The sequence below is a fragment of the Pseudomonas sp. NPDC089406 genome (assembly GCF_044900265.1).
Taxonomy (GTDB): Bacteria; Pseudomonadota; Gammaproteobacteria; order Pseudomonadales; family Pseudomonadaceae; genus Aquipseudomonas; species Aquipseudomonas fakonensis.
Genome location: NZ_JBJDNC010000040.1, coordinates 1 through 55,565 on the forward strand (window position 1 = coordinate 1; position 55,565 = coordinate 55,565).

48 protein-coding genes and 2 pseudogenes are annotated in these 55,565 nt (G+C 64.0%); 24 read left to right on the top strand and 26 right to left on the bottom strand.

Annotation, left to right across the window (positions count from 1 at the left end; all coding sequences use genetic code 11):
* Positions 1-196, bottom strand: a 196-nt coding sequence (locus ACI2KK_RS23265) for a hypothetical protein (protein ID WP_404670787.1), incomplete at its 3' end; no start/stop codon positions are given.
* 386 nt (positions 197-582) lie between these two features.
* Positions 583-2,115, bottom strand: a complete 1,533-nt coding sequence (locus tag ACI2KK_RS23270; RefSeq protein ID WP_404670788.1) for a PLP-dependent aminotransferase family protein — start codon at positions 2,113-2,115, stop codon at positions 583-585.
* A 90-nt stretch (positions 2,116-2,205) separates the two neighbouring features.
* Between ACI2KK_RS23270 and ACI2KK_RS23275 the strand changes: the two genes are divergently transcribed.
* From ACI2KK_RS23275 to ACI2KK_RS23285, 3 genes are read left to right on the top strand one after another with little or no spacing between them, the layout of a single operon-like run.
* Positions 2,206-2,835, top strand: a complete 630-nt coding sequence (locus ACI2KK_RS23275; RefSeq protein ID WP_404670789.1) for an FMN-binding negative transcriptional regulator — start codon at positions 2,206-2,208, stop codon at positions 2,833-2,835.
* Positions 2,836-2,847: 12 nt separating this feature from the next.
* Complete coding sequence (locus tag ACI2KK_RS23280) at positions 2,848-3,294, top strand: GNAT family N-acetyltransferase (protein ID WP_404670790.1); 447 nt, start codon at positions 2,848-2,850, stop codon at positions 3,292-3,294.
* A gap of 5 nt (positions 3,295-3,299) precedes the next feature.
* Entirely contained in the window at positions 3,300-3,971 is a 672-nt protein-coding gene (locus tag ACI2KK_RS23285) for a GNAT family N-acetyltransferase (protein ID WP_404670791.1), read from the top strand.
* Positions 3,972-4,158: 187 nt separating this feature from the next.
* Here the strand turns inward: ACI2KK_RS23285 and oadA are convergent, their stop codons facing one another.
* Positions 4,159-5,967 carry a sodium-extruding oxaloacetate decarboxylase subunit alpha gene (gene oadA / locus ACI2KK_RS23290; RefSeq protein WP_404670792.1) on the bottom strand — a complete coding sequence of 603 codons (1,809 nt, stop codon included), beginning with the start codon at positions 5,965-5,967 and terminating at the stop codon, positions 4,159-4,161.
* Positions 5,968-5,978: 11 nt separating this feature from the next.
* The gene (locus ACI2KK_RS23295; protein ID WP_217886980.1) at positions 5,979-7,394 is read right to left on the bottom strand and encodes an acetyl-CoA carboxylase biotin carboxylase subunit; all 1,416 of its coding nucleotides are present in this window, start codon (positions 7,392-7,394) and stop codon (positions 5,979-5,981) included.
* Between the two features lie 189 nt (positions 7,395-7,583).
* On the opposite strand from ACI2KK_RS23295, the gene ACI2KK_RS23300 reads away from it, so the two are divergent.
* Positions 7,584-8,546, top strand: coding sequence for a LysR family transcriptional regulator (locus ACI2KK_RS23300; protein ID WP_404670793.1), 963 nt, complete (start codon positions 7,584-7,586; stop codon positions 8,544-8,546).
* Here ACI2KK_RS23300 and ACI2KK_RS23305 read toward each other — a convergent pair.
* On the bottom strand, positions 8,488-8,706 hold the full coding sequence (locus ACI2KK_RS23305; protein ID WP_369988813.1) for a PA3496 family putative envelope integrity protein: 219 nt from the start codon (positions 8,704-8,706) through the stop codon (positions 8,488-8,490). The genes ACI2KK_RS23300 and ACI2KK_RS23305 overlap by 59 nt on opposite strands.
* 190 nt (positions 8,707-8,896) lie before the next feature.
* Positions 8,897-9,763, bottom strand: coding sequence for a transcriptional regulator HexR (gene hexR, locus ACI2KK_RS23310; RefSeq protein ID WP_217841022.1), 867 nt, complete (start codon positions 9,761-9,763; stop codon positions 8,897-8,899).
* 103 nt (positions 9,764-9,866) lie between these two features.
* Between hexR and zwf the strand changes: the two genes are divergently transcribed.
* Together zwf and ACI2KK_RS23320 are read left to right on the top strand one after the other, a co-directional pair.
* Positions 9,867-11,309 carry a glucose-6-phosphate dehydrogenase gene (gene zwf / locus ACI2KK_RS23315; RefSeq protein ID WP_404670794.1) on the top strand — a complete coding sequence of 481 codons (1,443 nt, stop codon included), beginning with the start codon at positions 9,867-9,869 and terminating at the stop codon, positions 11,307-11,309.
* A gap of 88 nt (positions 11,310-11,397) precedes the next feature.
* On the top strand, positions 11,398-11,715 hold the full coding sequence (locus ACI2KK_RS23320; protein ID WP_217886977.1) for a hypothetical protein: 318 nt from the start codon (positions 11,398-11,400) through the stop codon (positions 11,713-11,715).
* A 21-nt stretch (positions 11,716-11,736) separates the two neighbouring features.
* Here the strand turns inward: ACI2KK_RS23320 and ACI2KK_RS23325 are convergent, their stop codons facing one another.
* Positions 11,737-14,613 (bottom strand): EAL domain-containing protein, encoded by a 2,877-nt coding sequence (locus ACI2KK_RS23325; protein WP_404670795.1) that lies wholly within the window; start codon positions 14,611-14,613, stop codon positions 11,737-11,739.
* A 240-nt stretch (positions 14,614-14,853) separates the two neighbouring features.
* Here ACI2KK_RS23325 and uvrD point away from each other — a divergent pair, with 240 nt between their 5' ends.
* From uvrD to ACI2KK_RS23340, 3 genes are all read left to right on the top strand, one after another.
* Entirely contained in the window at positions 14,854-17,037 is a 2,184-nt protein-coding gene (gene uvrD, locus ACI2KK_RS23330; protein ID WP_217841026.1) for a DNA helicase II, read from the top strand.
* Between the two features lie 224 nt (positions 17,038-17,261).
* Positions 17,262-18,110 carry a Tim44 domain-containing protein gene (locus tag ACI2KK_RS23335; RefSeq protein WP_217841027.1) on the top strand — a complete coding sequence of 283 codons (849 nt, stop codon included), beginning with the start codon at positions 17,262-17,264 and terminating at the stop codon, positions 18,108-18,110.
* A 115-nt stretch (positions 18,111-18,225) separates the two neighbouring features.
* Entirely contained in the window at positions 18,226-18,633 is a 408-nt protein-coding gene (locus ACI2KK_RS23340; RefSeq protein WP_217886974.1) for an SMI1/KNR4 family protein, read from the top strand.
* 237 nt (positions 18,634-18,870) lie between these two features.
* On the opposite strand, the gene ACI2KK_RS23345 is transcribed toward ACI2KK_RS23340, so the two are convergent.
* Entirely contained in the window at positions 18,871-20,631 is a 1,761-nt protein-coding gene (locus ACI2KK_RS23345) for a cation:proton antiporter (protein ID WP_404670796.1), read from the bottom strand.
* Positions 20,632-20,955: 324 nt separating this feature from the next.
* Here ACI2KK_RS23345 and ACI2KK_RS23350 point away from each other — a divergent pair, with 324 nt between their 5' ends.
* Positions 20,956-21,441 carry an acyl-CoA thioesterase gene (locus ACI2KK_RS23350; RefSeq protein ID WP_217841030.1) on the top strand — a complete coding sequence of 162 codons (486 nt, stop codon included), beginning with the start codon at positions 20,956-20,958 and terminating at the stop codon, positions 21,439-21,441.
* 138 nt (positions 21,442-21,579) lie between these two features.
* Here the strand turns inward: ACI2KK_RS23350 and pdxY are convergent, their stop codons facing one another.
* Entirely contained in the window at positions 21,580-22,452 is an 873-nt protein-coding gene (gene pdxY, locus ACI2KK_RS23355) for a pyridoxal kinase PdxY (protein WP_404670797.1), read from the bottom strand.
* Positions 22,453-22,571: 119 nt separating this feature from the next.
* Here pdxY and ACI2KK_RS23360 point away from each other — a divergent pair, with 119 nt between their 5' ends.
* Entirely contained in the window at positions 22,572-22,964 is a 393-nt protein-coding gene (locus ACI2KK_RS23360; RefSeq protein ID WP_404670798.1) for a DUF3301 domain-containing protein, read from the top strand.
* Here ACI2KK_RS23360 and ACI2KK_RS23365 read toward each other — a convergent pair whose 3' ends face one another.
* The 3 genes from ACI2KK_RS23365 to zigA form a co-directional block, all read right to left on the bottom strand.
* The gene (locus ACI2KK_RS23365; protein ID WP_404670799.1) at positions 22,965-23,936 is read right to left on the bottom strand and encodes a CobW family GTP-binding protein; all 972 of its coding nucleotides are present in this window, start codon (positions 23,934-23,936) and stop codon (positions 22,965-22,967) included.
* 191 nt (positions 23,937-24,127) lie between these two features.
* Positions 24,128-24,760, bottom strand: coding sequence for a DUF1826 domain-containing protein (locus ACI2KK_RS23370; RefSeq protein ID WP_404670800.1), 633 nt, complete (start codon positions 24,758-24,760; stop codon positions 24,128-24,130).
* On the bottom strand, positions 24,757-25,965 hold the full coding sequence (zigA, locus tag ACI2KK_RS23375; RefSeq protein WP_369988828.1) for a zinc metallochaperone GTPase ZigA: 1,209 nt from the start codon (positions 25,963-25,965) through the stop codon (positions 24,757-24,759). The genes ACI2KK_RS23370 and zigA overlap by 4 nt, the downstream gene beginning before the upstream one ends.
* Positions 25,966-26,080: 115 nt before the next feature.
* Between zigA and ACI2KK_RS23380 the strand changes: the two genes are divergently transcribed.
* The gene (locus ACI2KK_RS23380) at positions 26,081-26,458 is read left to right on the top strand and encodes a glutamine synthetase (RefSeq protein ID WP_369988830.1); all 378 of its coding nucleotides are present in this window, start codon (positions 26,081-26,083) and stop codon (positions 26,456-26,458) included.
* Between the two features lie 24 nt (positions 26,459-26,482).
* Positions 26,483-27,364 (top strand): GTP cyclohydrolase FolE2, encoded by an 882-nt coding sequence (gene folE2 / locus ACI2KK_RS23385; protein WP_404670801.1) that lies wholly within the window; start codon positions 26,483-26,485, stop codon positions 27,362-27,364.
* Here folE2 and ACI2KK_RS23390 read toward each other — a convergent pair whose 3' ends face one another.
* Positions 27,365-27,892 carry a DUF3617 domain-containing protein gene (locus tag ACI2KK_RS23390; RefSeq protein WP_404670802.1) on the bottom strand — a complete coding sequence of 176 codons (528 nt, stop codon included), beginning with the start codon at positions 27,890-27,892 and terminating at the stop codon, positions 27,365-27,367. It lies immediately after the preceding gene.
* A 130-nt stretch (positions 27,893-28,022) separates the two neighbouring features.
* Here ACI2KK_RS23390 and cls point away from each other — a divergent pair, with 130 nt between their 5' ends.
* The gene (cls, locus tag ACI2KK_RS23395; protein WP_404670803.1) at positions 28,023-29,462 is read left to right on the top strand and encodes a cardiolipin synthase; all 1,440 of its coding nucleotides are present in this window, start codon (positions 28,023-28,025) and stop codon (positions 29,460-29,462) included.
* 43 nt (positions 29,463-29,505) lie between these two features.
* Here cls and cfaB read toward each other — a convergent pair whose 3' ends face one another.
* The gene (gene cfaB, locus ACI2KK_RS23400) at positions 29,506-30,690 is read right to left on the bottom strand and encodes a C17 cyclopropane fatty acid synthase CfaB (protein WP_404670804.1); all 1,185 of its coding nucleotides are present in this window, start codon (positions 30,688-30,690) and stop codon (positions 29,506-29,508) included.
* Positions 30,691-30,903: 213 nt separating this feature from the next.
* On the opposite strand from cfaB, the gene lpdA reads away from it, so the two are divergent.
* Positions 30,904-32,304: a dihydrolipoyl dehydrogenase gene (gene lpdA / locus ACI2KK_RS23405; protein WP_404670805.1), complete on the top strand. Its 1,401-nt coding sequence runs from the start codon at positions 30,904-30,906 to the stop codon at positions 32,302-32,304.
* 170 nt (positions 32,305-32,474) lie between these two features.
* Here the strand turns inward: lpdA and hcnC are convergent, their stop codons facing one another.
* From hcnC to hcnA, 3 genes and pseudogenes are all read right to left on the bottom strand, one after another.
* Complete coding sequence (hcnC, locus tag ACI2KK_RS23410) at positions 32,475-33,722, bottom strand: cyanide-forming glycine dehydrogenase subunit HcnC (RefSeq protein ID WP_404670806.1); 1,248 nt, start codon at positions 33,720-33,722, stop codon at positions 32,475-32,477.
* Positions 33,723-33,724: 2 nt separating this feature from the next.
* Positions 33,725-35,119 (bottom strand): annotated as a pseudogene (gene hcnB / locus ACI2KK_RS23415) (cyanide-forming glycine dehydrogenase subunit HcnB).
* Positions 35,116-35,430 carry a cyanide-forming glycine dehydrogenase subunit HcnA gene (hcnA, locus tag ACI2KK_RS23420; protein WP_404670807.1) on the bottom strand — a complete coding sequence of 105 codons (315 nt, stop codon included), beginning with the start codon at positions 35,428-35,430 and terminating at the stop codon, positions 35,116-35,118. The pseudogene hcnB and the gene hcnA overlap by 4 nt, the downstream one beginning before the upstream one ends.
* 422 nt (positions 35,431-35,852) lie before the next feature.
* Between hcnA and ACI2KK_RS23425 the strand changes: the two genes are divergently transcribed.
* The 8 genes from ACI2KK_RS23425 to ACI2KK_RS23460 all read left to right on the top strand — a co-directional run bounded on the left by ACI2KK_RS23425 (position 35,853) and on the right by ACI2KK_RS23460 (position 43,994).
* Positions 35,853-37,091, top strand: coding sequence for an OprD family porin (locus ACI2KK_RS23425; protein ID WP_404670808.1), 1,239 nt, complete (start codon positions 35,853-35,855; stop codon positions 37,089-37,091).
* Positions 37,092-37,394: 303 nt separating this feature from the next.
* Positions 37,395-38,201 carry an NAD-dependent epimerase/dehydratase family protein gene (locus ACI2KK_RS23430; protein ID WP_404670809.1) on the top strand — a complete coding sequence of 269 codons (807 nt, stop codon included), beginning with the start codon at positions 37,395-37,397 and terminating at the stop codon, positions 38,199-38,201.
* A 22-nt stretch (positions 38,202-38,223) separates the two neighbouring features.
* Positions 38,224-39,105 carry an SMP-30/gluconolactonase/LRE family protein gene (locus tag ACI2KK_RS23435; RefSeq protein WP_404670810.1) on the top strand — a complete coding sequence of 294 codons (882 nt, stop codon included), beginning with the start codon at positions 38,224-38,226 and terminating at the stop codon, positions 39,103-39,105.
* A gap of 64 nt (positions 39,106-39,169) precedes the next feature.
* Positions 39,170-40,141 (top strand): TRAP transporter substrate-binding protein, encoded by a 972-nt coding sequence (locus ACI2KK_RS23440; protein ID WP_404670811.1) that lies wholly within the window; start codon positions 39,170-39,172, stop codon positions 40,139-40,141.
* Positions 40,142-40,207: 66 nt separating this feature from the next.
* Entirely contained in the window at positions 40,208-40,735 is a 528-nt protein-coding gene (locus ACI2KK_RS23445; RefSeq protein ID WP_404670812.1) for a TRAP transporter small permease, read from the top strand.
* Positions 40,736-42,016: a TRAP transporter large permease gene (locus ACI2KK_RS23450; RefSeq protein WP_404670813.1), complete on the top strand. Its 1,281-nt coding sequence runs from the start codon at positions 40,736-40,738 to the stop codon at positions 42,014-42,016.
* A gap of 166 nt (positions 42,017-42,182) precedes the next feature.
* The gene (locus ACI2KK_RS23455; protein ID WP_217841051.1) at positions 42,183-43,106 is read left to right on the top strand and encodes an EamA family transporter; all 924 of its coding nucleotides are present in this window, start codon (positions 42,183-42,185) and stop codon (positions 43,104-43,106) included.
* A gap of 24 nt (positions 43,107-43,130) precedes the next feature.
* Positions 43,131-43,994: an aldose 1-epimerase gene (locus tag ACI2KK_RS23460; RefSeq protein WP_404670814.1), complete on the top strand. Its 864-nt coding sequence runs from the start codon at positions 43,131-43,133 to the stop codon at positions 43,992-43,994.
* Between the two features lie 162 nt (positions 43,995-44,156).
* Here the strand turns inward: ACI2KK_RS23460 and ACI2KK_RS23465 are convergent, their stop codons facing one another.
* Positions 44,157-45,452, bottom strand: coding sequence for an MFS transporter (locus ACI2KK_RS23465; protein WP_404670815.1), 1,296 nt, complete (start codon positions 45,450-45,452; stop codon positions 44,157-44,159).
* 366 nt (positions 45,453-45,818) lie between these two features.
* Positions 45,819-46,280, bottom strand: coding sequence for a hypothetical protein (locus tag ACI2KK_RS23470; protein ID WP_404670816.1), 462 nt, complete (start codon positions 46,278-46,280; stop codon positions 45,819-45,821).
* Positions 46,281-46,434: 154 nt separating this feature from the next.
* On the opposite strand from ACI2KK_RS23470, the gene ACI2KK_RS23475 reads away from it, so the two are divergent.
* Positions 46,435-47,520, top strand: coding sequence for a type VI immunity family protein (locus tag ACI2KK_RS23475; RefSeq protein ID WP_404670817.1), 1,086 nt, complete (start codon positions 46,435-46,437; stop codon positions 47,518-47,520).
* 211 nt (positions 47,521-47,731) lie between these two features.
* Here the strand turns inward: ACI2KK_RS23475 and glmS are convergent, their stop codons facing one another.
* The 7 genes and pseudogenes from glmS to ACI2KK_RS23510 form a co-directional block, all read right to left on the bottom strand.
* Complete coding sequence (glmS, locus tag ACI2KK_RS23480) at positions 47,732-49,564, bottom strand: glutamine--fructose-6-phosphate transaminase (isomerizing) (protein WP_404670818.1); 1,833 nt, start codon at positions 49,562-49,564, stop codon at positions 47,732-47,734.
* A gap of 12 nt (positions 49,565-49,576) precedes the next feature.
* A complete protein-coding gene (locus tag ACI2KK_RS23485) occupies positions 49,577-50,344 on the bottom strand; it encodes a DeoR/GlpR family DNA-binding transcription regulator (protein ID WP_369988864.1) in 768 nt (255 codons plus the stop codon).
* A 365-nt stretch (positions 50,345-50,709) separates the two neighbouring features.
* Positions 50,710-52,077, bottom strand: a complete 1,368-nt coding sequence (gene glmU, locus ACI2KK_RS23490) for a bifunctional UDP-N-acetylglucosamine diphosphorylase/glucosamine-1-phosphate N-acetyltransferase GlmU (RefSeq protein ID WP_404670819.1) — start codon at positions 52,075-52,077, stop codon at positions 50,710-50,712.
* A gap of 121 nt (positions 52,078-52,198) precedes the next feature.
* A complete protein-coding gene (locus ACI2KK_RS23495) occupies positions 52,199-52,618 on the bottom strand; it encodes a F0F1 ATP synthase subunit epsilon (protein ID WP_217841068.1) in 420 nt (139 codons plus the stop codon).
* Positions 52,619-52,662: 44 nt separating this feature from the next.
* Positions 52,663-54,039 (bottom strand): F0F1 ATP synthase subunit beta, encoded by a 1,377-nt coding sequence (atpD, locus tag ACI2KK_RS23500; protein ID WP_016489910.1) that lies wholly within the window; start codon positions 54,037-54,039, stop codon positions 52,663-52,665.
* Between the two features lie 27 nt (positions 54,040-54,066).
* On the bottom strand, positions 54,067-54,927 hold the full coding sequence (atpG, locus tag ACI2KK_RS23505; RefSeq protein WP_003253195.1) for a F0F1 ATP synthase subunit gamma: 861 nt from the start codon (positions 54,925-54,927) through the stop codon (positions 54,067-54,069).
* A 48-nt stretch (positions 54,928-54,975) separates the two neighbouring features.
* Positions 54,976-55,565: pseudogene (locus ACI2KK_RS23510) on the bottom strand (F0F1 ATP synthase subunit alpha); the annotation flags it as partial.

The window sequence follows — 55,565 nt, forward strand, 5'->3', positions numbered from 1 at the left end:
TGACCGTATCAAGCTGAGGCTTAATGGCCTGAGCCCTGTTGAGTACAGGACTCAGGCTGCTGCCTAGAGCTGTCCAACTTTTTGGGGGCAGTCCAGGATTGCGCAAAAGCTCAAGCAAGCGCAGCACCTGTGGGAGCAACTGCCTTGTGCTGCCTGAACCGGCCTCATCGCCGGCAAGCCGGCTCTCATAGAACAAACTACAACTCATTGATTTAGCAGGGGCCCGTGGGAGCGGGCTTGCCCGCGAACACCGGCGAAGCCGGTGCCAGACACCGCGTCGCCTGCTTCGCGGGCAAGCCCGCTCCCACAGGTACCGCGGCGGGCTCGTGCCCAGTTCTCTGCGCGACAGCGCAGCCCGAAGGGCTGGGTGATCTCCTACAGGTACGGCACTGGCCTGAAGCTTATGCAGGCCCTGTGGGAGCGGCTTTAGCCGCGAAGCAAGCAACGCGATATATGGCACCGGCTTTGCCGGTGTTCGCGGTGGTCCGGCACTCCGGTGAACCCGCTCCCACAGAACAACGCAGGTTTGCGGCCTGCGCGTTACCTGTGGGAGCGGGCTTGCCCGCGAAGAGGCCGGCAGCCCTACCCTTTGCGCCAAGCCTTGCGCAAGCGCATCAACGCCTCGGCAATCTGCCCCTCCGGCACCGCCGCAAACCCCAGCACCAGCCCCGCCCTTTCATCCACAGGCACCTCGCTGTCCGGCAACCAGTAACCGCTCAACGGGTTGACCTCCACCCCAGCCGCCTCAGCCCGCGCCACCAGCTCCTGCTCCCGGGCAAAGTTATCCACAGCCACCTTTACATGCAGCCCCGCCGCCACCTCCGGCATTGCCCCCAGCCCGGCAACCTCCGCAGGCCACCCGGCCTTGAGCACGTTGCGCCGGCTCAGCGCGGCTTTACGCATACGCCGGATATGCCGTTGGAAGTGCCCTTGGGCCATGAACTCGGCCATCACGCACTGGGTGCTCACCTCTGAATGGCGCACCGTCAAAGCACGGCCCTGGCTGAAGGCCTGCACCAGGCGCCGCGGCAACACCAGGTAGCCCAGGCGCAAGGCGGGGAAGGCAACCTTGCCGAAAGTGCCGACGTACAACACCCGGCCCTGGCGGTCCAACGCGGCCAGCGGCGCCAGTGGCGCGCCGCTGTAGCGGTACTCGCCGTCGTAGTCGTCCTCGATCACCCAGCCCTCCTGGCGCTCGGCCCAGGCCAGCAGCGCCAGGCGCCGGGCCAGGCTCATGGTCACCCCGGTGGGGTACTGGTGCGCCGGGGTGACGTAGGCCACCCGGCAGTCGCTCAACCCGGCCAGCCGCGCGCAATCCATGCCCTCGTCGTCCACCAGTACGCCGCGCAGCTGGGCACCGGCCATGGCGAAGGCATTGCCGGCCGCGCGGTAGCCAGGGTTTTCCACAGCCACACCGTCACCGGGCTGTAACAGCAGCTGTGCACAAAGGCTGATGGCCTGCTGTGCGCCACTGGTGATCACAATTTGTTCAGCGCTGCAAGTCAGGCCGCGGGAGCGGCGCAGGTAGGTGGCGATCAATTCACGCAGGGGCAACTCCCCTGCCGGGTCACCGTAGCCAAGCAGCGCAGCATCGGGGTTTCGCCAGAAACCCGCTTGCAGCTTGGCCCACACGTCGAAAGGGAACAGATCGAAGGCCGGCACTCCCACCCGAAATGCGCGTGGCGCGCCCGTGCGAGGCAGCGGTAAGTGATGGTTTTTCAGGCGCTGCAAAGGCTCGCTGGAGGCCTCTGAACTGGATGAATCCTCAGTATCAGAAGCCTGAAATGTGGATAACTCTGTTGATAACCCACGGGATAACCCTGTGGATAGTTGTGTGGATAGTTTTGGTAGCTGGCTTACATAAGTGCCGTCGCCCACCCGGCTTTCGATGAAGCCTTCGGCGTACAGCTGGTCGTAGGCACGCACCACGCTGTTGCGCGACAAACCCAGCACCAACGCCAGGTCACGGGTGGCCGGCAGCCGTGTGCCGCTGCCCAGGCGGCCATCCAGTACCCGCGCGCGCAACGCCTGATACAGCTGCTGGCTGAGGCCACGGCGGCGGTCGAGGGTGATACCGGCCGGGTCGAAGGGCAACGCGTGGGTGTGCTCGCTCATGGCATTGGACCTATGAAAACAGTCATGAATGGCTCTTACACAGAGCCAATAGCCTGCCTAGGATGGAGCCACAGCACAAGGAACACCGGCATGTACAACAGCAAACCCCATCAGGAACACAACGTTGAAGCGTTGCACCGGCACATGCTCGACACCCGCCTGGCCATGCTGGTCAGCCATGGCGAGCAGGGCCTGCTGGCCACCCACCTGCCGGTGCTGGTAGCCACCGACGAAGGCGAATTCGGCACCGTTTACGCCCACCTGGCCCGGGCCAACCGCCAGTGGCAGGACCTGGAGCGCGGCGCCGAGGCGCTGCTGGTATTCCCCGGCGCCGACGCCTACGTCAGCCCAGGCTTCTACCCGAGCAAGGCCGACAACCCCCAGGTGGTGCCCACCTGGAACTACACCGCCGTGCACGCCTACGGGCCGGCCGAGGTCATCCACGAAGCAGCGCCGCTGCTGGACATCGTCAGCCGCCTGACCGAGCGCCACGAACAGGGCCGCGACAAACCCTGGCAAGTCGCCGACGCGCCAGCGGATTACCTCGAAGGCATGCTGCGCGCCATCGTCGGCGTCCGCCTGCCCATCGCCCGCCTGCAAGGCGCGCGCAAGCTCAGCCAGAACCGCTCGGCGCAGGATATTGCCGGCGTGCGTGAGGGCCTGGCCGCCAGCCCCGATTACCTCGACAACCAACTGGCGGCGCAAATGCGCCACCTCTGAAGGAACAAGCCCATGCCCAACATCACCCTGCGCCCCGTCAGCGCCGAAGACCACGCCGCCTGGCTTGCCCTGTGGCAGGCCTACCTGCGCTTCTACCAGACCGAACTGGCCGAAGCCGTCAGCCTCAGCACCTGGCAACGCCTGCTCGACCCGAACGAGCCCACTCACTCGACCCTGGCCTGGGTCGATGGCCAGGCGGTGGGCATGGTCAACTTCATCTACCATCGTTCCAACTGGAGCATCGAGAATTCCTGTTACCTGCAGGACCTGTATGTGAACAGCGAGGTACGTGGCCTGGGCATCGGCCGCCAGCTGATCGAGCACGTGTACGCCACGGCCAAGGCTGACGGCTGCATCAAGGTGCACTGGCTGACCCACGAGACCAACGCCACCGCCATCAGCCTGTATGAGCAGGTTGCCGAGCGCCCCGGCTTCATTCAATTTCGCAAAGGGTTGTAAGGCACATGACTGAAGCACTGAACTGGAAGCCGGCCGGCACGCCCGATGCCGAGCCCCTCGACGGGCGTTTCATCCGCCTGGAAAAACTCGACCCGGCGCGCCATGGCGACGACCTCTGGGAGGTGTTGCAAGGCCGGGGCTGCGACCCGCTGTTGTGGGACTACCTGCCCTATGGCCCGTTCAGCGAGCGCGCAAGCTTCGACCGCTGGCTCGAAGGCAACGCAGCCGGGCGCGACCCGCTGTTTTACAGCGTCATCGACCGCACCAGCGGCCAGGTGCAAGGCATTCTCAGCTACATGTCGATCGTGCCCGAGCAGGGCCGCTTCGAAATCGGCCACATCGCCTTTGGCGCGGCCATGCAGCGCACCCCGAAAGGCACCGAGGCCGTGTACCTGCTGGGCAAGCTGGGCTTCGAGCTGGGCAACCGCCGCCTTGAGTGGAAGTGCAATGACGCCAACGCCCGCTCCAAGCGCGCTGCCGAGCGCTTCGGTTTCGCCTTTGAAGGGGTGTTCCGCCAGCACATGGTGGTGAAGGACCGTAACCGCGACACCGCCTGGTATTCGATCACCGATGGCGAGTGGCCGGCGGTGGCAGCGGGGTTCGAGCGCTGGTTGAGTGATGCAAACCAACAGCCAGAAGGTCAGATAGAGACGCTCGAGGCATGCCGCAAAGGCTGAACGATTTGCTGGAACTTCCGGCCTCTTCGCGGGCAAGCCCGCTCCCACAGGTACCGCGCTGCTCTCAGGCTTGGCGCGATCCCTGTGGGAGCGGGCTTGCCCGCGAAGAGGCCGGAAAATCCAACACAAAAAAAAGGGGAGCATTCGCTCCCCAGAGGTTAACCGCTTGCAGATGAGGGCCTGCTAATCAGCCCTCGATCTCGATCAGGATCTCGCCCGGGGTGACCCGGTCGCCCTTGGCCACGTGGATGGCCACGACCTTGCCGGCGATGGCCGCCTGCACCTCGGTCTCCATCTTCATGGCTTCGGTGATCAGCACCGCCTGGCCGGCCTTGACCACATCGCCTTCCTTGACCAGCACATCGACGATGTTGCCCGGCATGGTGGTGCTGACGTGACCCGGCGCGCTGGCTTGCTTGCGCTTGCTGCTGCCGCCGCCGACGAACTCGTTGAGCGGCTCGAAGACCACTTCTTCCGGCATGCCGTCGATGGACAGGTAGAAGTGGCGCTTGCCTTCGGCCTTGACGCCCACGCCGGTGATGTCGACGCGGTAGGTTTCGCCGTGCACGTCGATGACGAACTCGGTCGGCACGCCTTCACCACCGGCCGAGGCCACGGCGCCGGCTTCCGGGATCGGCAGCAGGGCTTCGGGGGCCAGGGTGCCGGCTTCACGCTCTTCGAGGAACTTGCGCCCGATGTCCGGGAACATGGCGAAGGTCAGCACGTCTTCTTCACTGCGCGCCAGGGCGCCGATGTCGGCACGCAGCTTGGCCATTTCCGGCTTGAGCAGGTCGGCCGGGCGCACGTCGATCAGCTCTTCGCTGCCGATGGCCTGGCGGCGCAGTTGCTCGTTGACCACGCCCGGGGCCTTGCCGTAGCCGCCTTGCAGGTACAGCTTCACCTCGTTGGTGATGGTCTTGTAGCGCTCGCCGGCCAGCACGTTGAAGAACGCCTGGGTGCCGACGATCTGCGAGGTGGGGGTTACCAGCGGCGGGAAGCCGAGGTCTTCACGTACCCGCGGGATCTCCGCCAGCACTTCGTTCATGCGGTTGAGCGCGCCTTGCTCCTTGAGCTGGTTGGCCAGGTTGGAAATCATCCCGCCCGGCACCTGGTTGACCTGCACGCGGGTATCCACGGCGGTGAACTCGCTCTCGAACTGGTGGTACTTCTTGCGCACGGCGTAGAAGTACAGGCCGATCTCCTGCAGCAGCTGCAGGTCCAGGCCGGTGTCGAACTCGCTGCCCTTGAGCGCGGCGACCATCGACTCGGTGCCCGGGTGGCTGGTGCCCCAGGCAAAGCTGGAGATGGCGGTGTCGATGTGGTCGGCACCGTTTTCCACAGCCTTGAGCTGGCACATGGCAGCCAGGCCGGCGGTGTCGTGGGAGTGAATGAACACCGGCAGCGACTGCTCGGCCTTCAGCGCCCGTACCAGCTCGCCGGTGGCGAACGGGGTCAGCAGGCCGGCCATGTCCTTGATCGCGATCGAGTCGCAGCCCATGGCTTCCATCTGCTTGGCCTGGGCGACGAAGGCGTCGATGGTGTGCACGGGGCTGACGGTGTAGGCGATGGTGCCCTGGGCGTGCTTGCCGGCGGCTTTCACCGCCTCGATGGCCACGCGCAGGTTACGCACGTCGTTCATGGCGTCGAAGATGCGGAACACGTCGATGCCGTTGACCGCGGCCTTGGCGACGAAAGCCTTGACCACGTCGTCGCTGTAATGGCGGTAGCCCAGCAGGTTCTGACCGCGCAGGAGCATCTGCAGGCGGGTGTTGGGCAGTGCGTTGCGCAGCTTGCGCAGGCGCTCCCACGGGTCTTCCTTCAAGAAGCGCACGCAGGCGTCGAAGGTGGCGCCGCCCCAGACTTCCAGCGACCAGTAGCCCACCTGGTCGAGCTTGTCGCAGATCGGCAGCATGTCTTCGGTGCGCATGCGGGTGGCCAGCAGGGACTGGTGGGCGTCGCGCAGGATCGTGTCGGTAACAAAGATTTTCTTGGACATTATTCGGTTCCTCACAGGCCTGCGTGGGCGGCGATGGCGGCGGCGATGGCCAGGGCCAGCTCTTCGGGTTTGCGCTTGATCGAGTAGTTGGTCAGTTCGGGGTGGCTTTCGACGAAGCTGGTGTTGAACTGGCCGCTACGGAATTCCGGATTGCGCAGGATTTCCTGGTAGTACGCGGCGGTGGTCTTCACCCCTTGCACGCGCATGTCGTCCAGGGCCCGCAGGCCGCGGTCCATGGCTTCTTCCCAGGTCAGCGCCCAGACCACCAGCTTCAGGCACATGGAGTCGTAGAACGGTGGGATGGTGTAGCCGGTGTAGATCGCCGTGTCGGTGCGCACGCCCGGGCCGCCCGGGGCGTAGTAACGGGTGATCTTGCCGAAGCTGGGCAGGAAGTTGTTCTTCGGGTCTTCGGCGTTGATACGAAACTGCAGGGCGAAGCCGCGGTGCTGGATGTCTTCCTGCTTGATCGACAGCGGCAGGCCCGAAGCGATGCGGATCTGCTCGCGGACGATATCGATGCCGGTGATCTCTTCGGTGATGGTGTGTTCCACCTGCACCCGGGTGTTCATCTCCATGAAGTACACCTCGCCATCGGCGAGCAGAAACTCCACGGTACCGGCGTTCTCGTAGTCCACCGCCTTGGCTGCGCGTACGGCCAGGTCGCCGATGTAGGCGCGCTGCTCGGGGGTCAACTGCGGGCTTGGGGCAATCTCGATGAGCTTCTGGTTGCGGCGCTGGATCGAGCAGTCACGCTCGAACAGGTGCACCACGTTGCCGAAGCTGTCACCGAGGATCTGCGCCTCGATGTGCTTGGGGTTGACGATGCACTTTTCCAGGAACACTTCGGCCGAACCAAAGGCCTTGGTAGCTTCGGAGATGACCCGCGGGAAGTTCTGTTCCAGTTCCTCACGGCTGTTGCAGCGGCGGATACCACGCCCGCCACCCCCGGAGGTGGCCTTGAGCATCACCGGGTAACCGATGCGCTCGCCCTCGCTCAGGGCTTCGTGAATGTCGGCAACGTTGCCTTCGGTGCCGGGGGTAACCGGTACACCGGCCGCGATCATGGTGCGGCGGGCCTCGGTCTTGTCGCCCATGCGGCGAATCACGTCGGCGGCCGGGCCGATGAACTTGATCCCGCGCTCGGCGCAGATTTCTGCCAGTTCAGCGTTTTCCGACAGGAAACCGTAACCCGGGTGCAGGGCGTCACAGCCGGTTTCCACAGCAAGGTTCACCAGCTTGCGCGGGTTCAGGTAGCCGGCCAGGGGCTCGGCACCGATGCTGTAGGCCTCGTCGGCGCGCTTGACGTGCAAGGCGTGCCGGTCGGCGTCGGAATAGATCGCAACAGAGCGAATGCCCATCTCGGCGCAGGCCCGCACGATTCGGACTGCGATTTCACCCCGGTTGGCGATCAGGATTTTTTTTATCACTGGATTCTTCCCAAAGCCGTAGGAACAGACGATCCGGTTCTACCGGTCGGCGCGTGACCAGACGTTGCTGGCCAGTCGCACAGTCACCCTAGCGCTGAAGGTCGATAAACAAAAATCAATATTTGTTAGAGGCTGCATAAGCAAAAGCTTATAGTTGAGTAACAAGGTATTGCCGATGGCGGGATAAAAATGCGTAAGTCATTGATGCGTATGACTTTGCGTCAATTGCAGGTGTTCAACGAGGTGTGCGATTTGCGCTCCTACAGCCGGGCGGCCGAAGAGATGGCGCTGACGCAACCCGCCGTAAGTCTACAGATCCGCCAGCTCGAGGAGCTGGTGGGCCAGCCGCTGTTCGAGTACGTCGGCAAGAAGCTCTACCTGACCGAAGCCGCCGAAGCGCTGCAGCGCGCCAGCCGGGATATCTTCGGGCGCCTGGAGAACCTCGACATGCAGCTGTCGGACATGCAGGGCTCACTGCAGGGGCAGTTGAAACTGGCGATCGAGTCCAGCGCCAAGTACTTCGTGCCACACCTGTTCGCCGCCTTCAAGCAGCGTCACCCGGAGGTCAACCTCACGCTCACCGTGGTCAACCGCGCCCAGGCGATCCGGCGCCTTTCCGACAACCGCGACGACCTTACGGTGATGTCGATGGTGCCCCAGGACATGGGCCTGGAGTTCTTGCCGTTTCTGAACAACCCGATCGTCGCCGTGGCGCCGCCCGAGCACCCGCTGTGCAAGCTCGATAAGTTGCGCCTGCAAGACCTGGAGCCTCATACGCTGCTGGTACGCGAGCAAGGTTCGGGCACGCGCAAGGCCTGCGAGGAGTTCTTCAAGGACAAGCGCGTGCACTTCACCCAGACGCTGGAGGTGGCCTCCACCGATTCGCAGCGTGAGTGCGTGGTGGCCGGCCTTGGCATCGCCCTGCTGACCCGCCACGCGGTCAACCTGGAGCTGGCCACCGGCGTGCTCAAAGAGCTGCCGGTGGAGGAGCTGCCGCTGTACCGCAGCTGGTGCCTGGTGCAGTCCAGGAGCAAGCGCCAGTCACCGGTGGCCCTGGCCTTCCAGGCGTTCATCCGCGGCGAACGTGCGCAGATCAGCGGGCTTGGGGAGCGTTTCTCGGGGAAGTTGCCGCCGACACCTGCCACACCGTGACCGCTTGCAGGTCGGGGTAGTCGGCGAGTTCGCGCAGCAGCTGGCGCTGGTCGCAGTAGCTTTCGATGGCGCGGCGAAACTCCATGCGGCGCTGGTCCTTTTCCTGCTGCTTGCGAGCCTTGGCGTTAGGTTGGTACGAACCGTCGTGATCGTGAGCCATTGCCTGTCTCCCAGATAGGATGCGGGGAGTTTCAGGGTGGCTTCGGCGGTTTACGATTTGGCGGTGGAATGGTGACAGATTGGTGAAGTTTCGCAGCCTTTTCGGGCCCTATCGCCGGCAAGCCGGCTCCTACAGGTGATCTTTGTAGGAGCCGGCTTGCCGGCGATAGGGCCCGAAAAGGCGCTGCAGATCAGTCGTCGGTAGCCTTGATCGACTTGGGCGACAAACGCAGGCTGCGCAAGCTGCGCTTCACGCTCTTCAGATGATTGACCAGGCTCGGCCCGCGGGCCATGGCCACGCCCATGGCCAGCACGTCGATCACCACCAGATGGGCGATACGCGAGGTCAGCGGGGTGTAGATCTCGGTGTCCTCGTGCACGTCGATGGCCAGGTTCACCGTCGACAGCTCCGCCAGCGGGGTTTGGCTGGGGCACAGGGTGATCAGGTTGGCGCCGCTTTCACGCACCAGGTTGGCGGTGATCAGCAGGTCTTTGGAACGACCCGACTGCGAGATGCACACCGCCACGTCGCCAGGCTTCAAGGTGACCGCCGACATGGCCTGCATGTGCGGGTCGGAGTACGCCGCCGCGCTGAGCAGCAGGCGGAAGAACTTGTGCTGGGCGTCGGCAGCCACCGCACCCGAGGCACCAAAGCCGTAGAACTCCACGCGCTGCGCCTGGGACATGGCGCTCACCGCCTGCTGCAACGCCAACGGGTCGAGGTGCTCGCGCACCTCCATCAGGGTGTGCAGGGTGGTGTCGAAGATCTTCAGGCTGTAGTCGGCGACCGAGTCGTCTTCATGGATGGCGAACTGGCCGAAACTGGCGCCTGCGGCCAGGCTCTGCGCCAGCTTGAGCTTGAGGTCCTGAAAGCCCGAACAGCCGATCGCCCGGCAAAAACGCACGATGGTCGGCTCGCTGATACCGACGTTGTGCGCAAGGTCCGCCATCGAACTGTGCATGACCGCAGCCGGGTCCAGCAGCACGTGGTCGGCTACTTTCAATTCCGATTTGCGCAGCAGGTGGCGCGATTGGGCGATATGTTGCAACAGATTCACAGGCTGGACTCGGTTATGATCGGCTGGCCGGGATGTAGCTTTCTTGTAGTTATACTACATGCTTGCCAACCCGCCCAGTTAAACGAACGTGGAGAGTGGCGGTTTGACTATTCCTTGCGACATTCTGGTCTTCGGCGGCACGGGCGACCTGGCCCTGCACAAGCTGCTGCCGGCGCTGTACCACCTGTATCGCGAGGACCGCCTGCACAACGCTGTGCGGATCATCTCCCTGGCCCGCCGGCCGTTGCCGCGCAACGACTACGTCAGGCTTGCCGAGCGCCACTGCCGGGCGCAGATCGCCCGTCAGGACTTCGACGAAGAAGTGTGGCAACGCTTTTCGGCGCGACTCGACTACTTCCCCATGGACGCCTCGCAAAGTGGCGATTTCGGCCGCCTGGCGCGCTATCTGGGCGAGCCTGGAGGGCTGACGCGCATCTACTACTTGGCCACCGCGCCTACGCTTTTCGTGCCCATCGCCAACCACCTGCGCATTGCCGGGCTGGTCGACAGCGAGGCGCGTATCGTGCTTGAAAAGCCCATCGGCCATTCGCTGGAGTCGGCCACTGCCATCAACGAGGCGATCGGCGCGGTGTTCGATGAGCCCCAGGTGTTTCGCATCGACCATTACCTGGGCAAGGAGACCGTGCAGAACCTCATGGCCCTGCGCTTCGCCAACGCTTTGCTCGAGCCGGTATGGCGCAACAGCCAGGTAGACCATGTGCAGATCAGCGTCTGCGAAACCCTGGGCGTGGAAAACCGCGGCGGCTACTACGACCGCGCCGGCGCCACCCGCGACATGCTGCAGAACCACCTGCTGCAGCTGCTGTGCCTGGTGGCCATGGAGCCGCCGGCGCAGTTCGAGGCCGAGGCGGTGCGCGATGAAAAGGTCAAGATCCTGCGCGCGCTCAAACCCATCACCGGCCAGGACGTGCAGGACAAGACCGTGCGCGGCCAGTACCACGCAGGCAAGATCGGCGGCCAGGAAGTGCCGGCCTACTACTTCGAAAAAGACGTCGACAACGACAGCGACACCGAGACCTTCGTCGCTGTGCAGGCACACATCGACAACTGGCGCTGGGCCGGCGTGCCGTTCTACCTGCGCACCGGCAAGCGCATGGCGCGGCGCTCCTCGCAGATCGTCATCCAGTTCAAGCCGGTGCCCCATGAGCTGTTCAACGGCGGCCAGGTCAACCAGTTGCTGATCCAGCTGCAACCGGACGAGCACATCAGCCTGCGCATGATGACCAAGAGCCCCGGCAAGGGCATGCGCCTGGCCCCTGTGGAGCTGGACCTGAACCTGGCCCAGGCATTCGCCCAGACCCGCCGCTGGGAGGCCTACGAGCGCCTGTTGCTGGATGTACTGGAGGGTGACTCGACGCTGTTCATGCGCCGCGACGAGGTCGAGGCGGCCTGGGCCTGGATCGACCCGATCGTGCAGGGCTGGGAGGAGCACTTCCAGGCGCCGCGCCCTTACCCCGCCGGCAGCAACGGGCCCGAGCAGGCCAACAGCCTGCTCGCCCACCAGGGTAGAAAGTGGCATGGCTGAAAGGCTTCATGCTGCCTTGGATGGCGCCAGCACCTGAAGCTAGCCCCTGTAGCGGCGCATTCCGCGCCGCACTCAGGAGACTTTCAACATGACCATCGAAACCAAAGGCTGGGTCGCCCAGAACGACAAGATGCCGGGCAACGCCTGTTTTCGCGTATACGGCACGGTGTGTGTAGCCCACCCGGGCATCGAACCTGTGCTGAGCATGCCCGGCCTGCAGGACCGGTCTTTCAACCTGCGGCTGGAACTCAAGCTGCAGGAGCAGGACGGCATCTACCCACAGGTGGTAACCGAAAAAGTTGTGGCGTTCCAGATGCCGGGCGATCACAGCAATATCCCCAAGGTGGAGATCATCCACGACCGTAAGCTGATCACCAGCATCACCGACATCATCGACACCTACTGACCGGCCTGAGGCGCCCGCCGCTCAGCCGTTCAGGTAACTCGGCGGCCGCTGCAACAAGGCCTCGAATGCGGCAGGGTCCACCGGACGACTGATCAGGTAGCCCTGCACCTCATCGCAGCCATGCTCGCGCAGGAACGCCAGTTGCTCCGGGGTTTCCACCCCTTCGGCCACCACCTGCAGGCGCAGGCTCTTGGCCATGGCGATGATCGCCCGGGTGATCGCCGCGTCCTGGCTACCCTCGAGCAGGCCACGGATGAACGCCTGGTCGATCTTCACGTAGTCCACCGGGAAGCGCTTGAGGTAGCTGAGCGACGAATAGCCGGTGCCGAAATCGTCGATGGCCAGCTTCACCCCCAGCGCATGCAACTGCTCGAAGGTGGCGATGATGTGCTCGACACTGTCGAGCAACTGGCTCTCGGTCAGTTCCAGCTCCAGCAGGTGCGCCGGCAGGCCGGACTCCCCCAGCACCTGGCGCACCAGGCTGACCAGCTTGCCCTGGCGCAGCTGGTACACCGACAGGTTGACCGACACGCGAATCTCCAGCCCCTGGCGCCGCCACTGGCAGGCCTGCCAGCACGCCTGGCGCAACACGAACTCGCCCATGGGCGCAATCAGCCCGGTTTCTTCCGCCAGCCCGATGAACTCCCCCGGCGGCACCATGCCCAGCTCCGGGTGCTGCCAGCGCACCAGCGCCTCGGCGGCATGCAGCTGGCCGGTGCGCAGGCACAGCTTGGGCTGGTAGTAGACCAGCAACTGCCCCTCGTCGATGGCCTTGCGCAACTGGTTCTCCAGTTGCAGCCGCTCCAGGGTGCTGGCGCGCAGGCTCTCGGTGTAGAACTGGAAGTTGTCGCCACCCAGGTGCTTGGCGTGCTGCTTGGCCATGTCGGCCTGGCTGACCAGCGCGTTCAGGTCGAAGTTGCCGTCAGCCAGCAGGCTGATGCCCACCGAAGCGCTGATCACCACTTCGTGGCTACCGAGGCGCTGCGGCACCCGCAGTTTGTCGAGCAGGCGCGTGGTGACCCGCACCAGGCTGGACAGGTTGGTGTAGCCGTCGAACAGGATGGCGAACTCGTCGCCCGACAGCCGCGCCACGGTGTCGGCCTCGGGCACGGCGTTGGCGATGCGCTGGGCCATCTTCTTCAGCAACTGGTCGGCCAGTTCGTGGCCAAGGCTTTCGTTGAGCAGCTTGAAGCGGTCCAGGTCGACATGCAGCAACGCCAGGCTGCGCCCGTTCAGGCGCATGCGCTGGGCGCCTTCGTGCAGGCGCAGGCGGAACAGCGCGCGGTTGGCCAGCCCGGTGAGGTCGTCGTAATGGGCCAGGTAGCGCAAGCGCTCCTCCGACTCGCGGCGCGCCGACAGGTCGGTATAGAAGCCGACAATGCTGGCGATGCGGCCACGGGCGTCACGCACGCTGTTCAGTTGCAGCCACTGCGGGTACAGCTCGCCGTTCTTGCGCGCCTCGACCAGCTCGCCCTGCCAGCGGCCCTGCTGCTCCAGGGCCTGATCGATGGCCTGGCTGTGGCGGCGGGCGTCGCGGCTGCACGAAAGCTCCAGGGCATTGCGCCCGATCAGTTCGGCGCGACCGTAGCCGGTGACATCGCAGAAGGTCTGGTTGACCGCCAGCAGCTCATAGTCGGCATCCAGAATGGCAATGCCTTCGCTGGCGGCCTCGAACACCGTGGCGGCCAGGCGCTGCTGCTCTTCCTGAAGCTTGCGCGCGGTGATATCGCGGCGGGTGCCGAGCATGCGCAGCACCTTGCCCCCGGCGTCGCGCTCCACGGCCCGGCCGCGGTCCTCGATCCAGCACCAGTGGCCCTGGGCATGGCGCACCCGGTACTCCACCCGGTAATCCTCGGTACGGCCCTTGAGGTGCTCGACCAGGGTGCGGCGCAGCAGCGGCAGGTCGTCGGGGTGCAGGCGCGGCTTGAGGTCGCCACGCACCGAGCGGACCTGCTCGGCATCCAGGCCGAACAGCGCGTGCAACTGCGTGTGGTGCACTTCGTCGCTGGCCAGGTTCCAGTCCCATAACCCCAGCTCACTGGCTTCCAGGGCCAGGGCCAGGCGCTGTTCGCTCTTGCTCAAGGCCTGGTTGGCCAGGTCCAGCTCGTGGCTGCGCTGGGCCACGCGCTGTTCGAGCCCGGCATGGGCCTTGCGCAGCTCTTCTTCGGCCTGACGGCGCTGGCGCACTTCGCCGCTGAGCTGGTGGTTGAGGTCTTCGCCGTGGCGCTGGGCAGTCTGCAGGTGCTCGATCAGTGCCTGGTTCTGGAAGCGCCGCAGCAGGCCGCGCTCGATCAGGCGGTTGACCTGCCAGGCCACCACCATCAACGCCCCCAGCAGGATCAGCCCAAGCCAGCCCCAGCCTCGCTGCTGGCCGGCGTCATAGACGAACAGGAACAGGGTCGGCGGCAGCAGGCAGGGCAAGGCAAAGCTCAGAAAGGCCGGCAGGCTGACCGCATAGGCGACACTGGCCGAGAGCGCCGCCGCCCCCAGCAAGCCGAATACCCAGGCTTGCTGTACGAAGTTATCCACAGGCACCAGAGCGATCGCAGCGCTGGCCAATGTCAGCCCGCTGAACCCCGAGCCGAACAGGAACATGCGCCGCCAGCTGGGCATGGCCTGGCGCAAAGGGGTAGCGGCCTCGAACGCCGCCACCTGGATCACCCGCAGCGCCACCAGCGCCAGCAGCCAGACCATCCACACGCTCACCAGCAAATAGCGCGCAGGGCTCCACAACAGCCAGGCGCAAAGCAGGCCGTTGAGCAGCATGAACAGTGTGGGCAGCAGCGAGCCCTGATAAAGCAGGCGGGTGCGCTCGATCGACAGTTCCGTGGCAAATTGCCTGCGAACGCTACGTAACGCCTGCGGCGATGCTCCGATCGCCCTGCATTCCTGGGTCATATGGCTGGTTTCTTGTTGTGTTCTTGTTATGGCTGACCGCAAATGTGCTGGGAGAATACACAAGCGTCGCCCCGGACCAAACTGCTCTGCGTCATGATTTCGAAAATGTCTTGTGCGTCGTACTGCGACCGCTCAACCACGCGGCAGCGCCGTGCTTGCCGATGAACGGTCAACAAGCCCGCCGGCGATTTGCACGGCGGGCGTTTGCCCCTGCCCCCCGCGCGGCCCTAGAATGCGCGGATGCATACCGATGACCTCTCCCTCCTGCTGAACTCCCTCAACGACGCCCAACGCCAGGCCGTAGCGGCCACGCTGGGGCGCCAACTGGTGCTGGCCGGCGCCGGCTCCGGCAAGACCCGCGTGCTGGTGCACCGCATCGCCTGGCTGATCCAGGTTGAAGGGGCCTCGCCGCACTCGATCCTGTCGGTGACCTTTACCAACAAAGCCGCTGCCGAGATGCGCCAGCGTATCGAGCAACTGCTGGGCATCAACCCGGCCGGCATGTGGGTGGGCACCTTCCACGGCCTGGCCCACCGCCTGCTGCGCGCGCACTGGCAGGAAGCCGGGCTGGTGCAGAACTTCCAGATTCTCGACAGCGACGACCAGCAGCGCCTGATCAAGCGGGTCATGCGCGAAATGGGCCTGGACGAGCAAAAATGGCCGGCCCGCCAGGCCCAATGGTTCATCAACGGGCAGAAGGACGAAGGCCTGCGCCCGCGCCATATCCAGGCCGGCGGCGACCTGTTCCTGGGCACCATGCGCGACATCTACGCCAACTACGAGCAGGCCTGCGAACGTGCCGGGGTCATCGACTTCTCCGAACTGCTGCTGCGAGCCCTCGACCTGTGGCGCGACCAGCCCGGTTTGCTGGAGCACTACCAGCGCCGCTTCCAGCACATTCTGGTGGACGAGTTCCAGGACACCAACGCCGTGCAGTACGCCTGGTTGCGTCTGCTCGGTGCCGGCGGGCGCAGCCTGATGGCGGTGGGCGACGACGACCAGTCGATCTACGGCTGGCGCGGCGCCAAGATCGAGAACATTCACCAGTACACGGCAGACTTCCCCGACGCCGAGATGATCCGCCTGGAGCAGAACTACCGCTCCACCGGCGGCATCCTCAAGGCCGCCAACGCCTTGATCGCCAACAACAGCGGGCGCCTGGGCAAGGAGCTGTGGACCGACATGGGCGAAGGCGAGCCGCTGACGCTGTACGCCGCCTACAACGAGCACGACGAAGCGCGCTACGTGGTCGAGACCATCGAAAGCCTGGTCAAGCAGGGCAATGCGCGCAACGAAATCGCCATCCTGTACCGCTCCAACGCCCAGTCACGGGTGCTTGAAGAAGCGCTGCTGCGCGAACGCATTCCGTACCGCATCTATGGCGGCCAGCGCTTCTTCGAGCGCGCCGAAATCAAGAACGCCATGGCCTACCTGCGCCTGCTCGAGGGCCGCGGCAACGACGCCGCACTGGAGCGGGTGATCAACGTGCCGCCACGCGGCATCGGCGAAAAAACCGTCGAAGCCATCCGCGACCACGCCCGTCACGCGCAGCTGTCGATGTGGCAGGCCATGTGCCAGCTGCTGGCCGCCAAGGCTCTCAAGGGCCGCGCCGCCAGCGCCCTGGGTGCGTTCATCGAGCTGATCGAGAACCTCGCCAGCAAGGTCGCCGACATGCCGCTGCACCTGATGACCCAGACGGTCATCGAGCAGTCCGGGCTGATCATCTACCACCAGGAAGAAAAAGGCGAAAAAGGCCAGGCCCGGGTAGAAAACCTTGAGGAACTGGTCAGCGCCGCGCGCAACTTCGAAACCAGCGAAGAAGACGCCGACCTGTCGCCGCTGTCGGCGTTTCTCGGCCACGCCTCGCTCGAGGCCGGCGACACCCAGGCCGACGAGCACGAAGACAGCATCCAGCTGATGACCCTGCACAGCGCCAAGGGCCTGGAGTTCCCCTACGTGTTCCTGGTGGGCATGGAAGAGGGGCTGTTCCCGCACAAGATGAGCCTGGAAGAGCCCGGCCGCCTTGAAGAGGAACGCCGCCTGGCCTACGTCGGCATCACCCGGGCCATGCGCCAGCTGATCATGACCTACGCCGAGACCCGCCGGCTGTACGGCAGCGAAACCTACAACAAGGTGTCGCGCTTCGTACGCGAGATCCCGGCCGGGCTGGTTCAGGAAGTGCGCCTGTCCAACACCGTCAGCCGCCCGTTCGGCGGCGCCAAGGCGCCGGCCAGCAGCCTGTTCGCCAATGCCAACATTCCGCAGACCGCCTTCAACCTTGGCCAGCGCGTGCAGCATGCGGTGTTCGGCGAGGGCGTGATCCTCAACTTCGAAGGCTCCGGCGCCCAGGCCCGGGTGCAGGTGAACTTCGACGAAGGCAGCAAGTGGCTGATGCTTGGCTACGCCAAGCTCGAGGCCTTGTAGGGGAAACTGCCTCGTACTGCCTTTACCGGCCCTATCGCCGGCAAGCCGGCTCCTACAGATATGTAGGAGCCGGCTTGCCGGCGATAGGGCCCTTGCCCGCAACACAAGTCGCCTTTTCCTTCACCATTCAGGCAAAAGCTCGAAACATCTTGTCGCTGGTCATGTCTGCTGCTTCATGTGCACCATGACGCGCGTGCAATCCACAAAATGGGAACCCCCAACTTATGCAACGTTTTCTTAGCATCGCTCTGGCGCTCTGCGTCGGCCTGACGCTGAGCCTCGACGCCAACGCCAAGCGCTTCGGTGGCGGCAAGAGCTCGGGCGCCGCGCCTATGCACCAGACTCGCCAGGCATCCCCGACTACCCCTGCTGCTGCCCCGACCGCACCGGGCCGCGCGCCGGCCGCCGCTGGCGGTGCTTCGCGCTGGCTGGGCCCGCTGGCCGGCATCGCCGCCGGTGGCCTGCTGGCCTCCATGTTCATGGGCGACGGCTTCCAGGGTATGCAGATCCTCGACTTCCTGATCATGGGCCTGATCGCCTTCCTGGTGTTCCGCTTCATCGCCGCGCGTCGTCGCCAGCAGCAGCCGCAGCACGCTGCCGCCGGCCACGCCCCGTACCAGCGTGAAGCCCAGCCGCAGGCTGCCCCACAGTCGATCTTCGGTGGCTCCGCCGCTGCTGCCCCTTCGCCAACGGTCAATGCACCGGCCTGGTTCAACGAAGCCAGCTTCCTGGCAGCCGCCCGTTCGCACTTCCAGACCCTGCAGCAGCACTGGGACGCCAACGAGATGGACAAGATCTCCGAGTTCGTCACCCCGCAAATGCTCGAGTTCCTCAAGCGTGAGCGCGCCGAGCTGGGCGACGGCTTCCAGTCCACCTACATCGACAACCTCGACGTACAGCTGGACGGCGTAGAAGATCGCGCCAACCACACCGACGCCACCCTGACCTTCCGTGGCGTGTCGAAGACCTCGCGCTTCGACCAGGGCGAAGCCTTCAGCGAAAGCTGGCACATGGTTCGCGCCCAGGGCGAAAACCAGCCTTGGCTGGTGGCCGGTATCCGTCAAAACGACTGATAACCGCACGCTGTACACAAAACCCCGGGCCCTGGCCCGGGGTTTTTGCTTTTGCCACAGTCGGCTACTAGGGTATAACGCGCAGCGTTGTCATCAAGGCTAGAGGATGTGAACCGTGGAAGAAGTGATCGAGCAACTCCGTGAAGCAAACGAGCCGGTACCGGTGCCGCTGGAGCTTCCCGATGAAGATCAGTTGGTGGAGATCGAGGAACAGCTGTTCATCAACATTCCATTTGTGTTCAAGGAATACCTGCTCACCGTCAGCGACGTGATCTACGGCTCGCTGGAGCCGGTGACCGTCACCGACCCGCAATCGCACACCTACCTGCCGGACGTGGCGGCCAACGCTTGGGATGCCGGCGTACCCCGCGACCTGATCCCGATCTGCCAGGACGGCGACGATTACTACTGCGTAGAGGAAGACGGCACCGTGGTGCTGTGGTCCGGCGAGGAAGAGATCGTCACCGAAGAAAGCTGGGAATCGGTGTGGCACTGGGTGCGGGACGTCTGGCTGGAAAGCTGAGCCCGTTTTCATATCCCTTGTAGGAGCCGGCTTGCCGGCGATTTGGCCGGACCTGTCGAAAGAGCACATGGCCCTATCGCCGGCAAGCCGGCTCCTACACAGGGAATCGGGCGCAGGAAAAATCATGGCCCTATGCCATTAAAGTGCTTAAAATCGCCAAGCTTTCTGCGCCTGGCGACATCGCTACCGCTCCATCCCCTCGGACGACGGTGAAATCTTGCGCAGAAGGCGCCCTCTTCAGTGCGAATGATCGCGGCTGTTTTCCAACGTCTCCAACAGCGCCACCTGCATGCGGGTATGCACGCGGATCAGCCAGCGCCAAAGCAACGCCACCACCACTGCCGCCACTACCACGATCACCAGCAGCAGTTCGCTGGTGGGCAGGATGCTGGCCGACAACGCCGACAGCAGCAGGAAGATCACCAGCAGCGACAGCAGCGGGATCACCTCGGCAATCACCCGCCGTACACGCTGGGTATGCCGCCCGGCCATCTCCGGTTTGACCCCCATCTCCGCCAACAGCATCGACAGCGCCTTGAGCTTGCGGTACGCAGCAATCAGGAAAGGTAGCGACAGCAGCAATGCCGCGCCCCAGATCAACGCCTTCTGCTGGCCACCATCGGCCACCCACTCACTGAGCCATTCACCGATGCGCCCGGCAAAATAACCACCGCTGAAGAAGATCGCGATCACCAGCGCAAGATTTACCCCCACCTGCAACAGGATGCGCCGGATCATCGCCGCCAGCATCGCCCCCTCACCCTGGGGCTGGATGTTGCGCAGCCATTCGCCATACAGCGACAGCACCCGCGACAGGCGGCTAGGCACCACCTTGCCGAGCTTGATCGACAGCGGGTCGGCGGCGCGGATCAGGTAAGGCGTCAGCAGCGTGGTGATGGCCGATACCGCCACGGCCACCGGGTAGAGGAAATCGCTGGTCACCTGCAGGGTCATGCCCAGCGCGGCGATGATGAACGAGAACTCGCCGATCTGCGAAAGCCCCATGCCCACCCGCAGCGAGGTGCGCCCGTCATTGCCGGCAATGAACGCGCCCAAGCCGCAGGAAAGCATCTTGCCCAGCACCACGGCCAGGGTAATGACCACGATCGGCCAGGCGTACTCGACCAGGATGCTGGGGTCGATCATCAGGCCGATGGCAACGAAGAAGATGGCGCTGAACAGGTCGCGAACCGGCTCGATCAGCCGCTCGATCTTCAGCAACTGGCGCGACTCGGCCATGATCGCGCCGATCAGGAAGGCCCCCAGCACCATGCTGTACTCAAGCTTGACCACCAGCAGGCAGAAGCCGAAGCACAGCCCCAGCACGGTGATCAGCAGCATCTCGTTGCTTTCGAACTTGGCCACGTAGGCCAGCAGCCGCGGCACCAGCAGGATACCGATGACCAGCGCGACGATCATGAACAGCGACAGCTTGCCCACGGTGGAGAACACCTCGCCCGAGCTCACCGTGCCGCTGACGGCGATGCCCGACAGCAGGGCGATGATGCCGATACCGAGAATGTCCTCGACGATCAGCACACCGAAAATCAGTTGCGCGAAGCGCTCGTTCTTCATCTTCAGGTCGTTGAGCGCCTTGACGATGATGGTGGTCGAGCTGATGGCCAGGATGGCGCCGAGGAACAGCGAGTCCATGGTGTTCCAGCCGAACCAGCGGCCGATCTCGAAACCGATCCAGATCATCAGGACGATTTCCAGAAACGCCGCGATGAACGCCGTAGCCCCCACCTTGAACAGCTTGCGCAGGCTGAACTCCAGGCCCAGGCAGAACATCAGGAAGATCACCCCGAGTTCGGCCAGGGTCTTGATGGTGTCTTCGTCGTGGATCAGGCCGAACGGCGGGGTGTGCGGGCCGATGATGAAGCCGGCGACGATGTAGCCCAGCACCACGGGCTGCTTGAGACGATGAAAGAGGATGGTCACCACACCGGCGACCAGCATGATCACGGCCAGGTCCTGGATGAAGCTGATGGCATGCATGGCGTGATACTCCTTGTCTCGATGCACGGGGCGAACCGCTCCTCTGCCAGAAAACGCTGACAACCGAAGCAGGCACATACTGTAGTGATAGATGGAAAAGCCCACGTTGCATGGGCGCTGTCAGGTTAACATCGCGCCTTGCCGCACATCGTCCGTGCAATATATGGAAACAGATCGGCAACCGCAGCGGCGCCGATGGCAGAATCGGCGTGACGATGGAGCGTCAGGCGACGTCCCGTACCAGGATGGGAAACCTCAAAGAGGGGAACAGAAGTGTCAGCAGATACCCGCCCCGTTTCAGCGCAACCACACCGTGAGCTCACTATGGAACCTGGAAACGCCCAGTTGTCGATGACCGTCCTGATGACACCGGACATGGCCAACTTCTCTGGCAACGTACACGGCGGCACGCTGCTCAAATACCTCGACGAAGTCGCCTATGCCTGCGCCAGCCGCTATGCCGGCAGCTACTGCGTGACCCTGTCGGTGGACCAGGTGATCTTCCGCGAACCGGTGCACGTGGGTGAGCTGGTGACCTTCCTGGCCTCGGTGAACTACACCGGCAACACCTCGATGGAGGTGGGCATCAAGGTGGTGACCGAAAACATCCGCGAGCGCTCGGTACGCCATTCCAACAGCTGCTTCTTCACCATGGTGGCCGTGGACGACAACCGCCGCCCGGTGCCGGTACCGCCGCGCCAGCCGCACAGCAGCGAGGAGAAGCGCCGCTTCCTGCAAGGCCAGCAGCGTCGGCAGATCCGCCAGGAGCTGGAAGAGCGCTACCAGAACCTCAAGACCGATTCGATCTGAAGCCGGTCCACTGTAGGAGCGGCCTTGTGTCGCGAAAGGGGCGCGAAGCGGCCCCAGATTTTCAGCTTCGCCGCATGAAATGCCGGGGCCGCTGTGCGGCCCTTTCGCGACACAAGGCCGCTCCTACAGGGCCCGCTGTTAAACTGCCAGCCGCTGCGCCTCGAACCGCACCCGCGGATGGGCGATGCGGTCCTGGGCCCGCACCAGCTGCAGCTCGTAGCTGGCGCTGGCCTGGGTTTCCAGCAGCACCTCATGCACCGCAGATGCCGTGAACTCGAACGCCTGCAGCCAGTTGTCCCCCAACAGCACACGGGCCAGGAACAGCCCCGAGGTCAGGTCACCCACCCCCACCGGCTGGCGCGGGAAGGCCAGCAGTGGCCGACGCAGGTGCCAGCTGCCCTCGGCAGTCACCAGCAGCATCTCGAAGGTGTCGTCGGCGCGGCCGGGGTAGTTCAGGTGCTTGACCAGCACCACCTGCGGCCCGCGCTCCAGCAGGCTGCGGGCCATACCCACACAGTCTTCAAGCGACTGCGCGCGGCGCCCGCAGAAGCTGTCCAGCTCCAGCTGGTTGGGGCAGAGGATGTCGGCCCGCGCCGCCGCTTCGTCGAGCAAAAACTCCCCCACCTCGGCCGGTACGATGCAGCCCTTCTCGGCATGCCCCATGACCGGGTCGCACAGGTACAGCGCCCGTGGGTTGGCGGCCTTGATGCGCGCCACGCCGGCGAGGATCGCCCGGCCCTGCTCGGCGCTGCCCAGGTAGCCCGACAGCACCGCATCGCAGTGGCCCAGTTCACCGATATTGGAAATGCCTTCCACCAACGCAGGAATTTGCGCCGGGGCAAGCACTTCACCTGCCCACTGTCCATACTGAGTGTGGTTGGAGAACTGCACGGTATTGAGCGGCCAGACGTTCACTCCCACCCGTTGCATGGGAAACACCGCGGCGCTGTTGCCGGCGTGCCCGAAGACGACGTGGGACTGGATGGCGAGCAGGTGCGGCGTGCGTTTCATGCAGGAAAATTCCGAAACCATTGAACGAATGTGCGGCGCGCAGTATGAACCCGAATGCCATCTGTACGACAGGCCAGAGACGCAGTTAAGCTGGATCGACCTGTCTGGAGCTAAGCCAAATGTTGACCCTGGAAAACCTCTTCGTCCTGATGCTGGTGGCGACCGCAGGCGCCTGGCTGTGGCACAACCACGGGCTGCGCGAAAAAGCCCTGGCGCGGGTCAAGCAGCATTGCGCCAAGCTCGACCTGGAGCTGCTCGACGATGCGGTGGCGCTCAAGCGTATCGGCTTCGTGCGCGATGCCAACGGCAAGAAGCGCCTGGCACGCATCTACAACTTCGAGTTCACCGTTACCGGTGAACAGCGCCACCCCGGCACCGTTACCCAGTTCGGCGCCCACACCCTGCAGATCGAGCTGGCGCCCTACCCGTTCGAGATCAAGACCCCGCCACGCACCGACAACGTGATCGAGATGCAGCAGTGGCGCCAGGAGCACAACCGCTGGGGCAACTGATCAGCCTTGCAGGCGGCAGGCTGCCAGGGCGGCCTGCAGCGCTGGCAAAGGTTGTGCAGTGTCGAAGATCAGCTCCAGGCGTGAGTCCTTGCGCCATTCGCTTGTCTGCCACTGAAAGTCACCTTCAAGGCCATTGAACGACTGCCAGCCTTGTGCGCTGTGGATAACCCCTTTGGCCCGGCGCCATGGCCAGGCTTGCAGAAACCCGGCCAACCGTTGGCTATCGAAGCACTGGCTGGGGTGCCAGCGCCAGCCCACGCTCCAGCCGCCCTCACCTTGCTGAGCCTGGCAGATCGGCTGTGTGGTATCTGTCCATAAGGCCGCCATGGCGGCAGGTTTTTTGTCCACAGGCAGCCTGGAAATGGCTGCCTCGGCGTCACCGATTGTGGAAAAACCTGGTAGCCGAGGCAACGGCAAAGCGCCTTGATCCGTCCAAAACACCTCAGTAGCTGGAAGATTTGCAGTTATCAACAGGCGGGATGCGCTGTCCACAGCCGCCGACTTGTTGATAACCAGCAATTCACAGGCGGGCAATGCCGCCTGCTGCGCCTCAGGTAACCGCTCACCACGCGCCAGGGCCTGGGCATCCAGCACCATCAGCAAGGGCTGTACCGCCAGTACGCCCTTCCAAGGCGCCTGTTGCAGTTGCTCCAGCAACTGCCGGGGGTGGCCAAGCCCGGACGGCTCGATGAACACCCGGTCCGGCTTCGCCTTGCGCAGCAGGCGCCCCAGCCCCACCTGGAACGGCATGCCGTTGACGCAGCATAGGCAGCCGCCGGCGACCTCACCGATGGCGATGCCGTCTTCGTCACGCGCCAGCAGCGCGGCGTCCAAACCGATCTGGCCGAACTCGTTGATCAGCACAGCCCAACGCTCGTTGACCGGGCGCTGGGCCAGCAGTTGGCGGATCAGGCTGGTCTTGCCGGCGCCCAGGGGGCCAGCGACAAGGTGGGTGGGGATGTTGTGGAGCATTCTTGCGTATCGCCTAAGAAGTTCAGGCCCAGTCTACAGCGTGGGAGCGGGCTTGCCCCGCGATGCTGTTCAAAGCCCGCTCCCACAGGGACTGCGTAAGCTTCAGGCCAGTGCCGTACCTGTAGGAGCCGGCTTGCCGGCGATGAGGCCGGTTCAGGCAGTACAAGACAGTTGCTCCCACGAGACTCAGGTTACGCCAGCCAATCCAGGCTCAGCAGCAACCGCCGCTCACCCACAGGGGTCAACGGCGACCTGTGGATAAGCCCATACCCCTCGTTACCCTGCCACTTCTCACCCTTGAGCAAGGCAACGTCCGCAACTGCCAGGTGTCGGATTTTATCCACAGGCGGTTGATCGTGCTGCAAGCGCTGGCGGTCGATCACCCCCTCTTCCAGCCATTCACTGCCCACCCCGCCATAGGTACTCAACAGCCGCAGCGGTACATGGTCCACGTGAAAACGCGGGCACATGGCGCCTTCCAGCACCCGCAGGCGCAAACCGATGCGCCGCGCCCCAAGCAGGCAGGTATAGGCATCCACCAGCCACGCCACATCCGCCACGAAGCCTTCGTAGCCATGCAGGTCGGCCGCCTCGCGCAACAGCTGTGGCAAGTGCACCGGTTGCCGCTCGTCGACGTCGACCACCCGCTCGTCGGCAAAGGTCTGGCCCAGGCTGAGTACCAGTGCGGCAAAATCCTCCACCTGCGGCGGCAACTGCCGCTGCCACACCGCCAGGTTGACGCCGTCGCGCAAGATATCGGTCATCACCTGCGGCGACGGGCCGTGCACCTGGCAGATATCCACAACCTGGCGCGCCAGCATCATGCCGCCGCCTCCTCGACCCAGGGGCCGAACGGGTCGGGCAGGCGCAGCCAGGCCATTGGTTCCAGCTCCATCTCCGCATCGCTGAGCAGGCAAGCATCCAGCTCTGTGGATAACTGTGCAAAGTCGATGTTCTGGCCGATGAACACCAGCTCCTGCCGGCAGTCGCCGGTTTCCACCGACCACTGCTTGAGAATCGCTGCGGTGTTTTCTTCATCCTGGGGCCACTGCTCACGAGGTACGAAGCGCCACCAGCGCCCGGCCAGACCATGGCGCATCATGCCGCCGGCCTGGGACCAGCTGCCGGCCTCCTGGTATTTGCTGGCCAGCCAGAAGAAGCCCTTGGAGCGCAGCAGGCGGCCATTGCTCCACGGCCTGTTGATAAAGTCGAAGAAGCGCTGCGGGTGAAATGGCCGGCGCGCCTGCCAGGTGGTGGCGGCAATGCCGTACTCCTCGGTTTCCGGCACGTGCTCGCCGCGCAGCTCCTGCAGCCAGCCCGGTGCCTGGGCCGCCTGGTCGAAGTCGAACAGGCCAGTGTCGAGAATCCGCGACAGCGCCACCTCACCCATCACCATCGGTACGATCTGCGCCCGGGCGTTGAGGCTGCGCAGGATGGCGGTCAGCTCTTCGCGTTCGTGCTGGCTGATCAGGTCGATCTTGCTAAGCAGCAGCACGTCGGCGAACTCCACCTGTTCGATCAGCAGGTCGCTGATGGAGCGTTCGTCCTCTTCACCCAGGGTTTCGCCGCGGCTGGCCAGGCTATCGGCGGCCTGGTAGTCGCGCAGGAAGTTCAGGCCGTCGACTACAGTCACCATGGTGTCCAGGCGCGCCATGTCCGACAGGCTGCGCCCCTGCTCGTCGCGGAAGGTGAAGGTCTCGGCCACAGGCAGCGGCTCGGAAATACCGGTGGACTCGATCAGCAGGTAGTCGAAGCGGCCCTCGTGCGCCAGCCGGGCCACCTCTTCAAGCAGGTCTTCGCGCAGGGTGCAGCAGATGCAGCCGTTGCTCATCTCCACCAGTTTTTCTTCGGCGCGGTTCAGGCTGACGTTGCGCTGCACCTCGCTGGCGTCGATGTTGATTTCGCTCATGTCGTTGACGATGACCGCGACGCGCAAATCGTCGCGGTTGCGCAGCACATGGTTGAGCAGCGTGCTCTTGCCGGCGCCGAGAAAGCCGGACAGCACGGTGACAGGAAGACGGTTGGGCATGACGGACCTCATCGGGCAGGCGCATTCGAAGCGATGCATTGCACAATGTTATATTATAACAATACAATTTCGCCAAGCCGTCTTGACCGAACGGTCGCCCCGGAGAGCGTCATTCATGAAACTGTTCTGCGCATTGGCGCTGCTGTCGATCACCTTGCCCCTGCCGGTGTTGGCCATGCCGCGCACCGACCTGGCGCTGTGCACCCGCAGCGCCACCTTGCTGGCCTGCCAGGACAGCAAGGGCAACTACTACAGCGTGCGCACCGAAGGCAGCACCTTTTACCTGCGCGGCTACGAAAGCGCTGGCAAGCGCCTGTGGGCACAAACCAACAGCCGTTACGGCGCACTGACTTTCTTCACAGGTTTAGCCAGCGACGGCGAGGCCTGGGTCGGCTACAGCCGGCGCATTGGCTGGACCACCCTCAACCGCGTCTCCAGTTCCAGCGGCCAGCGTTTCGATCTGCACTGCAGCCTCGTCGGCGGTTGCCGCTAAGCCTTCCATTTCAGGACCCTTGCCATGACCAGCCTCACCCTCCCCGACATCGCCGCGCAAAGCAGCGAGCAATCCCTGCCGCTGGACTGGGTAGGCATGTGCGGCATTGCCCTGCCGCTGCTGCTCGACGGGCGCAGCCTGAGCGCCCGGGCCGATGCCGGCGTCAGCCTGGACGATGGCGCGGCCCGCGGCATCCATATGTCGCGCCTGTACCTGGCGCTGGAAATTTTGGAACAACAGCCCTTGAGCAACGCGCTGATTCGCCAGGTGCTGGAGCGCTTTCTCGAAAGCCACCAAGGCCTGTCCCGCCGCGCCTACCTGCGCCTGACGTTTGATCACCTGCTCAAACGCCCTGCCCTGGTCAGCCCACTGGCCGGCTGGAAGCACTACCCGGTCAGCATCGATGCACGCCTTGAAGATGAAATGTTCCACGTGGAACTATCGGTGGATATTCCCTACTCCTCCACCTGCCCATGCTCGGCAGCCCTGGCGCGGCAGTTGATTCAGGAGCAGTTCGACCGGGACTTCGCCGGCTCATCGCTGGACCGCGACAGCGTGCGCCAATGGCTGGGCAGCAGCAGCGGCATCGTCGCCACGCCCCACAGCCAGCGCAGCAACGCCAGGCTGCAGGTGCGCCTGGCCGACGGCGAACTGCACCTGACCGAACTGATCGACCGCGCCGAAGGCGCCTTGGGTACTGCGGTTCAGACCGCGGTCAAGCGCGCCGACGAGCAAGCCTTCGCCCTGGCCAACGGCCAGAACCTGATGTTCTGTGAGGATGCTGCCCGCCGCCTGCACCAGGCCTTGCGCCAGGCGCAGTGGGTGACGGCCTTCAAGCTGCGCGTGGAACATGCAGAAAGCCTGCATGCCCACGACGCGGTAGCTGCCAGCCGTTGGCAGTGGTGATCAGCTGCGCGGCTTCACCGTGCCACAGTCACTGCCCAGCCACACCGCACGGGTGTCCATGCTGCCCTGCTGCTGAACGCCCGAGGCGTTGAAGGTGCCGTTGACCTTGGTCAGGAACTCGCGGTCGCTGAGGAAGGTGGCCTGGCCCTGGCCTTGGGCTTTCGGGCAACTGAACTGGAATTTCCAGACATTGCCGGTGCGCTCGGTGATCTTCTGGGTGCAGCCGGACTGCGGGTCCTGCAGCGGGATGTCATCGGTCTTGACCTGCTCCGGGGTCAGGCACGAGCGCACGCCCTTGCCGCCGACGGTAATGCCTTGCTTGGCCAGTGCGGCCTCCATCATCGCCCGCTGCTCGGGCGCGAGGTTCTTCAACTGACCAAGCATGAACTCCATGTCCGGCAACGGCTTGCCATCGACCTGCATGTTGCTGGTGGTCAGCTCCCACAAGCCGGGTTGCAGCATCTGCGCATGGACCAGCGGGCTGCCCAAGGCCAAGGTCAGGGCAAGCAGTGGCAGACGATTCTTCATGGATCAACGCTCCTGGAAATACCGGCTCAAGCCGGACTGTGCCGTTAGACGTCATTTTAGCCGCCGGGTTGCAGAGGCCCCCATGAACGTGGTCTGTTAGATGCCAGTGCTCTCGGCAAGCAGGATGCGTATGGATTTCCACAGCCCCTACTTTTTCGGTTACGTGCTCGGCCTGATTCACCTGCTCGGCATCATCGCCGCGCTGCACGCGGTGTTCACCGTGCGTACCGCCCAAGGCGCCATCGCCTGGGCCATGCCACTGTTCTTCATCCCCTATCTGGCGCTGATCCCCTACCTGGTGTTCGGCGCCCGCTCGTTCTATGCGTACATCCAGGCCCGGCGCCAGGCCAACCAGGAAATGCACGTGGCCATGGCCAACCTCAACTGGCGGCCCTGGGTAGAAGAAGCGCTGACCGCTCGCGAGTCGGACAGCTACGCGGCGCTGCGCGCCATGCCCAAGCTCGGGCGCATGCCGTGCCTTGCCAACAACGAGGTGAAGCTGCTGATCAACGGCCAGGCCACCTTCGAGGCGATCTTCGCCGCCATCGAGCAAGCCCGCGACACGGTGCTGGTGCAGTTCTTCATCATCCACGACGACGCCCTGGGCCGGCAGTTGCAGCAACTGCTGCTGCGCAAGGCCGCCGACGGCGTACGGGTGTTCGTGCTGTACGACCGGGTCGGCAGCCACGCCCTGCCTGCCCGCTACAGCCAGGTGCTGCGCGACGCCGGCGTGCAGATTCAAGCCTTTGCCACCCGCCGCGGCCTGTTCAACCGCTTCCAGGTGAACTTCCGTAACCACCGCAAGATCGTGGTGGTCGATGGCCTGACCGGCTTCCTCGGCGGGCACAATGTGGGCGACGAGTACGTCGGCGGGCACCCGCAACTCTCGCCCTGGCGCGACACCCATGTGCAGGTCAGCGGCCCGGTGCTGGCCTGCCTGCAGGAGTCGTTCGCCGAGGACTGGTACTGGGCCACCCGCGAGTTGCCGCCGCTGATATTGCCCGACACCTACCCCGAGGACGGCGTGCTGTGCCAGGCCCTGGCCACCGGCCCCGCCGACCCGCAGGAAACCTGCTCGCTGTTCTTCGTCGAAGCCATCCATTCGGCCAGCCATCGGGTGTGGATCACCAGCCCGTACTTCATCCCCGACGAGGCGGTGTTCGCGGCCCTGCGCCTGGCGGTATTGAGGGGTGTGGACGTGCGTATTCTGATCCCGTCGCGCCCCGACCACCGCATCGTCTATGCCGCCTCCAGCCTGTTCGCCTTCGAGGCAGTACGCGCGGGGGTGCGCATGTTCAGGTATCAACCGGGTTTTCTGCACCAGAAGGTGGTGCTGGTGGACGACGAGGTCAGCGCCATCGGCAGCGCCAACCTGGACAACCGCTCGTTCCGCCTGAACTTCGAAATCACCCTGCTGACCGTCGATCGCGCTTTCGCCGACCAGGTCGAGCAGATGCTGTTGCAGGACTTCGAGCAGGCCCGGGAGATCACCGCCGAAGACAGCCGCGACACCCACCGCCTGCAGCAACTGGGCATGCGCATCGCGCGGCTGATTTCACCGATCCTGTAGCCAACCCGCCGGTGCACCTACCGGGCACACCGGCGGACAGGTTTCAGCGGTACAGGTCCTCACGGGTCCATGGCAGCTCGTGGTGGCCATCGGCGTGGGGTTTGACGGCGAGGATCTGGTGCAGGTTGATCCAGCCCTTGGTGAAGGCATAGGCGCAGCCGGCCAGGTACAGCCGCCAGATGCGCAGGGTCTTCTCCGGCACCAGTGCGGCGGCGCGGTGCAGCTGGTTCTCCAGGTTCTCGCTCCAGTGATTGAGGGTCTTGGCGTAATGCAGGCGCAGGCTCTCCACGTCCACCACCTCCAGCCCCGTTTCACAGATGCTGGCTGTGATCATCGACAGGTGCGGCAGCTCGCCGTGGGGGAACACATAGCGGTCGATGAACTCGCCCGCCCCGCGCCCCACCGGGCGGCCATCGACATGCTTGGCGGTGATGCCGTGGTTCATCACCAGGCCACCCTCGCGTACCGCGCCGAACAGGCGCTGGCAGTACAGCGCCAGATTGGCGTGGCCGACATGCTCGAACATGCCGACGCTGACCACCTTGTCGAAACGGCCATCCTGGGGCAGGTCGCGGTAGTCGAGGATCTGCAGGTCGACCTTGTCGGCCAGGCCCTCCTCCTTCACCCGCTGGCGGCCGAGCTTCAACTGCTCCTTGCTCAGGGTGATGCCGAATACCTTGGCGCCGTACTCGCGGGCAGCAAAACGTGACAGACCGCCCCAGCCACAACCCACATCCAGCAGGTAGTCGCCGGCCTGCAGGCGCAGCTTGCGGCACAGGTGGTCGAACTTGTCCTGCTGGGCCTGGGCCAGGGTGTTGTCCGGCTCCTTGAAGTAGGCGCAGGAGTAGGCCATGTCCGGGTCCAGCCACAGCTGGTAGAACGCGTTGGACAGGTCGTAGTGGTAGGAAATCGCCTCGGCGTCGGTGCGCTTGTCGTGGGCCATGCGGGCCGGCAGCACCTCGTCTTCATCCTTGAGCAACGCCTCGCTCAGCTCGTCACAGACGCGGATGACCTCGCCGATATCGCCCTCCAGCTCCAGCTTGCCTTCAACGAAGGCCGAGCCGAGTTCTTCCAGGTTGGGGTGGGTGAGCTGGGAAATCAGCTGGGGCTCCTTGACCAGAATCGTCACCTGCGGGCTGGGCCCGAGGTCGAACTGGTTGCCGTCCCACAGCTTGACGCGTAACGGCAAGTGCAAGCTCTGCAACGCGGGTGGAAGTTGCGCAAGCATTCATGACCCTCCCATTCAATCAGACGGGGCGTCTGGCCTTACATGTGCGACGCCACCGGATGAGGGTAGTTCATTAGTACGAAGTTTCCGGTAATCACGACCTTGGTCTAGGGGCGTTGCCACAGTCAGCGCAGCAGATTGTATACAATCCTCTGCGCCGGGATTAACCTTATGCCCTCTTCGCTTTCTCACATCCCTGGAGTGACAACCCCCATGAAATCCTATGACGTGGTGATCATCGGCGCCGGCCCCGGCGGTTACAACGCCGCGATCCGCGCCGGCCAGCTGGGCCTGAGCGTGGCCTGTGTCGAAGGCCGCTCGACCCTCGGCGGCACCTGCCTGAACGTCGGTTGCATGCCCTCCAAGGCGCTGCTGCACGCCTCCGAGCTGTATGAGGCGGCCAGCGGTGAGGAATTTGCGCACCTGGGCATCGAGGTCAAGCCGACCCTGAACCTTGCGCAGATGATGAAGCAGAAGGACCAAAGCGTGACCGGCCTGACCAAGGGCATCGAGTACCTGTTCAAGAAGAACAAGGTCGACTGGGTCAAGGGCTGGGGCCGCCTGGACGGCGTCGGCAAGGTGATCGTCAAGGCTGAAGACGGCAGCGAAACTACCCTGCAAGCCAAGGACATCGTCATCGCCACCGGCTCCGAACCCACCCCGCTGCCAGGCGTGACCATCGACAACCAGCGCATCATCGACTCCACCGGCGCCCTGGCGCTGCCCCAGGTACCCAAGCACCTGATCGTCATCGGCGCCGGGGTGATCGGCCTGGAGCTGGGTTCGGTGTGGCGCCGCCTGGGGGCCCAGGTGACGGTCATCGAATACCTCGACCGCATCTGCCCGGGCACCGATGAAGAAACCGCCAAGACCCTGCAAAAAGCCCTGGCCAAGCAAGGCATGGCCTTCAAGCTGGGCAGCAAGGTGACCCAGGCCACCTCGACCGCCGACAGCGTCAGCCTGACCGTCGAGCCGGCCGCCGGCGGCGCCGCCGAAACCCTGCAGGCCGACTATGTGCTGGTGGCCATCGGCCGCCGCCCGTACACCAAAGGGCTGAACCTGGAGAGCGTGGGCCTTGAAACCGACAAGCGCGGCATGCTGGTCAACGACCACCACCGCAGCCCGGTGCCGGGCATCTGGGTGATCGGCGATGTCACCAGTGGCCCGATGCTGGCGCACAAGGCCGAGGACGAAGCAGTGGCCTGCATCGAGCGCATCCACGGCAAGCCCCACGAGGTGAACTACAACCTGATCCCGGGCGTTATCTACACCCGCCCGGAACTGGCCAGCGTGGGCAAGACCGAAGAGCAGCTCAAAGCCGAGGGCCGTGCCTACAAAGTGGGCAAGTTCCCCTTCACCGCCAACAGCCGCGCCAAGATCAACCACGAGACCGAAGGCTTCGCCAAGGTGCTCGCCGACGCCGACACCGACGAGGTGCTGGGCGTGCACCTGGTGGGCCCGAGCGTCAGCGAGATGATCGGGGAGTTCTGCGTGGCCATGGAGTTCTCGGCCTCGGCCGAGGATATCGCCCTTACCTGCCACCCGCACCCGACCCGTTCCGAGGCCCTGCGCCAGGCGGCGATGAATGTGGACGGGATGGCGATGCAGATCTGAAGCACAGTTCCCTGATGTTCCAGGGAACCCTGTAGGAGCGGCCTTGTGTCGCGATGGGCTGCAAAGCAGCCCCAGATTTTTGCATCATGCAAGATCGCCGGGGCTGCTTTGCAGCCCATCGCGACGCAAGGCCGCTCCTACAGGTTACGCGGCACTCAAAACATCTCGGCTCACAAGGCCCCTACCTTTTTATCCACAACCGCGAAGCGCGACGCCAGAAACGGCGTGATATCCAGCGGCAGCGCCTCGTTGTGGACAACTTTGTCCAGCAACACCCCGGTGATCGCCGAGGTGAGAATGCCGGTGCGGAAATGCCCGCAGGCATTGAAGTACCCTTCGACGTTATCCACAGGCCCGAGAATTGGCAGCTCGTCCGGCGACCCCGGGCGTAGCCCGGCCCAGGTGCGCTTGAGGTTCACCTGCGCCAGCTGTGGCACGCAGCGGATCGCCCCCTGCACCAGCCCGCTGATCTCCGGGAAGGTGTTGCTCACGTCAAAACCCTTCTCCTCGGTGGTGCTGCCGATCAGGATCTCGCCGTTGTCCTTCTGCGCCATGTAGCAGTCACTGGTGGTGATGCAGCCGTCCAGCAGCTTGGGCAGGCGCTCGGTGAGCACGATCTGGCCCTTCACCGGCTTGACCGGGATGCTCTGCCCCGTGGCCCACTCGCTCAGCTCGGCAGCCCAGGCGCCCGCGGCATTGATCAGCGTGGCGCAATGGAACTCGCCGGCCTGCGCGGTGCGTACGCCTTTGATGCGCGAACCCTGGTGCAACACGCCGGTGACATCGACGTTGGGGTACAGGTGCACGCCGTTCTGCCGCGCCGCCTCCATGAACGCATCGCCCAGGCGGAACGGGCTGACCTGGTGATCGCAGAGGAACTCCAGCGCGCCGGTGGCCTGCGGCGTCACCGCAGGCTCCGCAGCACGCAGCGCGGCACGGTCCAGCCAGCGCACCTGGTCGGCCAGGTGCGGGATGTGCCGCACGATATGCTCGGCGTACAGCTGGTCTTCTTCGTCCTGGATGACGTACTTGAGCCCGGTGCGCTCGAACTTGAAGTCCATGCCGTGACGCTCGATCAGCTCCTGGTGCAGCTGTGGATAAAGTGCGTTGGACTGCAAGGCGAAGTCGAAGAAACACTGCGGCAGGATGTGCGGCGTGCTGGAGTCCACCACCACCGCCGCGCCATTGGCTTCGCGCTTGCTGCGCGAGGACATCATGCGAAAAAAGATCACCCCGCAGCCCAGCCCCACCGACTCGCCGATGGCCCACAGGCCACCGGCCGAGGCGCGGGTGGCGTTGCCCGGGCGCTTGTTGTCGATCAGGGCGATGCGCAGGTTCTTGCGTTTGGACAGCTGGTAGGCGCAGGAGGCGCCGATCACGCCGCCACCGGCGATGACGATGTCGTAGTGCTTGGTCATGTTCAGGCCTCCGTGGCCAGCTGGGCGAATGCAGAAAACGGGATCGGGTCCACCGGGAAACGCGGGCGCAGCCAGCCCACGTCCTGGCGCCCGGTGGCGCTGCGCAGGCGGTCGCTGCAGTAGCCGACGCACATGCGCCCCTGGCAGTCGCCCATGCTCACCCGGGTGCGCATCTTCAGGCTGGCCATGTCTTGCACGCCCTACTCCAGGGCCAGGTCGATCTGCTCGCGGGTCACGTGCTCGCAGCGGCAGATCACCGTGTCGGCCTGGGGCAGGCCGATCTGCGCAGCGCCCCGGGCGGTGTAGCGCTCCACCCCGGAGCGGAAGCGCTTGATCGCGGCCAGCTTGCCCAGGTAGCGCTCGCGGCGCTCGATGGCCTGCTCGGCATCCAGCTTGCCCATCTGCAGCAGTATCGACACCGCCGCGATGCGCCCGGTCAGCATGGCCGCCTCGCCGCCGCGAATGCCGGCCATGTCGCCGGCCAGGTGCACGTTGGGCCGGCTGCTTTGCTGCCACACGTTGCATTCGGCGCGCAGGTAGCCGTCCTCGCTGAAGCCGTGGGCCAGGCCCAGCTGCTGGCTGAGCTGGGTGCGCGGGATGAAGCCGTAACCCACCGCCAGGGTTTGCGCGGTTTCGCGCTGCACCCGGGTCATGTCCGGCTGCCAGTCCTTGGTGTAGGGCGCCACGCTGACTTCGCGCAGTTCAGCGTCGCCGCTGGCACCCACCACACCCCAGCCGTAATGCATGGGGATGCCGTTGAGCTTCATGTACGCCAGCATGCTCAAGCCGTCGAGAAACAGCTGCGGCTTGTTCATCAGCGCCAGGCTCTCCCGGGCGATGCGGTTGAACGCGCAGGCCTCGAACACCCCGGCCACCTTGGCGCCAGCAGCATGCAGCTGGCAGGCCACCAGCGGCAGCAACGGGCCGGTGCCGGCGATCAGCGTGCTGCCCAGGGGTTTGACCACCCCGCTCTTGATCTGCAGTTGCAGGCCGCCCAGCAGCATCACCCCCGGCAGGGTCCAGCCGGGGAACGGTACGTTGCGCTCGTGGCAACCGGCGGCCAGCAGCAGGTGGCTGTAGTCGATTTCGTGCAGTTGTTCGTCGGCGTCCAGCACCATCAGGCGCTGCTCGTCGCCGCCCACCACGCGGTGGTTCAGGCGCAGGTCGATGTGCTCGGCGCTGGCGGCAAAGTCCTCGTGCAGTGCGTTCAGCGCCTTGGCATAGCGCGGGCCCAGGTAGCCCAGGTCGACGCCTACGCGCAGCGGGCCACGGTACACCACGCCACCGGGGCGCGAGGCTTCGTCGAACAGCAGGCTGTCGACGCCGTGTTCGGCCAGCTCGATGGCAGCGCCCATGCCGGCCGAGCCGCCACCGACGATCACAGGGCGCAGGCTCATGGGCGGCCCTCCCCGTATACCGGGTTTACCTGGGTGACCACCTGCATGCCCGGCCGCACCACGGTCTGGCAGGCGCGGCGCTTGGGCCGGCCGTCGATTTGCACCAGGCAGCAATGGCACACGCCCATGCCGCAAAAGGCGCCGCTGGCCTGGCCGTGGTCGTTGCACGCCACCTGGCGCAGGCCCACCGCGTTAAGCACGCTGAGTACCGTTTCGCCTGCTGCGGCAACCACTGGCTGGCCGTTGAGCTGCAGGGTGACGTCCGGGTGTTCGAGGGGCTGGATGTCGTGGAACCGCTCCATTTTCTGCATGACTTTCTCGTCCTTGGTGATACAGAGGCTTGGCAAAGTACGGCAAATGCAACGGCGGTCCATTGACCTGTGCCGTGATGGCACGCGCGAAATTTCCACTGGCACAGAAGCAGATCAAGCGTTGACAGCCCCGTCAGCCCTTGATAATAATCCGGCACGTTGTACGACAACCGATAACAAAAATAACAACGAGTGACCCACACCATGTCGACATCCGCCACGCCGCACGTCCGTCCCCTGCACCCGCTTCTATCCCCGGCAAGCCCCTTCGGCTCGTTGCGCCCACCCCTGGGCAGCTGACGCCGGCACCCCCACGCATTCATCGGCTGGCCCACCCCGGGCCGGACACCCACCGCCTCAACCTCCGGTGCCAACGCGCGCACGGGGGACGGGCTGCTACACCCTCAGGGAGCACAACAATAATGAAAATCGGCCAGACCCTTCCCTTCGCCCTGCTTGGCGCCAGCGTTCTAGGTGGCCTGCCAGCCACCAGCCTGGCAGAGGGCTTCGTCGAGGATGCCAAAGCCACGCTCGGGCTGCGCAACTTCTACATCAACCGCAACTTCACCAACCCCGCCAACCCGCAGAGCAAGGCTGAGGAGTGGACCCAGAGCTTCATCCTCGACGCCCGTTCCGGGTTCACCGAAGGGCCGGTCGGCTTTGGCGTGGACGTGCTCGGGCTGTGGTCGGTGAAGCTCGATGGCGGTGGCGGCACCTACGGCACGGCGCTGCTGCCGCGCCATGACGATGGCCGCCCGGCCGACGACTACGGGCGCCTGGCGGTAGCGGGCAAGGCGCGGATCTCCAAGACCGAACTCAAGATCGGCGAATGGATGCCGGTGCTGCCGATACTGCGTTCGGACGACGGCCGCTCGCTGCCGCAGACCTTCCGCGGCGGGCAAATCACCTCCAGCGAACTGGCCGGGCTGACCCTGTACGGCGGGCAGTTCCGCGGCAACAGCCCGCGCAACGACGCGAGCATGGAAGACATGAGCTACGGCGGCGGGGTGTCTGACCGCTTCAACTTCGTCGGTGGCGAATACACCTTCAACCAGAAGCGCACCCTGCTCGGCCTGTGGAATGCCGAGCTCAAGGACGTCTACCAGCAGCAGTACGTGCAGTTGACCCACAGCCAACCGCTGGGCGACTGGACCTTGGGCGCCAACCTGGGTTACTTCCACGGCGATGACGACGGCGCCGCGCGGGCCGGGCAACTGGACAACAAGACCTGGTCGGGGATGTTCTCGGCCAAGTACGCAGGGCATACCTTCTGGGTGGGCCTGCAGCGGGTCGACGGCGACACCTGGATGCGGGTCAACGGCACCAGCGGCGGCACCCTGGCCAACGACAGCTACAACTCAAGCTTCGACAACGCAGAAGAGCGCTCGTGGCAGGTGCGCCACGACTTCAACTTCGTCACCGTCGGGGTGCCGGGGCTGACCCTGATGAACCGCTACATCAGCGGCGACAACGTGCACACCGGCACGGTGACCGACGGCAAGGAATGGGTGCGCGAGACCGAGCTGGCCTACGTGATCCAGAGCGGGCCGTTCAAGGACTTGAGCGTGAAATGGCGTAACTCGTCGATTCGCCGGGACTACAGCAACAACGAGTTCGACGAGAACCGTCTGATCTTCAACTACCCGTTGTCGTTGTTGTAAGGGACGCTCCTTCAGGGCCCCGCGACGCGTGAAGCCTGCGCGGTATCTGTGGGAAGCGGCCTTGTGTCGCGATGGGCTGCGTAGCAGCCCCCAAAATTCCAACACATGCAAAATCGCCGGGGCTGCTACGCAGCCCATCGCGACACAAGGCCGCTCCTACAGATACCGCGCAGGCTTCGGGTTTTGCGCGATCCTGCAGCTGAGTGCATAACCACCAAGGCAGCATTGACAACAGCCAAAACCCCTGCCGATAATCTTCTCAGTCATACGACAACTTACAACAATTAACAACAAGAGCCGGCCATGACCACTACCCCCCTCAAGCGCCTGCTGCTCACCGGAGCCGCAGGCGGCCTGGGCAAGGTCCTTCGCGAACGCCTGCAAGGCTACGCCGAGGTCCTGCGCCTTTCCGACATCAGCCCCATGGAGCCCACCCGCGGCCCCCACGAAGAAGTGGTGACCTGCGACCTGGCCGACAAGGCAGCCGTGCACGCCCTGGTCGAAGGCGTGGACGCCATCATCCACTTTGGCGGCGTGTCCACCGAACACTCCTTCGAAGCCATCCTCGGCCCTAACATCTGCGGCGTGTTCCACGTGTACGAGGCGGCGCGCCAGCACGGGGTCAAGCGCATCATCTTCGCCAGCTCCAACCACACCATCGGCTTCTACCGCCAGGACGAGCGCATCGACGCCCACTCCCCGCGCCGCCCCGACAGCTACTACGGGCTGTCGAAGTGCTACGGCGAGGACATGGCCAGCTTCTACTTCGACCGCTACGGCATCGAGACCGTGAGCATCCGCATCGGCTCGTCGTTCCCGCAGCCGCAGAACCCACGCATGCTCTGCACCTGGCTGAGCTATGACGACCTGGTGCAACTGATCGAGCGTGGTCTGTTCACCCCGGACGTCGGCCACACCATCGTCTACGGCGCCTCGGACAACCGCACCGTGTGGTGGGACAACCGCTACGCCGAGCACCTGGGCTACGCGCCCAAGGACAGCTCCGAGCCGTTCCGCGCAGCGGTCGAGGCCCAGCCGGCACCCGCTGCCGACGACCCGAGCATGGTCTACCAGGGCGGCGCCTTCGCCGTGGCCGGCCCCTTCAACTGATCCTGCGTCAGAGGGCCTGCCCATGAACTGCGAACTGATCATCGACGCCCGCAACGGCACCGGCGAGAGCCCGGTGTGGCACCCCGGCGAACAGGCCCTGTACTGGGTCGACATCCCCGCCCGCCAGTTGCACCGCTGGCGCCCGGCCGACGCCGCGCACCAGGTATGGCAAGGCGACGAAATGCTCGCCTGCATCGCTCGAGGCCCGCAGGGCTGGGTGGCAGGCATGCAAAGCGGCATCTTCGAACTGCAACCCCAGGCCGACGGCAGGCTCACCAGCCGCCTGCTGAGCGGCGTCGAGCACGCCCGGGGCGGCATGCGTTTCAACGATGGCCGCTGCGACCGCCAGGGCCGCTTCTGGGCCGGCACCATGCTGATGGACATGCAGCAAGGCGCCAGCGTCGGCGCGCTGTACCGCTTTGACGGCGAAGGCCGCCTGCACCTGCAGCAAGGCGGCATGATCGTGCCCAACGGCCTGGCCTTCAGCCCCGACGGCCGGCGCATGTACCTGTCCGACTCGCACCCCGAGGTGCAGAAGATCTGGGCCTTCGACTACGACATCGACAGCGCCACGCCGCATAACCGGCAGCTGTTCGTCGACATGCGCCAGCACCCCGGCCGCCCGGATGGCGCCGCGGTCGACCAGGACGGCTGCTACTGGATCTGCGGCAACGATGCCGGGCTGATCCACCGCTTCACCCCCGACGGGCGCCTCGACCGCTCCCTGGAAGTACCGGTGAAAAAACCGGCGATGTGCGCCTTTGGCGGCGCCAGCCTGGACACCCTGTACGTCACCTCGATTCGCCCTGCCGACACCGACCTCGGCGACCAGCCGCTGGCCGGCGGGGTGTTTGCCCTCAACCCTGGCACCAAGGGCCTGGAGGAGCCTGCCTGGCACGGCTGAACCGCCCCGGCACCACAACACTTGCACGAACGAAACCGGATAATAAAAAACACGGAGTTTCACCATGACCTTCAAACGCAAGCTGCTTCTTGCCGTACTCCCCCTCACCTTCAGCCTGGCCATGCCGGCCTCGGCGCTGGACATCAAGTTCGCCGAGATTCACCCGGCCGGCTACCCGACTGTGGTGGCCGAGCAGAACATGGGCAAGAAGCTCGAACAGGCCAGCAATGGCGATATCACCTTCAAGATGTTCGCCGGCGGCGTGCTGGGCTCGGAGAAGGAAGTGATCGAGCAGACCCAGATCGGCGCCGTGCAGATGACCCGCGTGAGCCTGGGCATCGTCGGCCCGGTGGTGCCGGATGTGAACGTGTTCAACATGCCGTTCGTGTTCCGCGACCACGCCCACATGCGCAAGATCATCGACGGTGACATCGGCCAGGAGATCCTCGACAAGATCACCAACTCCGAATTCAACCTGGTGGCCCTGGCCTGGATGGATGGCGGCTCGCGCAGCATCTACACGAAAAAACCGGTGCGCAGCCTGGCAGACCTCAAGGGCATGAAGATCCGCGTGCAAGGCAACCCGCTGTTCATCGACATGATGAACGCCATGGGCGGCAACGGCATCGCCATGGACACCGGCGAAATCTTCAGCGCCCTGCAGACCGGGGTGATCGACGGCGCCGAGAACAACCCGCCAACCCTGCTCGAGCACAACCACTACCAGAGCGCCAAGTACTTCACCCTGACCAACCACCTGATCCTGCCGGAGCCGGTGGTGATGTCCAAGACCACCTGGAACAAGCTCAGCCCCGACCAGCAGGCGCTGGTGAAGAAGGTCGCCCGCGAGGCGCAGATGGAAGAGCGCGCGCTGTGGGACGCCAAGTCTGCCGCCAGCGAAGAGAAGCTCAAGGCCGCCGGCGTCGAGTTCATCACAGTCGATACCAAGCCGTTCTATGACGCCACCGCCCCGGTACGCGAGAAGTACGGCGCGCAGTACGCCGACCTGATGAAGCGTATCGACGCCGTCGAGTAACCCCGGCCCCTTCCCAGACGACCCCGGCAGTGCGGCGCCCGCCGCACTGCCGCTTTGGTGACGCCTATGAAATCGCTATTTCTCAGCGTGAACGACACGCTGTACCGCAGTTGCATCTGGATCGCGGGTTTATCGATCCTGACCATGTCGCTGATCATCCCCTGGGGCATCTTCGCCCGCTACGTGCTGGGTACCGGCTCCAGCTGGCCAGAGCCGGTTTCGATCCTGTTGATGGTGGTGTTCACCTTCGTCGGCGCCGCCGCCAGCTACCGCGCCGGCGCCCACATGGCGGTGGCGATGATCACCGACCGCCTGCCACCGCTGCAGCGCCGGCTGCTGTCGGTGTTCGTGCAGGTGCTGATGATCGTGGTCTGCGTGTTCATGACCTGGTACGGCACCCAGCTGTGCATCACCACCTGGAACCAGTCGCTGGCCTCGCTGCCCGGGGTGCGGGTAGGCATGACCTACGCGCCGATCCCCGTCGGCGGCGTGCTGACGCTGAGCTTTGTGCTGGAAAAACTCCTCTTGGGCGACCAGAGCCACCGCCGCGCGGTGCGTTTCGACCAGCTCGAAGAAAGCGAAGGAGCCGCATAAATGGATGCATTCATTCTGTTGGGCAGCTTCATTGCGCTGATTCTGCTGGGCATGCCGGTGGCCTATGCCCTGGGCCTGTCGGCGCTGATCGGCGCCTGGTACATCGACATCCCGCTGCAGGCGATGATGATCCAGGTGGCCAGCGGGGTTAACAAGTTCTCGCTGCTGGCCATTCCGTTCTTCGTGCTGGCCGGTGCGATCATGGCCGAAGGCGGCATGTCACGCCGGCTGGTGGCCTTCGCCGGGGTGCTGGTGGGCTTCGTGCGCGGCGGGCTGTCGCTGGTCAACATCATGGCCTCGACCTTCTTTGGGGCCATCTCCGGCTCGTCGGTGGCCGACACCGCCTCGGTGGGCTCGGTGCTGATCCCGGAAATGGAGCGCAAGGGCTACCCGCGCGAGTTCTCCACCGCAGTGACGGTCAGCGGTTCGGTGCAGGCACTGCTGACCCCGCCCAGCCACAACTCGGTGCTGTACTCGCTGGCCGCTGGCGGCACGGTTTCGATCGCCTCGCTGTTCATGGCCGGCGTAATGCCCGGGCTGCTGCTTAGCGCGGTGATGATGGGCCTGTGCCTGATCTTCGCCAAGAAACGCAACTACCCCAAGGGCGAGGTGATTCCGCTGCGCCAGGCGCTGAAGATCGCCGGTGAAGCGCTGTGGGGCCTGATGGCCATGGTGATCATCCTCGGCGGTATCCTGTCCGGGGTGTTCACCGCCACCGAATCGGCGGCTGTGGCGGTGGTATGGTCGTTCTTCGTGACCATGTTCATCTACCGCGACTACAAGTGGCGCGACCTGCCCAAGCTGATGCACCGCACCGTGCGAACCATCAGCATCGTGATGATTCTGATCGGCTTTGCCGCGAGCTTCGGCTACGTGATGACGCTGATGCAGATCCCGTCGAAGATCACCACGGCGTTCCTGACCCTGTCGGACAACCGCTACGTGATCCTGATGTGCATCAACTTCATGTTGCTGCTACTGGGCACGGTGATGGACATGGCGCCGCTGATTCTGATCCTCACGCCGATCCTGCTGCCGGTGATCACCGGCATCGGCGTGGACCCGGTGCACTTTGGCATGATCATGCTGGTGAACCTGGGGATCGGGCTGATCACCCCGCCGGTGGGGGCGGTGTTGTTCGTGGGGTCGGCCATCGGCAAGGTGAGCATCGAAGCCACGGTGAAGGCGCTGCTGCCGTTCTACCTGGCGCTGTTCCTGGTGCTGATGGCAGTGACCTACATTCCGGCCATCTCGCTGTGGTTGCCTAGCGTCGTACTGTAATCCCGCACCGCCCCCTGTGTAGGAGCGGCCTTGTGTCGCGAAAGGGCCGCAAAGCGGCCCCTCGGTCTCTGCATCAACGCTGAAATCCGGGGGCTGCTTCGCAGCCCTTTCGCGACACAAGGCCGCTCCTACACAGGGGGTGTGCTTCTGCAAATGGACCCTGCACATGGCTGTAACTACCACTGCCCCACCCCTCTTCCCGCGCAAGCTGGCCATCGCCCTGCTGGCGCTGCTGGCCTGCTCGTTCGCCGCCAACCACGTCGCCGCCCGCATCGCCTTCGATGACGGCACCGGCGTGCTGCTGGCGATTCTCTGCCGCTCGGGTATCACTTTCCTGGTACTGGCCTGCCTGCTGCTGTGGCAACGCCAGGCCCTGGGCCTGCCCAGCGGCACGCGGCGCTGGCAACTGCTGCTGGGCCTGCTGATCGCCACCCAGAGCCTGTGCCTGTACTCGGCGGTGGCGCGCATTCCGGTGGCCCTGGCATTGTTGGTGGGCAACACCTTCCCGATGCTGCTGGCGCTGCTCACCTGGGCTTTGGGCGGTGCGCGCCCCACTGGCCGCACCGTGCTGTTCATGGGGCTGATCCTCTGCGGCCTGGTGCTGGCGCTGGATGTGCCGGCGCGCCTGGCCGACGGCGGCGAGGCCAACCCGCACTGGGCGCTGGGCGTCAGCCTGGCCTTCGGCGCCGCCTGTGCATTTGCCTGCGGCCTGTGGATAACCGACCACAAGCTGGCCGAGGTACGCGGCCCGGTGCGCAGCCTGCTGACCTTGCTGGTGGTGTTCAGCAGCATGCTGGTGGCCGGCGCCAGCGGGGTGATGCCGGCCGGGCTGTCGCCGCCTTCGAGCCCCGGCGGCTGGGCCGCCCTGGCCAGCCTGGTGGTGCTGTATGGCGTGGCCTTCACCTTGTTGTTCGTCTGTGTACCGCGGCTGAACATGGCGCAGAACGCGCCGGTGATGAACGTCGAACCCATTGCCACCCTGCTGCTGGGCTGGGCCCTGCTCGACCAGCAGCTAGGTGGCCTGCAATTGCTCGGCGGCGCCGTGGTGGTATGCGGCATCGTGCTGCTGACCTACCGCCGCGCCAGCTGACCTGCTTGTGACAAGGAGCCTTCGATGGCCGTGACCCTGCTGCACCTGCAAGACCACCTGACCCGCCTGAGCCTGGCCCCCCAAGTCAGCGCCAGCCTGGTCAACTGGACGGTAAAGGCTACCGGCCAGGCGCTGCTGCGCCACAGCGATGCGCCAGCGCTGGCTGCCGGCACACCGCGCCGCCTGGGCTGCTACCCGTTGGTGCCGTGGTCCAACCGTATCGCCGAGGGTGGCTTTGCCCGCCCCGATGGCTGGCAGGCGCTGGCGCCAAACACCGAGCATGACCCTTACCCCATCCACGGCAGCGCCTGGCAGCAGGCCTGGCAGGTGGAACACCACACCGACCGGCGCGCACGGCTGACCCTCGACAGTGACCTGCCGTTTGCCTACCGGGCGACGCTGGATGTGGAGCTGCATGAGGGCTGCCTGAGCCTGGAGCTGCAGGTGAGTAACCAGGGTGCGGTGGCCAACTGGTTCGGGTTGGGGCTGCACCCTTACTTTCCGCGCCATGCCGAGACCCGGTTGCAGGCGGCAGCGCAGCATGTGTGGCTGGCGGAAGAAGGCAGGTTGCCGTCTCGCCAGGCAGCATTGCCTGAAGATTGGCAGTTCGAGCGGATGGGGCCGTTGCCCAGCCGGCAGGTCGATCATGGGTTCGGTGGCTGGCCGGGCAGCTGCGTCATCGAGCAGCCCGGTTATCAACTGGCCTGCAGCGCCAGCGGCACCGAGCATTTCTTGCTGTTCTGCCCAGAGGGCAAGGATTTCTTCTGCTTCGAGCCGGTCAGCCACCCGGTCAATGCCCATCACCTGCCGGGGAGGCCGGGGTTGCGGTTGTTGCAGCCGGGGGAAGGGATGAGTTTGGGGTTCAAGGTGCAGTATCAGCCGGTGTAACCGCGTTGCCTGATTGGGGGCTGCTGCGCAGCCCATCGCGACACAAGGCCGCTCCTACAGGGATCGCATGACCGTCTGGCCTGCGCTGTACCTGTAGGAGCCGGCTTGCCGGCGATGAGGCCAGCACAGCCCACACAAGGCAGTTGCCCTTAACGTTCTGCGCTATGCCAGCGCCTCGGAATTCACCGACACAGGCTGCTTGGCAGGCTCTGCCAACACTTCCCGCGCCACCTTCCACACCAGCACCGCAGCCACCACGTCGAACACCGCCAGCACCACGAACAGCGGGCTGTAGCCGATCTGCGTCACCAGCACGCCAAACACCAGGGTGAACACCGCCGCCCCCAGATAGCCGCACATCCCGCCCATGCCGGTGGCCGTGGCTACCTGGTCCTTGCTGAACGAGTCCGAGGTGATCGAGTACAGCGCCCCCGACAGCGTCTGGTGGGCAAAGCCGCCGATGCACAGCAGCAGGATCGCGGTATAGGGGCTTTCCACCAAGCCGATGCAGGCCGGCCCGATCATGCAGCTGGCGCCGAACACCAGCACCATCTTGCGCGAGGTGAACAACGACACCTTGAAGTAGCGGTGGAACAGCGGGCTCAGGTAGCCACCCAGCACACAGCCGATGTCGGCCGCCAGGAACGGCAGCCAGGCGAACATCGCCACTTCCTTGATGTTCATGTGCCGCTCGGTCATCAGGTACAGCGGGATCCAGGCATTGAAGGTCTGCCAGGCCGGCTCGGACAGAATCCGCGCCGAGGCGATGGCGTAGAAGTTGCGGGTCTTGAAGATACGCTTCCAGGCGCCCTTCTCGCGGGCCTCTTGCTTGAAGTGCGCTTCCTGGCCGGCAAGGATGTAGTCGCGCTCCTCATGGCTCAGGCGTTTCTGGTCCCGCGGGTGCTTGTACAGCAGCATCCACAGCAGGGTCCAGACAATGCCCGAAACGCCCACCAGCACGAACGCCAGCTGCCAGCCGCTGTGCAGGATCGCCCACACCACCAGCGGCGGCGCCAGCAAGGCGCCGAGCGATGAACCGATGTTGAACCAGCCGATGGCCACCGAGCGTTCCTTGGCCGGGAACCATTCGGTGGTGGCCTTGACCCCGGCCGGCAGCCCCGCCGCCTCGGTCATGCCCAACAGCCCGCGCATGAACGCCATGCTCTGCCAGCCCGTGGCCAGCGCCGCACCGGCACAGGCCACCGACCAGGCCATGGCAAACACCGCAAAGCCCAGCTTGGTGCCGATGAAGTCGATGAACCAGCCGGCGATCGGCTGCATCAGCGCGTAGCACACCTGCCAGGCGGCGACGATCTTGGCGTATTGCTCGGTACTGATGGAGAGGTCGCTCATCAAGGTGGGCGCGGCCACCGACAGCGTGTTGCGGGCGAGGTAGTTGACGACGAGCCCAGCCGTGACAAGGCTGACCATCCACCAACGGATGCCTTTGATCTTCATGGTTCACCTGGCTTTTGTTTTTAGAGGTGTGGTGATTGGCTCAAGGGCCGGCAGGGCCATTTGAGACAAATTGTTTCAAGCCAGAGAGTGCCATGTCATAGGTCGTCGTACAACTAAATCTTGTTAACCGACTCGTTACAGAGTTTCGAGGGCGTTCGTATCCTAGTTGTACGATCACACCCCTGTAGGAGCCGGCTTGCCGGCGATGAGGCCGGGCCTACCAAAAAATGGCGCAAAGCCTTGCATGCTCGCCTCAGACGCGCCTGATGGGCTCACATCTGCTCAAGCACCGACAGAGGCACGTCCCCCGTTTTGCCAGTTAACGGCACATGGGGGATTACTTCAGTGACTGTCAGAAACCCTGGTTCAGCCCTGGCAGTTCAATTGCTCGGGATACAGCTCGACAGAAAACAGCGAGGTGTTTCTGGCCAGATAGAAGTGTTCCTGGTGAATCTTGAACTTGCGCATCGCCGCCATCAGCTGCGGCTCTTTACACGCCAGTTGCTCCAGGCCACGACGAATGCCCGCTTGCATGCTGGCCTTGCGTTCATCGGAAAGGCTGCTCGCGGCCAGGTTGATCCGGTAGCGATAAAACATCGTGTCGCCATAGGTCAAACCGACGAACTCAAGCGTGGTCAGGGCATCCACCTGCCTGGGCAGCGTCGCGTTCAACTGCGCGAGGCGTTCGCTCAGCAGCGCCTGCTGCGCCACCTTCTCCTGCTCGGCCTTGTATGCGAAATAACGGCCAACGCCGGTTATCAACAACACAGCAGCGATACTCAGATAAAAATTGCGTGGGTTGCGCCGCTTCTTCGGCGCCAGTTTCATCAACATCCTTGATTACTCGTACTGGATACAAAAAGCCCCTAGCGGAACCAGGGACTGTGGTTTTTGAGCATTAAAATTGTCGCGGATGGCCACACCGCTTCCTGGTCGCTCCCCGCTTCCGGCGATTCCCGCATATTAATTCGCAGAGGTTCTCATGAAACCTGAGTTCAACGTAGCTGAAGAACTGGCCAAATCTCCCCACCTGCTGGAGATGCCAGGCAACCTGCTGATGAAAGGCGGACGTCAGGATTATGTCGGGGCAGTGCTCTGTCTACGAGGCACGCTTTATTTCAAGGAGGCGCATACCTCCCTCGTGCGCGAAGCACTGAGCCAGTGTTTCGACGATTTCAAGCATCAGGCAGAACCTCACCTCACTTGGCTCTGGCGCGAAGAGCCTCCTGAGGGCAAACCCCTGACTGCGTATGACGATGCAAAACCGTTACGTGAAATGCTGGCCTCTATGGACGAGGATTACCCGCTGAGCTTCTACTACACCAGCGGCAAGCAATCGAACGATGCAAGCCCATGGCTATTCAAGATCGTTGCAAAGGCTGCATGGGAAGCGAAGATCGGACGTGACCTGAGTATTCTGGAGTTCTCCGTACCTTTGCTCTATCAGGAACGGCGGCCGCTTGACTTCCTCCGCTTGTTCAGCAGTTTTTCACGGCGATTGTCAGCGCAACAGGGGTACGCCGGGCACGCTTACAATCTGTCGGTGACTAATCGGGACGCCAACGAGCCGACGGAGGCGTTCATGGCTGCCCGCATGCCGGGTCTTGATGTCGGAACAGCCAGCCTTTTGGCTAACACCCCCGAGTTCAAACCGATCAGAATCAAGACTGTCAATTGGCTGACTGTTCTCGACCACGAGCGTCTAACCTTGGTCGGCGGCCTTGAGGCGCTGCGCGCACAACTGCCATCGAGCCATTTCGCTTTCTACGACTATGGTGCTGGTGTGGTAATTCAGGCCGGTGCTTACCCGGCAGGGGGTGATGCCGAGGACCCCAGGCCCGCTGCCTACGTCCTATTGAACCATGCGCTCAAAGGTATCCGGTACGAAACAGTCGGCTCACTGCACGGCGGCTCCCATGACGGCGAGCTACGACTGGTGGGCTGGTCGGCTGACCAATGGCTTAAGCGTTTGGATGTGAATGAGGATGATCTGCCGACTTGGCGCGCCAGGCTGCTCGGCAGTGAACCCGGCCTGGACGTTAGCAATACACTGCCTGAGCGCTTGTAAGGCGCTCACCATCGGGGTAACCAGACATATGAAGAGATCGGTGCTAAAGCGCTGACGATGGTCGCAGATTGAAGTTATTACAAAGGCCCGGAAAAAGAATGGGCGCAACGAAGAAGGGAGCCGGTTAAGGCTCCCTCCGTCAGCGACAGTTTTTATTGCGGTGCGACAGTTTTAATTCTCAGAATCCAGCTGTACCGAACACCGGGCCGTATTACTCCACTGTCACCGACTTCGCCAGGTTACGCGGCTGGTCCACGTCAGTACCCTTGAGCACCGCCACGTAGTACGACAGCAACTGCAGCGGAATGGTGTACAGAATCGGCGCCAGCGCATCGACGATGTGCGGCACCTTGATCACGTGGGTGCCTTCGCCATTGCTCATGCCGGCCTGCTCGTCAGCGAACACCACCAACTCACCGCCACGGGCGCGCACTTCCTGCAGGTTGGACTTGAGCTTTTCCAGCAGCTCGTTGTTCGGCGCCACGGTAACTACCGGCATGTCGCTGTCGACCAGCGCCAGCGGGCCATGCTTGAGCTCGCCGGCCGGGTAGGCTTCGGCGTGGATGTAGGAGATCTCCTTGAGCTTCAGCGCGCCTTCCATCGCCACCGGGTACTGGGCGCCGCGGCCGAGGAACAGGGTGTGGTGCTTGTCGGCGAACAGCTCGGCGGTTTTCTCCACCACCTGGTCCATGGCCAGGGCTTCGCCCAGGCGCGCTGGCAGGCGGCGCAGCTCTTCGACCAGTTCGGCCTCGACGCCATCTTCCAGGGTGCCGCGCACCTGGCCCAGGGCCAGGGTCAGCAGCATCAGCGATACCAGCTGGGTGGTGAAGGCCTTGGTCGAAGCCACGCCGATTTCCGGGCCGGCCAGGGTCAGCAGGGTCAGGTCGGACTCGCGCACCAGCGAGCTGATGCCGACGTTGCAGATCGCCAGGCTGCCGAGGAAGCCCAGCTCCTTGGCGTTGCGCAGGGCGGCCAGGGTGTCGGCGGTTTCACCGGACTGGGAGATGGACACGAACAGGGTGTCTGGCTGCACCACCACCTTGCGGTAGCGGAACTCGCTGGCCACTTCGACCTGGCAAGGGATGCCGGCCAGGCTTTCCAGCCAGTAACGGGCAACCATGCCGGCGTGGTAGCTGGTACCACAGGCGACGATCTGCACGTTGCGCACCTTGGCGAACAGCTCGGCAGCCTGCGGGCCGAAGGCCTGGACCATCACGTGGTCCTTGCCCAGGCGGCCTTCCAGGGTGCGCTGCACCACCGAGGGCTGCTCGTGGATTTCCTTGAGCATGAAGTGGCGGTACTGGCCCTTGTCGGCCGCTTCGGCGCCTTCGCTGTGCTGCACGGTCTCGCGCTGCACCGGCTTGCCGGCCTGGTCCCAGACCAGCACCTGGTCACGGCGGATTTCGGCGATATCGCCTTCTTCGAGGTACATGAAGCGGTCGGTGACCTGGCGCAGGGCCAGCTGGTCGGAGGCCAGGAAGTTCTCGCCCAGGCCCAGGCCGATTACCAGCGGGCTGCCGCTGCGGGCGGCGACCAGGCGGTCGGGCTGGTTGGCGTTGATCACCGCCAGGCCGTAGGCGCCGTGCAGGCGCTTGACTGCAGCCTTGAGAGCTTCGGTCAGGTCCGGGGTGGTCTTGAGCAGGTGGTGCAGCAGGTGCACGATCACCTCGGTGTCGGTCTGCGAGGCGAACACGTAGCCCAGGCCCTTGAGCTCGTCACGCAGCTCTTCGTGGTTCTCGATGATGCCGTTGTGCACCACCGCCACTTCATGGCCGGAGAAATGCGGGTGGGCGTTGCCTTCGGTCGGCGCGCCGTGGGTGGCCCAACGGGTGTGGGCGATGCCCAGCTGGCCTGCCAGCGGGTCGGTGGTGACTGCGGCCTGCAGCTCGGCGACCTTGCCAATGCGCCGGCGGCGTTCCAGGCCCTGCTGGGTCAGCACGGCCAGGCCGGCGCTGTCGTAGCCGCGGTATTCCAGGCGCTTGAGGCCTTCGATCAGAATGGCTGTGATGTTGCGTTCGGCAACGGCACCCACGATTCCACACATAAGATGTTGCTCCTAGCTGATAGCGGCGCAGATCAGGTTGATGCCGCGGGCTTGAATGCGGTCGCGTGCCTCCGTAGGCAGGCGATCATCGGTAATAAGGGTATTGACGCTGCCCCAGGGCAGCTCGAGGTTGGGGATCTTGCGGCCGACCTTGTCGGACTCGACCATCACGATCACCTCGCGGGCTACTTCGGCCATGACCCGGCTCAGGCCCAGCAGCTCGTTGAAGGTGGTGGTGCCACGCTCCAGGTCGATGCCGTCGGCACCGATGAACAGCTGGTCGAAATCATAGGAGCGCAGCACCTGCTCGGCCACCTGGCCCTGGAACGACTCCGAATGCGGGTCCCAGGTGCCACCGGTCATCAACAGCACCGGCTCGTGCTCCTGCTCGCTGATGGCGCGGGCCACGTTGAGCGAGTTGGTCATCACCACCAGGCCGGGCTGGCGCCCCAGTTGCGGGATCATTGCCGCCGTGGTGCTGCCGCTGTCGATGATGATCCGGGCGTGCTCGCGAATGCGCTCCACGGCAGCCTTGGCGATGGCCTGCTTGTACAACGACACCGGTTGCACGGTCTCGGCCAGCAGCTCCTGGGGCATGGTCACCGCCCCGCCGTAGCGACGCAGCAGCAGGCCGTTGGCTTCCAGGGCGGCGAGGTCCTTGCGAATGGTCACTTCGGACGTTTCGAAACGCTTGGCCAGGGCGTCGACGCTCACCTCGCCCTGTTCGTTGAGCAGGGTGAGGATATTGTGGCGGCGCTGGGGCGTGTTTCGTTTCGACATTTCGGCTTTAAGTTTCGATTCGAAAGATAAGTGGTGCAATCAAAACCTAAGGAAGGCATTTAGTCAAGTGCTTACCCTGTAGGAGCGGCTTCAGCCGCGAACACCGGCAAGGCCGGTGCCATCCACCGCGCCGCCTGCTTCGCGGCTATAGCCGCTCCCACAGGTACGGCGCCTGATTCGCGCCTAGTGCGATCCTGTGGGAGCGGGTTTACCCGCGAAGATGACGACGCGGTGCCCAGCTTTAGAGATTGAGCAAGACAGTTGCTCCCACAGGGATCACCTGATCAGGCATTGAGCCCTGTGGACAAATAAAAAGGCCGGCTTATTCACATAAGCCGGCCTGTGCAAAAAGCGCTGTGGATAACTCAGCTCTTTTTGATTTTCTCTGGCCGCTTCCAGCCTTCGATATTGCGCTGGCGGGCGCGGGCCACGCCCAGCTGCCCGGCCGGCACCGCCTGGGTGATGGTCGAGCCCGCGGCAGTGGTGGCCCCGGACTGGATTTCCACAGGCGCCACCAGCGAGTTGTTGGAGCCGATGAACACGTCCTCGCCCATGACGGTCTTGAACTTGTTGGCGCCATCGTAGTTGCAGGTGATGGTGCCGGCGCCGATGTTGCTGCGCGCGCCGATGTCGGCATCGCCCAGGTAGGTCAGGTGGCCGGCCTTGGCGCCCTCGCCCAGGCGGGCGTTCTTCAGCTCGACAAAGTTACCCACATGGGCCTTGGCCTCCAGCACGCTGCCCGGGCGCAGGCGGGCGAACGGGCCGGCATCGCTGCCCTCGCCCATCACCGCGCCATCCAGGTGGGTGTTGGCCTTGATGATCGCGCCCTTGCGCAGGGTGCTGTCCTTGATCACGCAGTTCGGGCCGATCTGCACGTCGTCCTCGATGACCACCTTGCCTTCAAGAATCACGTTGATGTCGATCAGCACGTCACGGCCAACACTCACCTCGCCGCGCACATCGAAGCGTGCCGGGTCGCGCAGGGTGACGCCCTGGGCCATCAGGCGGCGGCCTTCGCGCAGCTGGTAGTGGCGTTCAAGCTCTGCCAGCTGGCGGCGGTCGTTGGCGCCCTGCACTTCCATGGCGTCATGCGGTTGCTCGGTGGCCACCACCAGGCCATCGGCCACGGCCATGGCGATCACGTCGGTGAGGTAGTACTCGCCCTGGGCGTTGTTGTTGGACAGCCGGCCCATCCAGTCAGCCAGGCGCGCAGCGGGCATGGCGAGGATACCGGTGTTGCCTTCTTTGATTGCCTTCTGCGCCTCAGTGGCGTCCTTGTGCTCGACGATCGCCTGCACCTGGCCCTGGGCGTCACGCACGATACGGCCGTAACCGGTGGGGTCGGCGAGGTTCACCGTCAGCAGGCCAAGCTGGCTGGCGCTGACCTTGGCCAGCAGGCGCTGCAGGGTGTCCACCTCGATCAGCGGCACATCGCCGTACAGCACCAGTACGGTGTCGGCGCTGATGGCCGGCAGGGCCTGGGCCACGGCGTGGCCGGTACCCAGTTGCTTGTCCTGCAGGACGAAGTTCAGGTCATCGGCGGCCAGGCGCTCGCGCACCAGCTCCGCGCCGTGGCCGATGACCACGTGGATACCCTTGGGCTGCAGCTGGCGGGCGCTGTGGATAACATGGCCGAGCATGGAGTTGCCGGCCACCGGATGCAGCACCTTGGGCAGCGCGGAGCGCATGCGGGTGCCTTGGCCTGCGGCGAGAATGACGATATCGAGGGACATTGGCTGGCTACCGATCCTGGGCGGTCAGAGGTGACCGAAGAGGGGAAATTCAGAAAAAGAAAAAGGGTAGCCGAGGCTACCCTTTAACTCAATCGCAATGCAGGTGACCGGCCGTGGCCAGTTACTTGCCTCTGCGCATTTGCTGGACAGTACGCAGCTGAGCTGCGGCCTCGGCCAGACGTGCAGCAGCAGCGCTGTAGTCGAAGTCCGAGCCCTTGGTGTTCAGCGCGTTCTCAGCAGCCTTGAGGGCTTCCTGAGCTTGTGCTTCGTCCAGGTCGGCAGCACGCTGCACGGTGTCGGCAAGAACCTTGACCATGTTCGGCTGCACTTCGAGGAAGCCACCGGAGATGTAGAACACCTCTTGAGTGCCACCCTGCTTGGTCAGCGTGATCGGACCAGGCTTGAGATTGGTGATCAGCGGCGCGTGGCCCGGAGCGATACCAAGATCACCCAGGTTACCGTGCGCTACTACCATCTCGACCAGGCCGGAGAAGATCTCTCCTTCCGCGCTGACGATGTCGCAATGGACTGTCATAGCCATCTGCTTGCCTCAACCTGATTAGCGCCCCTTGCGGGGCGCCGGGATTACAGTTTCTTGGCTTTCTCGATCGCTTCGTCGATGCTGCCGACCATGTAGAACGCTTGTTCTGGCAGGTGGTCGTAGTCACCTTTGAGGATGCCGCTGAAGCCAGCGATGGTGTCCTTGAGCGAAACGTACTTGCCTGGCGAACCGGTGAAGACTTCGGCCACGAAGAACGGCTGCGACAGGAAGCGCTGGATCTTACGAGCGCGGGCTACCAGTTGCTTGTCGGTCTCGGACAGCTCGTCCATACCCAGGATGGCGATGATGTCTTTCAGCTCTTTGTAGCGCTGCAGAACATACTGAACGCCACGCGCGGTGTCGTAGTGCTCGTTGCCGATCACGTTCGGGTCCAGCTGGCGCGAAGTCGAGTCCAGTGGGTCGACCGCTGGGTAGATACCCAGGGAGGCGATGTCACGGGACAGAACGACGGTGGCGTCCAAGTGGGCGAAGGTGGTGGCTGGCGACGGGTCGGTCAGGTCGTCCGCAGGTACGTATACGGCCTGGACGGAGGTGATCGAGCCTTCTTTGGTCGAAGTGATGCGCTCTTGCAGAACGCCCATCTCTTCGGCCAGGGTCGGCTGGTAACCTACTGCCGAAGGCATACGGCCCAGCAGCGCGGATACTTCGGTACCGGCCAGGGTGTAACGATAGATGTTGTCGACGAACAGCAGAACGTCGTTACCTTCGTCACGGAACTTCTCAGCCATGGTCAGGCCGGTCAGCGCTACGCGCAGACGGTTTCCTGGTGGCTCGTTCATCTGACCGTAGACCAGCGCTACCTTGTCGAGAACGTTGGAGTCCTTCATCTCGTGGTAGAAGTCGTTACCCTCACGAGTACGCTCACCCACACCAGCGAACACGGAGTAACCGCTGTGTTCCATGGCGATGTTACGGATCAGTTCCATCATGTTTACGGTCTTGCCGACACCAGCACCACCGAACAGACCAACCTTACCACCCTTGGCGAACGGGCAAACCAGGTCGATAACCTTGATGCCGGTTTCCAGCAGGTCGTTGCCGCCTGCCTGGTCAGCGAACGAAGGCGCTGGCTGGTGGATACCGCGACGCTCTTCTTCGCCGATCGGGCCGGCTTCGTCGATCGGGTTGCCCAGTACGTCCATGATACGGCCGAGGGTGGCCTTACCAACAGGAACGGAAATGGCAGCGCCGGTGTCGACGACATCCAGACCGCGCTTCAGGCCTTCGGTCGAGCCCATCGCAATGGTACGAACCACGCCGTCGCCCAGCTGCTGCTGAACTTCCAGGGTGGTTTCCGCGCCTTGTACTTTCAGCGCGTTGTAAACACTCGGCACGACGTCACGTGGGAATTCCACGTCGATGACGGCGCCGATGATTTGAACGATACGTCCGCTACTCATAGCTGGATCCTCTGAATTTTTGAACCGTTAAACCGCGGCAGCGCCGCCGACGATTTCCGAGATCTCCTGGGTGATCGCAGCCTGACGCGCCTTGTTGTAGATCAATTGCAGCTCTTTGATCAAATCACCGGCGTTGTCTGTGGCGTTCTTCATGGCGATCATCCGGGCCGCTTGTTCAGCAGCGTTGTTCTCGACCACCGCCTGGTATACCTGCGACTCCACGTAACGCACCATCAAGCCGTCCAGCAGCTCTTTTGCGTCGGGTTCGTACAGGTAATCCCAGTGATGCTTGAGATCCTGATCCGGGGTTGCCACCAACGGTACCAATTGCTCTACCGTCGGTTTTTGGGTCATGGTGTTGATGAACTTGTTCGAAACCACCGAAAGGCGATCGATACGGCCGTCCAGGTAGGCGTCCAGCATCACTTTGACGGAGCCGATCAGATCGTTGATCGATGGCTCTTCGCCCAGGTGGCTGATCGCGGCTACGACGTTGCCGCCAAAGATGCGGAAGAAAGTCGCACCCTTGCTGCCGATCACGCACAGGTCGATTTCCACGCCCTGTTCGCGGTTTGCGCTCATGTCCTTGACCAGGGCCTTGAACAGGTTGGTATTCAAGCCACCGCACAGACCACGGTCACTGCTCACCACGATATAACCGGCGCGCTTTACAGGGCGCTCGATCATGAACGGGTGGCGGTATTCCGGGTTGGCGTTGGCCAGATGACCGATCACCTGGCGGATACGCTCCGCGTAAGGACGGCTAGCAGCCATGCGCATTTGTGCCTTGCGCATTTTGCTGACCGCCACTTTCTCCATGGCGCTGGTAATTTTTTGCGTGCTTTTGATGCTCGCAATCTTACTGCGAATCTCTTTTGCGCCTGCCATGTATCACCTATCAGGTTAGCAAGCGGGGGCCGGAGCCCCCGCTGCGGCTTACCAGGTCTGGGTGGCCTTGAACTTCTCGATACCGGCTTTCATGCCAGCGTCGATTTCGTCGTTGAAGTCACCCTTCACGTTGATCTTGGCCATCAGTTCGGCGTGATCACGGTTGAAGAAGGCAATCAGCGCTTGCTCGAAGCTGCCGACCTTGGAGACTTCTACGTCAGTCAGGAAACCACGCTCAGCGGCGTACAGCGACAGGGCCATGTCGGCGATCGACATTGGCGCGTACTGCTTCTGCTTCATCAGCTCGGTAACGCGCTGACCATGCTCCAGCTGCTTGCGGGTCGCTTCGTCCAGATCGGAAGCGAACTGGGCGAATGCTGCCAGTTCACGGTACTGAGCCAGAGCGGTACGGATACCACCGGACAGTTTCTTGATGATCTTGGTCTGAGCGGCACCACCAACACGCGATACCGAAACACCGGCGTTCACTGCAGGGCGGATGCCCGAGTTGAACATGGCCGATTCCAGGAAGATCTGACCGTCGGTGATCGAGATCACGTTGGTCGGAACGAACGCGGAAACGTCGCCAGCCTGGGGTTCGCTGATCGGCAGAGCGGGCAGGGACCCGGTTTTGCCGG

Excerpts from the sequence above, each read along its gene's own strand:
- ACI2KK_RS23335 (WP_217841027.1), top strand. The coding sequence starts at position 17,262 with ATGCAACGTTTTCTTAGCATCGCTCTGGCGCTCTGCGTCGGCCTGACG.
- ACI2KK_RS23465 (WP_404670815.1), bottom strand. The coding sequence starts at position 45,452 with ATGAAGATCAAAGGCATCCGTTGGTGGATGGTCAGCCTTGTCACGGCT.
- cls (WP_404670803.1), top strand. The coding sequence starts at position 28,023 with ATGGATTTCCACAGCCCCTACTTTTTCGGTTACGTGCTCGGCCTGATT.
- ACI2KK_RS23435 (WP_404670810.1), top strand. The coding sequence starts at position 38,224 with ATGAACTGCGAACTGATCATCGACGCCCGCAACGGCACCGGCGAGAGC.
- atpG (WP_003253195.1), bottom strand. The coding sequence starts at position 54,927 with ATGGCAGGCGCAAAAGAGATTCGCAGTAAGATTGCGAGCATCAAAAGC.
- folE2 (WP_404670801.1), top strand. The coding sequence starts at position 26,483 with ATGACCAGCCTCACCCTCCCCGACATCGCCGCGCAAAGCAGCGAGCAA.
- zigA (WP_369988828.1), bottom strand. The coding sequence starts at position 25,965 with ATGCCCAACCGTCTTCCTGTCACCGTGCTGTCCGGCTTTCTCGGCGCC.
- ACI2KK_RS23370 (WP_404670800.1), bottom strand. The coding sequence starts at position 24,760 with ATGATGCTGGCGCGCCAGGTTGTGGATATCTGCCAGGTGCACGGCCCG.
- ACI2KK_RS23270 (WP_404670788.1), bottom strand. The coding sequence starts at position 2,115 with ATGAGCGAGCACACCCACGCGTTGCCCTTCGACCCGGCCGGTATCACC.
- uvrD (WP_217841026.1), top strand. The coding sequence starts at position 14,854 with ATGCATACCGATGACCTCTCCCTCCTGCTGAACTCCCTCAACGACGCC.
- ACI2KK_RS23280 (WP_404670790.1), top strand. The coding sequence starts at position 2,848 with ATGCCCAACATCACCCTGCGCCCCGTCAGCGCCGAAGACCACGCCGCC.
- cfaB (WP_404670804.1), bottom strand. The coding sequence starts at position 30,690 with ATGCTTGCGCAACTTCCACCCGCGTTGCAGAGCTTGCACTTGCCGTTA.
- ACI2KK_RS23495 (WP_217841068.1), bottom strand. The coding sequence starts at position 52,618 with ATGGCTATGACAGTCCATTGCGACATCGTCAGCGCGGAAGGAGAGATC.
- glmU (WP_404670819.1), bottom strand. The coding sequence starts at position 52,077 with ATGTCCCTCGATATCGTCATTCTCGCCGCAGGCCAAGGCACCCGCATG.
- atpD (WP_016489910.1), bottom strand. The coding sequence starts at position 54,039 with ATGAGTAGCGGACGTATCGTTCAAATCATCGGCGCCGTCATCGACGTG.
- ACI2KK_RS23390 (WP_404670802.1), bottom strand. The coding sequence starts at position 27,892 with ATGAAGAATCGTCTGCCACTGCTTGCCCTGACCTTGGCCTTGGGCAGC.
- glmS (WP_404670818.1), bottom strand. The coding sequence starts at position 49,564 with ATGTGTGGAATCGTGGGTGCCGTTGCCGAACGCAACATCACAGCCATT.
- pdxY (WP_404670797.1), bottom strand. The coding sequence starts at position 22,452 with ATGAAACGCACGCCGCACCTGCTCGCCATCCAGTCCCACGTCGTCTTC.
- ACI2KK_RS23450 (WP_404670813.1), top strand. The coding sequence starts at position 40,736 with ATGGATGCATTCATTCTGTTGGGCAGCTTCATTGCGCTGATTCTGCTG.
- ACI2KK_RS23430 (WP_404670809.1), top strand. The coding sequence starts at position 37,395 with ATGACCACTACCCCCCTCAAGCGCCTGCTGCTCACCGGAGCCGCAGGC.
- hcnC (WP_404670806.1), bottom strand. The coding sequence starts at position 33,722 with ATGACCAAGCACTACGACATCGTCATCGCCGGTGGCGGCGTGATCGGC.
- hcnA (WP_404670807.1), bottom strand. The coding sequence starts at position 35,430 with ATGCAGAAAATGGAGCGGTTCCACGACATCCAGCCCCTCGAACACCCG.
- ACI2KK_RS23445 (WP_404670812.1), top strand. The coding sequence starts at position 40,208 with ATGAAATCGCTATTTCTCAGCGTGAACGACACGCTGTACCGCAGTTGC.
- ACI2KK_RS23455 (WP_217841051.1), top strand. The coding sequence starts at position 42,183 with ATGGCTGTAACTACCACTGCCCCACCCCTCTTCCCGCGCAAGCTGGCC.
- ACI2KK_RS23470 (WP_404670816.1), bottom strand. The coding sequence starts at position 46,280 with ATGAAACTGGCGCCGAAGAAGCGGCGCAACCCACGCAATTTTTATCTG.
- ACI2KK_RS23300 (WP_404670793.1), top strand. The coding sequence starts at position 7,584 with ATGCGTAAGTCATTGATGCGTATGACTTTGCGTCAATTGCAGGTGTTC.
- ACI2KK_RS23365 (WP_404670799.1), bottom strand. The coding sequence starts at position 23,936 with ATGCTCCACAACATCCCCACCCACCTTGTCGCTGGCCCCCTGGGCGCC.
- lpdA (WP_404670805.1), top strand. The coding sequence starts at position 30,904 with ATGAAATCCTATGACGTGGTGATCATCGGCGCCGGCCCCGGCGGTTAC.
- ACI2KK_RS23360 (WP_404670798.1), top strand. The coding sequence starts at position 22,572 with ATGTTGACCCTGGAAAACCTCTTCGTCCTGATGCTGGTGGCGACCGCA.
- ACI2KK_RS23325 (WP_404670795.1), bottom strand. The coding sequence starts at position 14,613 with ATGACCCAGGAATGCAGGGCGATCGGAGCATCGCCGCAGGCGTTACGT.
- ACI2KK_RS23305 (WP_369988813.1), bottom strand. The coding sequence starts at position 8,706 with ATGGCTCACGATCACGACGGTTCGTACCAACCTAACGCCAAGGCTCGC.
- ACI2KK_RS23275 (WP_404670789.1), top strand. The coding sequence starts at position 2,206 with ATGTACAACAGCAAACCCCATCAGGAACACAACGTTGAAGCGTTGCAC.
- ACI2KK_RS23350 (WP_217841030.1), top strand. The coding sequence starts at position 20,956 with ATGGAACCTGGAAACGCCCAGTTGTCGATGACCGTCCTGATGACACCG.
- ACI2KK_RS23285 (WP_404670791.1), top strand. The coding sequence starts at position 3,300 with ATGACTGAAGCACTGAACTGGAAGCCGGCCGGCACGCCCGATGCCGAG.
- ACI2KK_RS23425 (WP_404670808.1), top strand. The coding sequence starts at position 35,853 with ATGAAAATCGGCCAGACCCTTCCCTTCGCCCTGCTTGGCGCCAGCGTT.
- ACI2KK_RS23345 (WP_404670796.1), bottom strand. The coding sequence starts at position 20,631 with ATGCATGCCATCAGCTTCATCCAGGACCTGGCCGTGATCATGCTGGTC.
- ACI2KK_RS23380 (WP_369988830.1), top strand. The coding sequence starts at position 26,081 with ATGAAACTGTTCTGCGCATTGGCGCTGCTGTCGATCACCTTGCCCCTG.
- oadA (WP_404670792.1), bottom strand. The coding sequence starts at position 5,967 with ATGTCCAAGAAAATCTTTGTTACCGACACGATCCTGCGCGACGCCCAC.
- ACI2KK_RS23485 (WP_369988864.1), bottom strand. The coding sequence starts at position 50,344 with ATGTCGAAACGAAACACGCCCCAGCGCCGCCACAATATCCTCACCCTG.
- ACI2KK_RS23440 (WP_404670811.1), top strand. The coding sequence starts at position 39,170 with ATGACCTTCAAACGCAAGCTGCTTCTTGCCGTACTCCCCCTCACCTTC.
- ACI2KK_RS23320 (WP_217886977.1), top strand. The coding sequence starts at position 11,398 with ATGACCATCGAAACCAAAGGCTGGGTCGCCCAGAACGACAAGATGCCG.
- ACI2KK_RS23475 (WP_404670817.1), top strand. The coding sequence starts at position 46,435 with ATGAAACCTGAGTTCAACGTAGCTGAAGAACTGGCCAAATCTCCCCAC.
- ACI2KK_RS23460 (WP_404670814.1), top strand. The coding sequence starts at position 43,131 with ATGGCCGTGACCCTGCTGCACCTGCAAGACCACCTGACCCGCCTGAGC.